At 70.5% G+C, this 57,098-nt stretch carries 52 protein-coding genes and 1 tRNA gene (2 of these 53 running past the window's edge); 28 read left to right on the top strand and 25 right to left on the bottom strand.

Translation table 11 applies throughout. The annotated features are described in order from the left end of the window. Positions 1–389, top strand: the 3' portion of a protein-coding gene (locus SACCYDRAFT_RS27245; protein WP_005454514.1) for an SMI1/KNR4 family protein. The gene continues 145 nt to the left of window position 1, outside the view; 389 of the gene's 534 nt are visible here — the last part of the coding sequence; its start codon lies beyond the left edge, outside the window; it ends in the stop codon at positions 387–389. A gap of 16 nt (positions 390–405) precedes the next feature. Here the strand turns inward: SACCYDRAFT_RS27245 and SACCYDRAFT_RS05995 are convergent, their stop codons facing one another. Continuing rightward, on the bottom strand, positions 406–786 hold the full coding sequence (locus tag SACCYDRAFT_RS05995; protein ID WP_005454513.1) for a hypothetical protein: 381 nt from the start codon (positions 784–786) through the stop codon (positions 406–408). 220 nt (positions 787–1,006) lie between these two features. On the opposite strand from SACCYDRAFT_RS05995, the gene lpdA reads away from it, so the two are divergent. From lpdA to lipB, 5 genes are all read left to right on the top strand, one after another. Further along, positions 1,007–2,380 (top strand): dihydrolipoyl dehydrogenase, encoded by a 1,374-nt coding sequence (gene lpdA, locus SACCYDRAFT_RS05990; protein WP_005454512.1) that lies wholly within the window; start codon positions 1,007–1,009, stop codon positions 2,378–2,380. 89 nt (positions 2,381–2,469) lie between these two features. Then, entirely contained in the window at positions 2,470–4,293 is a 1,824-nt protein-coding gene (sucB, locus tag SACCYDRAFT_RS05985) for a 2-oxoglutarate dehydrogenase, E2 component, dihydrolipoamide succinyltransferase (RefSeq protein ID WP_005454511.1), read from the top strand. A 79-nt stretch (positions 4,294–4,372) separates the two neighbouring features. Next, on the top strand, positions 4,373–5,254 hold the full coding sequence (locus tag SACCYDRAFT_RS05980) for a TIGR01777 family oxidoreductase (protein ID WP_005454510.1): 882 nt from the start codon (positions 4,373–4,375) through the stop codon (positions 5,252–5,254). Continuing rightward, entirely contained in the window at positions 5,254–5,949 is a 696-nt protein-coding gene (locus tag SACCYDRAFT_RS05975) for a phosphatase PAP2 family protein (RefSeq protein ID WP_005454507.1), read from the top strand. The genes SACCYDRAFT_RS05980 and SACCYDRAFT_RS05975 overlap by 1 nt, the downstream gene beginning before the upstream one ends. Before the next feature lie 17 nt (positions 5,950–5,966). Continuing rightward, on the top strand, positions 5,967–6,716 hold the full coding sequence (lipB, locus tag SACCYDRAFT_RS05970) for a lipoyl(octanoyl) transferase LipB (RefSeq protein WP_005454504.1): 750 nt from the start codon (positions 5,967–5,969) through the stop codon (positions 6,714–6,716). Positions 6,717–6,767: 51 nt separating this feature from the next. Here lipB and SACCYDRAFT_RS05965 read toward each other — a convergent pair whose 3' ends face one another. Then, positions 6,768–7,703, bottom strand: coding sequence for an LLM class F420-dependent oxidoreductase (locus SACCYDRAFT_RS05965; RefSeq protein ID WP_005454502.1), 936 nt, complete (start codon positions 7,701–7,703; stop codon positions 6,768–6,770). Positions 7,704–7,722: 19 nt separating this feature from the next. Continuing rightward, positions 7,723–8,334 carry a TetR/AcrR family transcriptional regulator gene (locus SACCYDRAFT_RS05960; RefSeq protein ID WP_043537097.1) on the bottom strand — a complete coding sequence of 204 codons (612 nt, stop codon included), beginning with the start codon at positions 8,332–8,334 and terminating at the stop codon, positions 7,723–7,725. 207 nt (positions 8,335–8,541) lie between these two features. Here SACCYDRAFT_RS05960 and SACCYDRAFT_RS05955 point away from each other — a divergent pair, with 207 nt between their 5' ends. The 3 genes from SACCYDRAFT_RS05955 (at position 8,542) to SACCYDRAFT_RS05945 (ending at position 11,005) form a co-directional block, all read left to right on the top strand. Continuing rightward, the gene (locus SACCYDRAFT_RS05955; RefSeq protein WP_005454498.1) at positions 8,542–9,090 is read left to right on the top strand and encodes a hypothetical protein; all 549 of its coding nucleotides are present in this window, start codon (positions 8,542–8,544) and stop codon (positions 9,088–9,090) included. 111 nt (positions 9,091–9,201) lie between these two features. Continuing rightward, positions 9,202–10,209 carry a lipoyl synthase gene (gene lipA / locus SACCYDRAFT_RS05950; protein WP_005454496.1) on the top strand — a complete coding sequence of 336 codons (1,008 nt, stop codon included), beginning with the start codon at positions 9,202–9,204 and terminating at the stop codon, positions 10,207–10,209. Between the two features lie 142 nt (positions 10,210–10,351). Next, positions 10,352–11,005, top strand: coding sequence for a DedA family protein (locus tag SACCYDRAFT_RS05945; RefSeq protein ID WP_005454495.1), 654 nt, complete (start codon positions 10,352–10,354; stop codon positions 11,003–11,005). Positions 11,006–11,312: 307 nt separating this feature from the next. Here SACCYDRAFT_RS05945 and SACCYDRAFT_RS05940 read toward each other — a convergent pair whose 3' ends face one another. Together SACCYDRAFT_RS05940 and dnaE are read right to left on the bottom strand one after the other, a co-directional pair. After that, positions 11,313–12,782, bottom strand: coding sequence for an MFS transporter (locus SACCYDRAFT_RS05940; protein ID WP_005454492.1), 1,470 nt, complete (start codon positions 12,780–12,782; stop codon positions 11,313–11,315). A gap of 25 nt (positions 12,783–12,807) precedes the next feature. After that, positions 12,808–16,377, bottom strand: coding sequence for a DNA polymerase III subunit alpha (dnaE, locus tag SACCYDRAFT_RS05935; RefSeq protein ID WP_005454491.1), 3,570 nt, complete (start codon positions 16,375–16,377; stop codon positions 12,808–12,810). A 214-nt stretch (positions 16,378–16,591) separates the two neighbouring features. On the opposite strand from dnaE, the gene SACCYDRAFT_RS05930 reads away from it, so the two are divergent. Beyond that, positions 16,592–17,356 carry a PP2C family protein-serine/threonine phosphatase gene (locus tag SACCYDRAFT_RS05930; protein ID WP_005454490.1) on the top strand — a complete coding sequence of 255 codons (765 nt, stop codon included), beginning with the start codon at positions 16,592–16,594 and terminating at the stop codon, positions 17,354–17,356. Between the two features lie 48 nt (positions 17,357–17,404). Here the strand turns inward: SACCYDRAFT_RS05930 and SACCYDRAFT_RS05925 are convergent, their stop codons facing one another. Further along, complete coding sequence (locus SACCYDRAFT_RS05925) at positions 17,405–17,992, bottom strand: DUF4383 domain-containing protein (RefSeq protein ID WP_005454489.1); 588 nt, start codon at positions 17,990–17,992, stop codon at positions 17,405–17,407. Positions 17,993–18,096: 104 nt separating this feature from the next. On the opposite strand from SACCYDRAFT_RS05925, the gene SACCYDRAFT_RS05920 reads away from it, so the two are divergent. Continuing rightward, positions 18,097–18,621, top strand: coding sequence for a 2'-5' RNA ligase family protein (locus tag SACCYDRAFT_RS05920; protein ID WP_005454488.1), 525 nt, complete (start codon positions 18,097–18,099; stop codon positions 18,619–18,621). 10 nt (positions 18,622–18,631) lie between these two features. Here SACCYDRAFT_RS05920 and SACCYDRAFT_RS05915 read toward each other — a convergent pair whose 3' ends face one another. Then, positions 18,632–19,609 (bottom strand): neutral zinc metallopeptidase, encoded by a 978-nt coding sequence (locus SACCYDRAFT_RS05915; protein ID WP_005454487.1) that lies wholly within the window; start codon positions 19,607–19,609, stop codon positions 18,632–18,634. Between the two features lie 194 nt (positions 19,610–19,803). Between SACCYDRAFT_RS05915 and SACCYDRAFT_RS05910 the strand changes: the two genes are divergently transcribed. Then, complete coding sequence (locus tag SACCYDRAFT_RS05910; protein WP_005454485.1) at positions 19,804–20,445, top strand: maleylpyruvate isomerase family mycothiol-dependent enzyme; 642 nt, start codon at positions 19,804–19,806, stop codon at positions 20,443–20,445. Positions 20,446–20,545: 100 nt separating this feature from the next. On the opposite strand, the gene SACCYDRAFT_RS05905 is transcribed toward SACCYDRAFT_RS05910, so the two are convergent. Together SACCYDRAFT_RS05905 and SACCYDRAFT_RS05900 are read right to left on the bottom strand one after the other, a co-directional pair. After that, positions 20,546–22,822, bottom strand: a complete 2,277-nt coding sequence (locus SACCYDRAFT_RS05905; RefSeq protein ID WP_005454484.1) for a S9 family peptidase — start codon at positions 22,820–22,822, stop codon at positions 20,546–20,548. 21 nt (positions 22,823–22,843) lie between these two features. After that, positions 22,844–23,506 (bottom strand): DUF4097 family beta strand repeat-containing protein, encoded by a 663-nt coding sequence (locus tag SACCYDRAFT_RS05900; RefSeq protein ID WP_005454482.1) that lies wholly within the window; start codon positions 23,504–23,506, stop codon positions 22,844–22,846. Between the two features lie 226 nt (positions 23,507–23,732). On the opposite strand from SACCYDRAFT_RS05900, the gene SACCYDRAFT_RS05895 reads away from it, so the two are divergent. Further along, positions 23,733–24,485, top strand: a complete 753-nt coding sequence (locus tag SACCYDRAFT_RS05895; protein WP_005454479.1) for a GbsR/MarR family transcriptional regulator — start codon at positions 23,733–23,735, stop codon at positions 24,483–24,485. Positions 24,486–24,558: 73 nt separating this feature from the next. Here the strand turns inward: SACCYDRAFT_RS05895 and SACCYDRAFT_RS05890 are convergent. The 3 genes from SACCYDRAFT_RS05890 to SACCYDRAFT_RS05880 all read right to left on the bottom strand — a co-directional run bounded on the left by SACCYDRAFT_RS05890 (position 24,559) and on the right by SACCYDRAFT_RS05880 (position 25,712). Next, a tRNA-Val gene (locus SACCYDRAFT_RS05890) sits at positions 24,559–24,630 on the bottom strand. Positions 24,631–24,689: 59 nt separating this feature from the next. Beyond that, positions 24,690–25,145, bottom strand: coding sequence for a peroxiredoxin (locus SACCYDRAFT_RS05885; RefSeq protein WP_043536206.1), 456 nt, complete (start codon positions 25,143–25,145; stop codon positions 24,690–24,692). A gap of 141 nt (positions 25,146–25,286) precedes the next feature. Continuing rightward, the gene (locus tag SACCYDRAFT_RS05880) at positions 25,287–25,712 is read right to left on the bottom strand and encodes a DUF3052 domain-containing protein (protein ID WP_005454477.1); all 426 of its coding nucleotides are present in this window, start codon (positions 25,710–25,712) and stop codon (positions 25,287–25,289) included. Positions 25,713–26,122: 410 nt separating this feature from the next. On the opposite strand from SACCYDRAFT_RS05880, the gene aceE reads away from it, so the two are divergent. The 6 genes from aceE (at position 26,123) to SACCYDRAFT_RS05850 (ending at position 34,035) form a co-directional block, all read left to right on the top strand. Further along, on the top strand, positions 26,123–28,939 hold the full coding sequence (gene aceE, locus SACCYDRAFT_RS05875) for a pyruvate dehydrogenase (acetyl-transferring), homodimeric type (RefSeq protein ID WP_005454476.1): 2,817 nt from the start codon (positions 26,123–26,125) through the stop codon (positions 28,937–28,939). Between the two features lie 237 nt (positions 28,940–29,176). Continuing rightward, positions 29,177–30,397 (top strand): PucR family transcriptional regulator, encoded by a 1,221-nt coding sequence (locus SACCYDRAFT_RS05870; protein ID WP_005454475.1) that lies wholly within the window; start codon positions 29,177–29,179, stop codon positions 30,395–30,397. A gap of 154 nt (positions 30,398–30,551) precedes the next feature. Beyond that, the gene (locus SACCYDRAFT_RS05865; RefSeq protein ID WP_269744648.1) at positions 30,552–31,454 is read left to right on the top strand and encodes an ACP S-malonyltransferase; all 903 of its coding nucleotides are present in this window, start codon (positions 30,552–30,554) and stop codon (positions 31,452–31,454) included. Beyond that, on the top strand, positions 31,451–32,431 hold the full coding sequence (locus tag SACCYDRAFT_RS05860) for a beta-ketoacyl-ACP synthase III (protein WP_005454473.1): 981 nt from the start codon (positions 31,451–31,453) through the stop codon (positions 32,429–32,431). Before SACCYDRAFT_RS05865 ends, SACCYDRAFT_RS05860 begins: the two co-directional genes overlap by 4 nt. A gap of 78 nt (positions 32,432–32,509) precedes the next feature. Next, on the top strand, positions 32,510–32,755 hold the full coding sequence (locus SACCYDRAFT_RS05855; RefSeq protein ID WP_005454472.1) for an acyl carrier protein: 246 nt from the start codon (positions 32,510–32,512) through the stop codon (positions 32,753–32,755). Between the two features lie 32 nt (positions 32,756–32,787). Further along, positions 32,788–34,035, top strand: coding sequence for a beta-ketoacyl-[acyl-carrier-protein] synthase family protein (locus SACCYDRAFT_RS05850; protein WP_005454471.1), 1,248 nt, complete (start codon positions 32,788–32,790; stop codon positions 34,033–34,035). A 93-nt stretch (positions 34,036–34,128) separates the two neighbouring features. On the opposite strand, the gene SACCYDRAFT_RS05845 is transcribed toward SACCYDRAFT_RS05850, so the two are convergent. Further along, positions 34,129–34,620 (bottom strand): DUF3145 domain-containing protein, encoded by a 492-nt coding sequence (locus SACCYDRAFT_RS05845; RefSeq protein ID WP_005454470.1) that lies wholly within the window; start codon positions 34,618–34,620, stop codon positions 34,129–34,131. A 370-nt stretch (positions 34,621–34,990) separates the two neighbouring features. On the opposite strand from SACCYDRAFT_RS05845, the gene SACCYDRAFT_RS05840 reads away from it, so the two are divergent. Then, positions 34,991–36,322: a hypothetical protein gene (locus tag SACCYDRAFT_RS05840; protein WP_005454469.1), complete on the top strand. Its 1,332-nt coding sequence runs from the start codon at positions 34,991–34,993 to the stop codon at positions 36,320–36,322. A gap of 16 nt (positions 36,323–36,338) precedes the next feature. Here SACCYDRAFT_RS05840 and SACCYDRAFT_RS05835 read toward each other — a convergent pair whose 3' ends face one another. Then, positions 36,339–37,751, bottom strand: coding sequence for a dihydrolipoyl dehydrogenase family protein (locus SACCYDRAFT_RS05835; protein WP_043536203.1), 1,413 nt, complete (start codon positions 37,749–37,751; stop codon positions 36,339–36,341). A gap of 121 nt (positions 37,752–37,872) precedes the next feature. Between SACCYDRAFT_RS05835 and SACCYDRAFT_RS05830 the strand changes: the two genes are divergently transcribed. Beyond that, on the top strand, positions 37,873–38,343 hold the full coding sequence (locus SACCYDRAFT_RS05830; RefSeq protein ID WP_005454467.1) for an Lsr2 dimerization domain-containing protein: 471 nt from the start codon (positions 37,873–37,875) through the stop codon (positions 38,341–38,343). 2 nt (positions 38,344–38,345) lie between these two features. Here SACCYDRAFT_RS05830 and SACCYDRAFT_RS05825 read toward each other — a convergent pair whose 3' ends face one another. From SACCYDRAFT_RS05825 to SACCYDRAFT_RS05815, 3 genes are read right to left on the bottom strand one after another with little or no spacing between them, the layout of a single operon-like run. Continuing rightward, the gene (locus tag SACCYDRAFT_RS05825; RefSeq protein ID WP_005454466.1) at positions 38,346–39,728 is read right to left on the bottom strand and encodes an NAD(P)(+) transhydrogenase (Re/Si-specific) subunit beta; all 1,383 of its coding nucleotides are present in this window, start codon (positions 39,726–39,728) and stop codon (positions 38,346–38,348) included. After that, positions 39,725–40,045, bottom strand: a complete 321-nt coding sequence (locus SACCYDRAFT_RS05820; RefSeq protein WP_005454464.1) for an NAD(P) transhydrogenase subunit alpha — start codon at positions 40,043–40,045, stop codon at positions 39,725–39,727. The genes SACCYDRAFT_RS05825 and SACCYDRAFT_RS05820 overlap by 4 nt, the downstream gene beginning before the upstream one ends. After that, positions 40,045–41,151: an NAD(P) transhydrogenase subunit alpha gene (locus SACCYDRAFT_RS05815; RefSeq protein ID WP_005454463.1), complete on the bottom strand. Its 1,107-nt coding sequence runs from the start codon at positions 41,149–41,151 to the stop codon at positions 40,045–40,047. The genes SACCYDRAFT_RS05820 and SACCYDRAFT_RS05815 overlap by 1 nt, the downstream gene beginning before the upstream one ends. Before the next feature lie 122 nt (positions 41,152–41,273). Here SACCYDRAFT_RS05815 and SACCYDRAFT_RS05810 point away from each other — a divergent pair, with 122 nt between their 5' ends. After that, on the top strand, positions 41,274–41,684 hold the full coding sequence (locus SACCYDRAFT_RS05810) for a secondary thiamine-phosphate synthase enzyme YjbQ (RefSeq protein WP_005454462.1): 411 nt from the start codon (positions 41,274–41,276) through the stop codon (positions 41,682–41,684). 38 nt (positions 41,685–41,722) lie between these two features. Here SACCYDRAFT_RS05810 and SACCYDRAFT_RS26765 read toward each other — a convergent pair whose 3' ends face one another. After that, positions 41,723–42,367 carry a hypothetical protein gene (locus SACCYDRAFT_RS26765; protein WP_232283780.1) on the bottom strand — a complete coding sequence of 215 codons (645 nt, stop codon included), beginning with the start codon at positions 42,365–42,367 and terminating at the stop codon, positions 41,723–41,725. Positions 42,368–42,733: 366 nt separating this feature from the next. Further along, entirely contained in the window at positions 42,734–44,482 is a 1,749-nt protein-coding gene (locus SACCYDRAFT_RS05800) for a proline--tRNA ligase (protein ID WP_005454460.1), read from the bottom strand. Positions 44,483–44,603: 121 nt separating this feature from the next. Here SACCYDRAFT_RS05800 and SACCYDRAFT_RS05795 point away from each other — a divergent pair, with 121 nt between their 5' ends. Then, positions 44,604–44,957: a VOC family protein gene (locus SACCYDRAFT_RS05795; RefSeq protein ID WP_005454459.1), complete on the top strand. Its 354-nt coding sequence runs from the start codon at positions 44,604–44,606 to the stop codon at positions 44,955–44,957. A gap of 86 nt (positions 44,958–45,043) precedes the next feature. Then, positions 45,044–45,787, top strand: coding sequence for a peroxide stress protein YaaA (gene yaaA / locus SACCYDRAFT_RS05790; RefSeq protein WP_005454458.1), 744 nt, complete (start codon positions 45,044–45,046; stop codon positions 45,785–45,787). Here yaaA and SACCYDRAFT_RS05785 read toward each other — a convergent pair. Continuing rightward, entirely contained in the window at positions 45,774–46,889 is a 1,116-nt protein-coding gene (locus SACCYDRAFT_RS05785) for an NAD(P)/FAD-dependent oxidoreductase (protein ID WP_005454457.1), read from the bottom strand. The two genes, yaaA and SACCYDRAFT_RS05785, sit on opposite strands and share 14 nt — an antisense overlap. Positions 46,890–47,151: 262 nt before the next feature. On the opposite strand from SACCYDRAFT_RS05785, the gene SACCYDRAFT_RS05780 reads away from it, so the two are divergent. Continuing rightward, a complete protein-coding gene (locus SACCYDRAFT_RS05780; protein ID WP_005454455.1) occupies positions 47,152–48,480 on the top strand; it encodes a DEAD/DEAH box helicase in 1,329 nt (442 codons plus the stop codon). A gap of 9 nt (positions 48,481–48,489) precedes the next feature. Here the strand turns inward: SACCYDRAFT_RS05780 and SACCYDRAFT_RS05775 are convergent, their stop codons facing one another. Further along, a complete protein-coding gene (locus tag SACCYDRAFT_RS05775; RefSeq protein WP_005454453.1) occupies positions 48,490–49,224 on the bottom strand; it encodes a PIG-L deacetylase family protein in 735 nt (244 codons plus the stop codon). A 41-nt stretch (positions 49,225–49,265) separates the two neighbouring features. Here SACCYDRAFT_RS05775 and SACCYDRAFT_RS05770 point away from each other — a divergent pair, with 41 nt between their 5' ends. Next, on the top strand, positions 49,266–50,453 hold the full coding sequence (locus SACCYDRAFT_RS05770) for an 8-amino-7-oxononanoate synthase (RefSeq protein ID WP_043536200.1): 1,188 nt from the start codon (positions 49,266–49,268) through the stop codon (positions 50,451–50,453). Between the two features lie 10 nt (positions 50,454–50,463). Here the strand turns inward: SACCYDRAFT_RS05770 and SACCYDRAFT_RS05765 are convergent, their stop codons facing one another. Continuing rightward, a complete protein-coding gene (locus SACCYDRAFT_RS05765; RefSeq protein ID WP_005454449.1) occupies positions 50,464–50,931 on the bottom strand; it encodes a GNAT family N-acetyltransferase in 468 nt (155 codons plus the stop codon). Continuing rightward, positions 50,924–51,709: a S1 family peptidase gene (locus SACCYDRAFT_RS05760; RefSeq protein WP_005454446.1), complete on the bottom strand. Its 786-nt coding sequence runs from the start codon at positions 51,707–51,709 to the stop codon at positions 50,924–50,926. Before SACCYDRAFT_RS05760 ends, SACCYDRAFT_RS05765 begins: the two co-directional genes overlap by 8 nt. A 257-nt stretch (positions 51,710–51,966) precedes the next feature. Here SACCYDRAFT_RS05760 and SACCYDRAFT_RS05755 point away from each other — a divergent pair, with 257 nt between their 5' ends. Next, positions 51,967–53,358: a mycothione reductase gene (locus SACCYDRAFT_RS05755; protein ID WP_043537093.1), complete on the top strand. Its 1,392-nt coding sequence runs from the start codon at positions 51,967–51,969 to the stop codon at positions 53,356–53,358. 6 nt (positions 53,359–53,364) lie between these two features. On the opposite strand, the gene SACCYDRAFT_RS05750 is transcribed toward SACCYDRAFT_RS05755, so the two are convergent. Beyond that, positions 53,365–54,621: an MFS transporter gene (locus SACCYDRAFT_RS05750; RefSeq protein WP_005454443.1), complete on the bottom strand. Its 1,257-nt coding sequence runs from the start codon at positions 54,619–54,621 to the stop codon at positions 53,365–53,367. 50 nt (positions 54,622–54,671) lie between these two features. On the opposite strand from SACCYDRAFT_RS05750, the gene SACCYDRAFT_RS05745 reads away from it, so the two are divergent. Beyond that, positions 54,672–55,355, top strand: coding sequence for a FadR/GntR family transcriptional regulator (locus tag SACCYDRAFT_RS05745; RefSeq protein WP_005454441.1), 684 nt, complete (start codon positions 54,672–54,674; stop codon positions 55,353–55,355). A gap of 13 nt (positions 55,356–55,368) precedes the next feature. Here SACCYDRAFT_RS05745 and SACCYDRAFT_RS05740 read toward each other — a convergent pair whose 3' ends face one another. Beyond that, a protein-coding gene (locus tag SACCYDRAFT_RS05740) for a helix-turn-helix domain-containing protein (RefSeq protein WP_043536196.1) crosses the window boundary here: on the bottom strand, positions 55,369–57,098 show its 3' portion. Its footprint extends 172 nt past the window's final position; only the last 1,730 of its 1,902 coding nucleotides appear in the window; its start codon lies beyond the right edge, outside the window — the gene reads right to left on this strand; it ends in the stop codon at positions 55,369–55,371.

The raw sequence follows: 57,098 nt of genomic DNA, 5'->3' as shown, positions 1-57,098 counted from the left end.
CGTGGCCCGAGCTGCTCGCGGAGATCCTGCTGTTGCGGGGCACACCGGACGCCGCGCCACCCCCGGCGTCCGACGACGAGGTGTGCGAGGCGGAACGCAGGCTCGGCGTCGCCCTGCCGGAGAGCTACCGGCGGTTCCTGGCCGCGTGCGACGGGCTGCCCACCGACGTGGTCTTCCCTCGGCTGCTCCGCGTCGCCGAGCTCTCCCCGCCCGCCGCCGAACCGGACGGCCCCACCGGGACCGTGGTGATCTCCGAACCTCCCGTGCTGCGCCTGCGGCCCACGACGGGCGAGGTGCTGGAGGACGACCCCGTGTTCGGGCTCAGCGTCCACCGCGACGTCCGGGCCGTGCTCGAACAGCACCGCCGGCTGCTGGAGGCATCGCTGTGACCCGGTGGAGACCGAGCTACTCGGCGCTGGCGTCGCGTTCCCGCTGCGCCTTCTTCCGCAGCACCCGCTGACGCTCCGTGTACTCACGCATGCGTTTGGGGTACCCCGTCCTGGCGACCTCGTAGACCGGGATCGACCGCTTCCGGCCGAACCGCTGCGCGGCGTCCAGACTGCCGATCCGGCGTCGCGTCCACTCCCCGTCGTGCGCGACCAGCACCACGGTGGTCTCGGTGACGGTCGTGCGCGGCTCGACGTAGGCCTCCACCCCGCGGCGGCTCGCCGCCCATCGGTCGAGGTGGTCGACGTCGCCGGGACTCGCACCGCGCAGGGTGCCCGGCTTGCCCTGCCCTCTCCCGCCCTTTCCCTTGCGCCGACGTAACGCGTCGAACAGGCCCACGGCGACCACACTCCTTCCACCTCGCACCGTGCATTATCCCGATCACGCAAAGCTGCAGGCCGGATCACAACCGCACTAGGTCGCACGCCGTTCGGGCGAAGTGACAAGATGAGGTGTCATGAGCGCCGCCGGCGCCCGTGCGCACGGCCGACCCGACTGCCGTATCGACCTACGACGACGTACGACGACTACGACGACACTGCCTGCCGAGGAGTGAGAAGTGACCGACGCTGAAGCCGACCTGGTGATCCTTGGTGGCGGATCCGGTGGTTACGCCGCGGCGTTCCGCGCGGCCGAACTGGGCCTTTCCGTCACGCTCATCGAGAAGGACAAGCTGGGCGGCACCTGTCTGCATCGAGGCTGCATCCCGACCAAGGCGCTGCTCCACGCGGCCGAGGTCGCCGACTCGGCGCGGGACGGCGAGCAGTTCGGTGTGAAGACCACGTTCGAGGGTGTCGACATCGCCGGTGTCCACAAGTACAAGGACTCGGTGATCACGCGGCTGTACAAGGGGCTGCAGGGCCTGGCGAAGGCCAACAAGGTCAACTACGTGGAGGGCACGGGCACGTTCGTCGGCGGCACCACCGTCGACGTCGAGGGCACGCGCTACACGGGCAAGAACCTGGTGCTGGCCACGGGCTCGTACTCCAAGACGCTGCCCGACCTCGAACTGGGTGGCCGCATCATCACCAGCGACGACGCGCTGACGCTGGACTTCGTGCCGAAGAAGGCCGTCGTGCTCGGCGGCGGCGTGATCGGCGTCGAGTTCGCCAGTGTGTGGGCCTCCTTCGGCACCGAGGTCACCATCGTCGAGGCGCTGCCCCGGCTGGTGCCCGCCGAGGACGAGTTCTCCTCCAAGCAGCTCGAACGGGCCTTCCGTCGCCGGAAGATCGCATTCAAGACCGGCGTGAAGTTCACGGGCGCGAAGCAGGACGCGGGCGGTGTCACCGTGTCGCTGGAGTCCGGTGAGACGCTCGAGGCCGACGTGCTGCTCGTCGCCGTGGGGCGTGGCCCGAACACCGCGGGCCACGGCTACGACGAGGCGGGCCTTCGGATGGACCGTGGCTTCGTGCTCACCGACGAGCGGCTGCGCACCAACCTGCCCGGCGTCTACGCTGTCGGCGACATCGTGCCGGGACTCCAGCTCGCCCACCGTGGTTTCCAGCAGGGCATCTTCGTCGCGGAGGACATCGCGGGCCTCGACCCGAAGCCGATCGACGAGTCCGGCATCCCCCGGGTCACGTACTCGCACCCCGAGGTGGCTTCCGTGGGACTCACCGAGGCACAGGCCAAGGAGAAGTACGGACCGGACATCACCACGTTCACCTACGATCTGGCGGGCAACGGCAAGAGCCAGATCCTCAAGACTTCCGGTGCGGTGAAGCTCATCAAGGCCCCCGACGGCCCTGTCGTCGGTCTGCACTTGGTCGGGGACCGCGTCGGCGAGCTGATCGGCGAGGCTCAGCTCATCTACAACTGGGAGGCTTTCCCGGAGGACGTGGCCCCGCTGATCCACGCCCACCCCACCCAGACCGAAGCTCTCGGCGAAGCGCACCTCGCCCTGGCGGGCAAGCCGCTGCACGTGCACGGCTGACCTGCTGTCCGACCGACAGCAGCAACGGACGGCACAGCCGACGCAGCAACTCGGACCACACCCAGCACACACAAGGGAGTCAGCAAACGATGGCGTACTCCGTCACACTGCCGGAGCTTGGTGAGAGCGTCACGGAGGGCACCGTCACCCGGTGGCTGAAGCAGGAGGGTGACAGGGTCGAGGTCGACGAGCCGTTGCTCGAGATCTCGACCGACAAGGTCGACACCGAGGTGCCCTCGCCGGTCGCGGGCACGCTGAGCAGGATCGTCGCGCGTGAGGACGAGACCGTGGAGGTCGGCGGCGAGCTGGCCGTGATCGACGACGGCTCCGGCGGCGGTGCCGCCGAAACAGCGGCGGCCCCCGAGGCTCAGCCCGAGCAGCAGGCCGCACCGCAGGCGCAGCAGGCCGAAGCCCAGCCGGAGCCGCAGGCCGCTCCGGCGCAGCAGCAGGCCCCGGCTCCCGCCGCGGCTCCGTCCGGAGCGGCGTCCGGCACTCCGGTGACGCTGCCGGAGCTCGGTGAGAGCGTCACGGAAGGCACCGTCACCCGGTGGCTCAAGCAGGTCGGTGACAGGGTCGAGGTCGACGAGCCGTTGCTCGAGATCTCGACCGACAAGGTCGACACCGAGGTGCCCTCGCCGGTCGCGGGCACCGTCCTGGAGATCACCGTGGGCGAGGACGAGACCGTGGAGGTCGGCGCGCAGCTGGCCGTCGTCGGGTCCGCCGACGCCGCCCCGGCGCAGCAGCCCCCCGCCGCGCCCGAGCCGCAGCCCCAGCAGCAGGCTCCGGCCGCCCCCGAGCCGCAGCCCGAGCCCGAGCCCGCGCCGCAGCAGCCGAGTGCTCCCGCGCCGCAGCCACAGGCTCAGCAGCCGCAGGCTCCCGCTCCGGCACCTCAGGAGGCCGAGCCCGCCAAGCCCGCCGCTGCCGCCCCGGCCGAACGCGACGGTGCGGGCACGCCGTACGTCACCCCGCTGGTGCGCAAGCTCGCCGCCGAGCACGGCATCGACCTGAGCACCCTCAAGGGCAGCGGCGTCGGCGGTCGGATCCGCAAGCAGGACGTGCTGGCCGCGGCCGAGGCCAAGCAGAAGGAGGTGGCGGCTCCCACCGCGCAGCAGCCCGCTCCGGCGGCTCCGTCCGCCCAGCCGGCCCGCCCCAGCGCCCCGGCGCCGGTGTCGGACGCGGAGAAGGCCGCGCTGCGCGGCACGGTGCAGAAGGCCAACCGCATCCGCCAGATCACCGCGGTCAAGACCAAGGAGTCGCTGCAGGTCTCGGCCCAGCTCACGCAGGTGCACGAGGTGGACGTCACCAAGGTCGCGCAGCTGCGGCAGCGCGCGAAGGGGGCGTTCCGCGAGCGCGAGGGTGTGAACCTGACGTTCCTGCCGTTCTTCGCCAAGGCCACGGTCGAGGCGCTGAAGCAGCACCCGAACGTCAACGCCTCCTACAACGAGGAGACGAAGGAGATCACCTACCACGGTGCGATCAACCTCGGTATGGCCGTGGACACCGACCGCGGTCTGCTGTCGGTCGTGATCCACGACGCGGGTGAGCTGAGCCTGGCAGGCCTGGCCCACCGGATCGCCGACCTGGCGGCGCGGGCGCGCAGCAACAAGGTGACTCCGGACGAGCTCACCGGCGGCACGTTCACGATCACCAACCTCGGCAGCAACGGCGCGCTGTTCGACACTCCGATCATCGTGCAGCCGCAGTCCGGCATCCTGGGCGTGGGCGCGGTCGTGCGGCGGCCGGTCGTGGCCACCGACGCCGACGGCAACGACACCATCGCGGTCCGCTCGATGGTCTACCTCCCGCTGACCTACGACCACCGCCTCATCGACGGTGCCGACGCGGGACGGTTCCTCACGACGATCAAGCAGCGTCTCGAGGAAGGCAACTTCGAGGACGAGCTGGGTCTCTGACTCCAGCGAAGTCACGTACCCGGGGGCGTCCGCCGACACGGTGGACGCCCCCGTGGCGTCCGCGGCATAAGGTGTGCTCATGCGGGTTCTCGTGGCCGGTTCCAGCGGGCTGATCGGTTCCGCCCTTCGTTCCCGGTTGCGGGAGCAGGGGCACGACGTCGTGCGGCTGGTCCGGCGCGCCCCGTCGGCCGCGGACGAACGCCGATGGGACCCGCCGTCCGGGTGGATCGACGAGGGTGCGTTCGACGGTGTCGACGCCGTCGTGAACCTGTGCGGCGCCCCGCTGGCGTCAGGCCGGTGGAGCGCGGCACGCAAGCAGGTGCTGCGCGACTCGCGTCTCGAACCCACCGAGGTGCTGGCGGAGGCTGTCGCCGAACACCGCGTTCCGGTGCTGGTCAACGCCTCGGGCATCAGCTACTACGGCGACACGGGCAGCAGCGAGGTGGACGAGTCGGCGCCCGTCGGTGAGGGTTTCCTGGCGCGGCTGTGCGCGGAGTGGGAGGCGGCCTGCGCACCGGCGGCGAACGCGGGCAGCCGGGTCGTGTTGCTGCGCACCGCCCCGGTGCTCACGTGGCGGGGCGGCATGTTGCGACTGGCACGCCCCGCGTTCCTCCTCGGGCTCGGAGCCGCGCTCGGCGACGGACGCCAGTACCTGCCCTGGATCAGCCTGCCCGACGTCGTCGGGGTGATCGTGTTCTGCCTCGGCAACTCCGGGGTGTCCGGTCCCGTGAACGTCACCGTCCCCCACCCGGTGACCAACGCCGAGTTCACGCGGGCCGTGGGACGGGCCGTGCATCGCCCGACGCCGTGGCGGGTGCCCGGCCTGCCGTTGCGGGTGTTGTTCGGCGAGGCCGCCGACGAGATGCTGCTGGCGGGTCCACGCGCGGTGCCCGGTGTGCTCACCCGGTGCGGTTTCTCCTACACGTTCACCGACATCGGTCGTGCGCTGTCCTCCGAGTGATGACGCGCTCGGCTGTCATACGGACGACGCGGTCCGGGAAGTACGGTGTGGTGCGAATCCAGTACCTCATCGGGGCGCTGCTCCTCACGGCTTTCATCGCCCTCGGGGTCGTGGTCCGCGAGGCTCCGGTGTCGCTGGACCGGGTGCTGCGCGACGCCGTGGGCACCCGCTGGCAGGGCGATCTCGGCACGGCCGCGAACGTGTTCAGCGCCGTTCTCGGTCCACCTCTGCCGATCCTGCTCGGCGTGGGTCTGATCGTGGCCACGTTCAGGTTGCGGCGGCTCGGTGATCCACGGGCATGGGTGACGCTGCGGGTACTGGTTCTGCTCGGTGCCTGCCGCCTCACGAGCCTGGTGGCCAAACCCGTCTTCGACCGTGATCGCCCTCGGGACTACAGCGACTTCAGCTACCCGAGCGGCCACGTGGCGTCGGTGGCGAGCACGGGCTTCGCCGCGGTGGTGCTGTGCCTGTGGCTCGCTCCGAGGCTGCTGCCGACCGTTCGCGCGATCGCGGTGGTGGCGACGCTGCTGGCCTGCACGGCACGGATCGCCCTGGGAGTCCACTGGATCACCGACACGCTCGGCTCGGTCCTCGCCGTCGTCGGAGTCGGCCTGCTCGTCGCACCGGCGCTGAGCCTGTTGCCCGCTCCGGGCCGTGACGCGAGAACGGAGGAAGGCCGGGCAGGACGGTCCTGAGGGGTAGCCTCGACGCCGTGAGCCAGAAAGCGACCCGTTCGTGCCGCGCGTCCACCGACCCCGTTGACGTCCGCGACATCGGCACCATCGACTACCTCGAAGCCTGGGACCTTCAGCGCGAACTCGCCACCGCCCGCGCGGACGGCGAGAGCCCCGACACGATGCTGTTGCTCGAACACCCGTCGGTCTACACCGCGGGCAAGCGCACGCAGCCCGAGGACCGGCCCACCGACGGCACTCCCGTGATCGACGTCGACCGCGGTGGCCGCATCACGTGGCACGGGCCGGGTCAGCTCGTCGGGTACCCGATCGTCAAGCTCTGCGACCCCATCGACGTCGTCGACTACGTGCGGCGCGTCGAACAGGCCCTGATCTCCGTGTGCGACTCGTTCGGCCTGTACACCGGCCGGGTCGACGGGCGCAGCGGCGTGTGGGTGCCCGCCGACGACTCCCGCCCCGAGCGCAAGATCGCCGCCATCGGTATCCGCGTGCAGCGGGGCGTCACCATGCACGGTTTCGAACTCAACTGCGACCCGGACCTCACGGCGTTCGACCGCATCGTGCCGTGCGGTATCCGGGACGCGGGCACCACGTCGCTGTCGGCGGAGCTGGGCCGCGTCGTGACCGTCGAGGAGGCGCTGCCGCTCGCGCGCGACGCCGTTCTCGCGGCCCTGGAGGGCGACCTACCGGTGACCGACGACCGTTGGCTGCCCCGACCGCAGCAGCCGGAGGCCGCCGGAGTCACCTTCGCCCTGCAGCAGTCCTGAACCATCCCGGCCCGGTGTTCCCGCGAGGCGGGGCCACCGGGCCGTCGGAGTTCAGGCGACCTGCGGCATGATCTCCGACGCGATCAGGTCGAGATGGTCGAGGTCGGACAGGTCGAGCACCTGCAGGTACAGGCGGGAGATGCCGGTGCTCTCACGCCACCGGCCGATCGTGTCGACGGCCTCGGACACGCTGCCCGCGACACCGTTGGTCCTGAGCTCGTCGACCTCGCGGCCGATGGCGTCGGCCCTGCGGGCCACCTCGGCGTCGTCCCTGCCGACCGCCACCACGAGCGCCGCGGACCGGATGATCTCGCCGCGCCCACGGCCCGCCGCCTCCGCGGCGGTGTCGACGCGCTCGTACTGCGCACGGGCCGTCTCGATGTCGTTGAACGGCACGTTGAACTCGTCGGCATAGCGCGCCGCGAGTTCGGGGGTCCGCTTCTTGCCCGTGCCGCCGAGGATGACGGGAGGATGCGGACGCTGCGCGGGCTTGGGCAGGCCGGGCGCGTCCTTGAGCGTGTAGTGCCGCCCCTCGAAGGAGAACGTCTGACCCTCGGCCGTGTCCCACAGGCCGGTGATGATCTCCAACTGCTCGCTGTAGCGGTCGAACAGCTCACGTGGCTGTGGCAGGTCGATGCCGTAGGCGGTGTGTTCGTCGGCGTACCACCCCGAGCCGAGTCCGAACTCGATACGACCGCCGGACATCTGGTCGACCTGGGCGACCGAGATGGCCAGCACGGACGGGTGCCGGAACGTCGCCGCCGTCACCAGCGTGCCCAGCCGGATGCGTGAGGTCTCCCTCGCCAGGCCTGCGAGGGTGACCCAGGCGTCGGTCGGTCCGGGAAGGCCGCTGGCCGAGCCCATCTTGAGGTAGTGGTCCGAGCGGAAGAACGCGCCGAATCCGGCGTCCTCGCTGGCCTTGGCCACGCGCAGGAGGTCGTCGTAGGAGGCGCCTTGCTGTGGTTCCGTGAAGATCCTGAGTTCCACGCGTTCGAGCGTAACGGTGTCAGGGGCGGGGTGAGCCGGCCCTCACCTGTTGGAGCAGCGCGACGACGACCTGCTCCACCTCGGCCCCGACCCGCTCGGGTTCGGTTGAGCTCGCGATCTCGGTGGCGGCGCTGGACAGCGCGCCGAACAGCAGCCGGGAAGTGATGTCCACGGGCACGCTCACCACGTCGCCCGCGTCGATGAGGTCCTGGAGGGCGGCTTTGATCAGGCCGAGGCTGTAGCGGTCCTCGGCCTCGCGCCACCGCTTCCAGCCCATCACCACCGGAGCCTCGTGCAACGCGAGGCGCTGATAGGACGGGTCGAGGCAGCTCGAGATGAACTCCCGCAGCCCGGTGAGTGCGCGTTCCCACGGCGGCTGGTCCGAACGCAGGATCTTCTCCAGCCGTCCCTTGACGTCGGTCTCCACCGCGTCGAAGGCCGCCTCGAAGATCGCTTGCTTGCCGTTGAAGTGGTGGTAGAGCGCGCCCTTCGTCACGCGGGCTCGCCTGGCGATCTCGTCGAGCGACGTCCCGGCGTAGCCGCGCTCGGTGAACAGCGCGACCGCACTGTCGACCAGCGCACCGCGTGTGGACTCGGCGTAGTCGTCCCTCCGTGACCTGGGCGATGCCAGCGGCCTCCCTGGCCTCCCTGGCCTCCCTGACGTCCCTGGCCTTCCCGGCCTCCCTGACCTCACTGTCGCCACCCTCACGACCTTACGCGCCCGGTTCGGTCACATACCGATGGTATGGTGATCACGTCGGACATACCGAGGGTATGAAGCAGACCTCCGGTATGACCGGTGACACGCAGACCCGGCCGTAAGGGGGCATCGAGGCCGATGAGCTGGAGCGACTTCCACCACCGCCGCGACATCATGGACAGGGCGCTGGCCGAGGCCACGCGCGACGAAGGGGCCCGGATACCGTTCGACCGGATCGACGGGGCCCGGGAGGTCTTCGGCACGGAGGAGGAACTGCTGCTCGCACTGCACCACCGCTGGTTGCAGATCCTCACCGGACACCTGCGCGCCGAGGTGGCGGGGCCCGAGGACGCGGAAGCCGTGCCCGGCGGTGAGAGTGACGAGCACTCCGACCACGTCGACGCCGTGTCGCGGGCGTGGCGCAGGGCCGTCGGACGCCACCCGGCACTGCACGCGGTGTTGAACGCGAACGTCGAGCGCTTCCCCGCCGTGCGCCGAGCACACGAGGCGGAGCTGCGTCTCCTGGCGGTGACGTCGGGGCTCGCCGGACCACACGAACCGGAGGACGAGGTGACCGACGTCGGTGCCGCACTCGTGGCGCTCCTGCGGCACCGTCAGGCCACGACCGCGACACGCGGCGTGAACACGGTCGGCCGGTGGCTGCGCCGTCTCGCCCCATCGGCCTGAACGGCCCGCGCACCGGTACCCGCCCACGGGATGAGGATCGCTCCGGTTGAGTGGGTCACCCCGGGTCCCGCACGGTCGAGTTCCGCACCACCCGGGGCGTAGGCTGGGCCCGTGACTGTGGTGCCGGAGGGTCGGAAGCTGCTGCGGCTTGAGGTCCGCAACAGCCAGACACCGATCGAGAAGAAGCCGTCGTGGATCAAGACCCGCGCACGTATGGGCCCCGAGTACACCGACCTCAAGGGGCTGGTCCGGCGCGAGGGCCTGCACACCGTGTGCGAGGAGGCCGGGTGTCCCAACATCTACGAGTGCTGGGAGGACCGCGAGGCCACCTTCCTCATCGGAGGCGACCAGTGCACACGGCGTTGTGACTTCTGCCAGATCGACACCGGCAAGCCCGCCGAACTCGACCGCGACGAGCCGCGCCGGGTCGCCGAGAGCGTCCAGGCCATGGGCCTGCGCTACTCGACCGTGACCGGAGTCGCCCGCGACGACCTGCCCGACGGCGGCGCCTGGTTGTACGCCGAGACGGTCCGGCAGATCCATGCGTTGAACCCGGGTACGGGCGTCGAGCTGCTCATCCCCGACTTCAACGCCGACGACGACCAGCTCGCCGAGGTGTTCTCCTCGGCTCCGGAGGTGCTGGCCCACAACGTCGAGACGGTGCCCCGCATCTTCCGCCGCATCAGGCCCGGCTTCCGCTACGAGCGGTCGCTCGAGGTGATCCGCCGTGCCCGTGAGGCCGGACTGGTCACCAAGTCGAACCTCATCCTCGGCATGGGCGAGACCCCGGAGGAGGTCGAACCCGCGATGCGCGACCTCGTGGAGGCCGGTTGCGAGATCCTCACCATCACGCAGTACCTGCGTCCGTCGGTCCGGCACCATCCGGTCGACCGCTGGGTGAAGCCCGAGGAGTTCGTGGAGCACACGAAGGCGGCGGAGGCCCTCGGCTTCGCCGGGGTCATGGCGGGTCCGCTGGTGCGGTCGTCGTACCGCGCGGGCAAGCTGTTCGCCCAGACCAAGGCCCACCGGGGCGAGCCGCTGCCGGAGAACCTCCAGCACCTCGCCGGGGCCGCCCCCGCGGCGCAGGAGGCCAGCAGCGTCCTCGCTCGCATGGGCTGACACCGATCGGGAACCGTGGAAGGAAATCAGGGAAATCCCCTGGGGTCGGTGAACCAGGCGGCCGCTACTGTCGTCGTAACCGACGAGGCCCGTTCACTCGATCCGGTGACGGCGACAGACAGCGACATTCAGGGGGATACCCGTGGTAACTGATGTGCTCAACTGGCTGCAGAGCCTGCCGCAGCCGGCACTCGTCGGTGCGACAGGACTGTTGGTCCTGCTTGAGTGCACCATCGGACTGGGCTTCATCGCGCCGGGTGAATCCGGTCTGCTCATCGCGGCCACCACGGCCAACACCGCGCCCCGGTTCATCGTCCTCGTCCTGGTCGTCACGGCCTGTGCCGGTATCGGTGACTCGATCGGTTACGCCATCGGGCGCCGCTACGGGCCGCGCCTGCGGGAGACGAAGCTGATCCAGCGCTACGGCACCGACGCGTGGGACAAGGCCACCGGCATCCTGCAGCGCCGGGGCGCGTGGGCGGTGTTCTTCGCCCGCTTCCTGCCGGTGGTGCGCACACTCACCCCCGCCGCCGCGGGAACCTCGGGACTGCCGTACCGCAAGTTCCTGCCCGCCGTCCTCTCCGGCGCTCTCTGCTGGTCGACGCTGCACGTCAGCCTGGGTGCGGCGCTGGGAGAGGCCGCTCGCCGCGTCGAGGGCATCCTCAGCACCGGCGGCATGATCGTGGTGGGTGTGCTCGCCGCGGTCGGTCTGTTCTTCCTCATCCGCTACAAGAAGAAGAAGGCCGCCGCCGCACTCACCTCCGTGGCCCAGCGGCCCGCGGACGATCGCGGCTGAAACCGGATCCCGACGCCGAGCCAGGCACGGCGAACGGTGCTGGTGCCCGCTGGTGTCCACGGAAGCGGGGAACCACTCGCCGTGACGAGCGCACGAGAGGTCCGTTGACGTGTTCGACGCGCGTTCGGGCGGGCCCCGTCCCCTTCCAGCCGGGACCCGCCCGAACCTGAGACCTTCGATGCCGTCCCGATCGATCCCCCGCGGTCGCCGATCCGGCCGTGAGAGCAGACATCTCGCCGAAGGCTGGCACAAGAATCACCGATACGATGACTCTACGCCAGTCGAGTTGACCGGAGCAGCAATCTAGTCACTCGGATGGGCTAGACACATTCACTTTCCGCGTCCGCGGCTGTGGCGTTCGGTGAGGGCGCCTCCGCAGGTCGACCACAGCCAGCACGAGCGCGACGAGGACGATCGCCACCGCGCTCACCATCGCCCAGCGCAGTCCCTCGGGGTAACCGCCGTCCGAGTCGATGCCGACGTGGAACACGGAAGCCAGCAGCGCGATGCCGACCGCACTGCCGATGCGTTGTCCGGTCTGCAGCGCTCCCCCGGCGACTCCGGCCATGCGCGTGGGCACGCACTCCAACGTCAACGTGGTGTTCGGCGAGATCACCATGCCGCCCCCGAATCCGGCGACCAGCAACGGAACGGCCACCGCGAACCCGGTCGCACCAGGACTGACCAGCGGAGCTGTCAGTGCGACAGCACCGAGGCCCACCGCCACCATGCACAGTCCGGTCAGGGTCAGCACCCTGCCCAGTCGCGCGACGAGCCTGCCTGCCAGCGTCGCCGACACGGCGGCGCCGAGAGCGAACGGCGTCACCACCAGCCCCGACTCCAGCGGCGTGTACCCGAGGCCCTGCTGGAAGAACAACGCGAAGACCAGCCAGATCCCCGCGAACCCCGCGAAGTACACCGTGCCGATCGCCGCTCCCGTCGCGTAGCCCGGGGTCTCGGTGAAGAGCCGCACGTCCAGCAGCGGCGAACCACCACGCCGCACCAGCCGACGCTCCCACCACACGAACGCGACGGCGAACACCACGGCCACGGGTGGCATCCACCACAGGGCACTCCACCCGTCCTGCTCCGAGCGCACGAGCGGGAACAGCACTCCGAGCACGGCGGCACCCAGCAGGACCACACCGACGAAGTCGAGCTGCGACCGCAGGGAGCCGGTCCGCTTCGGGGCCTTGGGCAGCAACCGCAGTGCCAGCACGAACGCCAGCACCCCGATCGGGACGTTGACGAAGAACACCCAGCGCCAACCGGTCTCCGCCCCGAACAGCGCGATGATCGCCCCGCCCAGCACGGGGCCGACCGCCGTCGACAACGACACCGTCGTCCCGAACGCGCCGAACGCCCGACCACGCTCGGCGCCGCTGAACAACTCCTGGATGAGCCCGCTGTTCTGCGGGGTGAGCATGCCTGCGGCCATGCCCTGCAACAACCGCGCGATAACGAGCATCGACTCGTTGACCGCCGCCCCGGCCAGAGCACTCGTCAGGACGAACGCCGACAGGGCGATCAGGAACATGCGGCGCCTGCCCAGCGCGTCGCCGAGCCGACCACCCGACACCAGCACGAGGCCGAACGTCAGCGCGTAGCCCGACACGATCCACTGCACGCCCGCGGCGGAGGCGCCGAGCCCCCGCTGGATCGAGGGCAACGCGACGTTCACGATGCTGACGTCGAGCAGCGACATGAACCCGGCGGTCAGTGTGACGGCAAGCGCACGCCAACGCCGCGGATCGGGTTCGGCGGTCTCCAGGCTCACTCCTCCACCGTAGGAAGCGCTGTCCTCACGTGCTCGCCGCGATGCCCGGAATGCCCTTGAGCTCGCCCATCAACATCGAACTGACCGTCACGGGATAGTCGTAGAGAGCGAAGACCGTCTCGGACGAGCTGCCGACCAGTTTGAGCCGCACCGGGGTGTCACCACGGTGAGCCTGCAACGTCTGCTTGAGCTCGGTCACCACGCTCTGCGTGATCTTCTCGGCCGAGGCCAGCAGCATCAGCGGTGGTTCCTCGTCACCGAGTGCGACGTCGCTGAGATCGAGCGGCACCAGCCCGGCGGCGAAGACCGACATCTTGTCCTCACGCCAGTTGACGCGACCCTTGACGACGACCGCGTTGTCCTCCACCAGGTCGGCGGCGAACAGCGCGTAGGACTTCGGGAAGAACAGCACCTCCAGCGAGGCGTCCATGTCCTCGACCGTGCAGATGGCCCAGGGCTCGCCCTTCTTGTTCACCCGGCGTTCCAGCGCGGTGATGAGCCCCGCGATCTCGATCTCGCCTTCCTTGGGAGGTTCGGCCAGGATCGCCGCGATGGGCCGCTTGGCGTGCTTGCGCAGGATCCGTTCGGCCCCGTCGAGCGGGTGCGCCGACACGTAGAGGCCCAGCATCTCCCGTTCGTAGCCGAGCTTCTGCTTGCGCGGGTACTCCTCCTCGTCGAACTTCAGGTGCGCCAGGGGCGACGACGACGTGCTGGGGGCGGCCCCGTCGCTTCCGCCGGTGCCGAACAGGTCGAACTGCCCCATCGCCTCCTGCCGCTTGAGCGGCACGACGGCGTCGACGGCGTCCTCGTGCACCCGCATCATCGACAGCCGGGTGGCGCCGAGCGAGTCGAAGGCACCCGCCTTGATCAGCGACTCGATGACCCGCTTGTTGCAGGCCACGAGCTCGGACTTGTCGAGGAAGTCGGTGAAGGAGGAGTACTTGCCCTTCTTCTCCCGCGTCGCGATGATCGACTCGACGACGTTGGCGCCCACGTTGCGGATCGCGCCGAGCCCGAAGCGGATGTCGTCACCGACGGCCGCGAACCGGCGACCGGACTCGTTGACGTCCGGCGGCAGCACCCGCACCCCGAGCCTGCGGCACTCGGCCAGGTACACCGCCGACTTGTCCTTGTTGTCACCGACCGAGGTGAGCAGCGCGGCCATGTACTCCGCGGTGTAGTTGGCCTTGAGATAGGCGGTCCAGTAGCCCACGAGCGCGTAGCCCGCCGCGTGGGACTTGTTGAACGCGTACCCGGCGAACGGAAGGATCGTGTCCCACAGGGCCTGGATGGCCTCCTTCGAGAACCCGTTCTCCTTCATGCCGGCCTCGAAGCCCTCGAACTCCTTTTCGAGGACCTCCTTCTTCTTCTTGCCCATCGCCCGGCGCAGCACGTCGGCTCGGCCCATCGAGTAGCCGGCGACCTTCTGCGCGATCTGCATGATCTGCTCTTGGTAGACGATCAGGCCGTAGGTCTCGGACAGGATGTCCTTCAGGGGCTCTTCCAGCTCCGGGTGGATCGGCGTGACCCGCTGCCTGCCGTTCTTGCGGTCGGCGTAGTTGTTGTGCGTGTTCATCGCCATCGGACCGGGGCGGTACAGCGCGTTGACCGCGGCGATGTCGGCGAACTCGGTCGGCTGCATCCGCCGCAGCAGGTCCCGCATGGCGCCACCGTCGAGCTGGAACACACCGAGCGTGTCGCCGCGGCCGAGCAGCTTGTACGTCTCCGGGTCGTCGACCCCGAGGGTGTCGAGGTCGATGTCGACACCGCGGTTGACCTTGATGTTGTCGATCGCGTCGCCGATGACGGTGAGGTTGCGCAGGCCGAGGAAGTCCATCTTCAACAGCCCGATGGCTTCACACGACGGGTAGTCCCAGCCGGTGATGACGGCGCCGTCGTCCCGCTGCCAGAGCGGAATCGCGTCCATCAGCGGCTCGCTGGACATGATGACCGCGCACGCGTGCACACCGGCGTTGCGGATCAGCCCTTCGAGGCCGCGGGCGGTGTCGAAGATCGTCTTGACCTCGGGGTCGTTCTCGACGAGCGTGCGGACCTCGGCCGCCTCCGGGTACCGCTCGTGTTCGGGGTCGACGATGCCCGACAGCGGGATGTCCTTCGCCATGATCGGCGGAGGGAGGGCCTTGGAGATCTTGTCGGCGATGGCGTACCCGGGCTGGCCGAAGTGCACGCGCGCCGCGTCCTTGATGGCGGCCTTGGTCTTAATGGTGCCGAACGTGATGACCTGCGCGACCTTGTCCGCACCGTACTTCTCGGTGGCGTACCGGATCATCTCGCCGCGCCTGCGGTCGTCGAAGTCGATGTCGATGTCGGGCATCGACATGCGTTCGGGGTTGAGGAACCGCTCGAACAGCAGCCCCAGCGGGATCGGGTCGAGGTTGGTGATGCCCAGCGCGTAGGCGACGAGGGCGCCCGCCGCCGAACCACGGCCCGGACCGACCCGGATACCCACGCTGCGCGCGTAGTTGCAGAGGTCGGCGACCACGAGGAAGTACGCCGGGAAGCCCTTCTGCGCGATCACGCCGAGCTCCATCTCGGCACGCTCGACGTACCCGTCGGGGATGCCGTTGGGGAACCGCCACTCGAGGCCCTTCATCACCTCGTGGTGCAGCCACGACTCCTGGGTGTGGCCCTCCGGCACCTCGAAGATCGGCATCCGGTCCTTGTGGGCGTAGACGTCGGCGTAGGACTCCACCCGCTCGGCGATCAGCAGCGTCGAGTCGGCGGCACCGGGCACCTCGGTGTCCCAGTACTGGCGCATCTCCCCCGCGGACTTCAGGTAGTAGCCGTCGCCGTCGAACTTGAACCGGGTGGGGTCCGACAGCGTCTTGCCCGACTGCACGCACAGCAGCGCGGAGTGCGACTCGGCCTGGTCCTTGGTGACGTAGTGGGAGTCGTTGGTCGCCAACGGCCTCAGGCCCAGCTTCCTGCCGATCTCGAGCAGGCCCTCGCGCACCGAGCGCTCGATCGGGAGGCCGTGGTCCATCAGCTCCAGGAAGAAGTTGTCCTGGCCGAAGATGTCGCGGTAGTCGGACGCGGCCTGGATCGCCTCGTCCTTCTGCCCCAGCCGCAACCGCGTCTGCACCTCGCCGGACGGGCAGCCGGTGGTGGCGATGATGCCCTCGGCGTTCTCCGCGATCAGTTCGCGGTCCATGCGGGGCTTGCGGTAGTAGCCCTCCATACTCGCCAGCGAGGAGAGCTTGAACAGGTTGCGCAGGCCGGTGGCGTTCTCCGCCAGCATCGTCATGTGCGTGTAGGCACCGCCGCCCGAGACGTCGCCGCCCTCACCGAACTCGTCGGCGCCACGCTGCCCCTGGTGTCCCCAGAAGACGGGCTTCTTGTGGAAGCGGCTCTCCGGCGCGACGTAGGCCTCGATGCCGATGATCGGCTTGATGCCGGCCTTCTTCGCCTGCTGGTAGAACTCGTCCGCGCCGTACATGTTGCCGTGGTCCGTCATGCCCACGGCGGGCATCTCCAACCGCGACGCCTCCGCGAACAGCGGGGCGATCTTCGCCGCACCGTCGAGCATCGAGTACTCGGTGTGGACGTGCAGGTGGACGAAGGAATCGTTCGACACCGCCGGAAAACCTCCGAAGACACCCTTGAGAACGGCCAAGACGTGCCGACCAGCTTAGCCCCGTGAGCGTTTCGCCCTGGGACCCGCATACCCGGCGTGGCACACCGGCCCGAGGCCGGGAAAACGCCCGACCCGGTGTGCCGGTTCGGCAAAACAGAGCCGGTTGGCGTACTGTTGTGCCTCGCTGCTCGCCGAGCAATGGTTCACTGCACTCATGACACACGACCAGGTCCTGACCCTCCGCTACGCCGCGGGCTCCGATGTCGGGCAACACCGCAGCGGGAACGAGGACTCCGCCTACGCGACCGTCCGGCTGCTCGCCGTCGCGGACGGCATGGGCGGGCACGCCGCAGGTGAAGTCGCCAGCGCCGAGGCTGTCGCCGCACTCGAGGAACTCGACACCCGGCTCGCGGACGAGGACATGGGCAAGGTCGACCTCGGCGAGGAACTGGCGGGCGCCGTCCGCGCCGCCGCCTCGCGGCTCGAGGAACGCGTCGCCGACGATCCCGCGCTCACCGGAATGGGTACCACCGCCACGGCGATGTTGTGGGACTGCCCGCGGTTCGCCCTCGGACACATCGGCGACTCGCGCTGTTACCGCCTCCGCGGCGACACCCTGACGCAGCTCACCCGCGACCACACGATGGTCCAGACGCTCGTGGACCAGGGACGGCTCACCCCCGAGGCGGCCGAACGTCACCCGAGCCGGTCGGTGCTGGTGCGCGCGCTGCTCGCGAGTGTGCCGGCCGAACCGGACATCTCGCTGCACACCGCCCAGGCCGACGACGTCTACCTGCTCTGCTCGGACGGCCTCACCGACGTGGTCAAGGCCGACGACATCCAGCGGGTGCTCACGGACGTGGCGACCGAGACCGCCACCCCGGAGGAAGCCGTGCAGTCGCTCATCGACCTCGCCAACGAGGGCGGCGGCCCGGACAACATCACCTGCGTACTGGCCCACGTCGTCCCGGAGGAATGACGAAACGACGTGGGCCGGTGTCCGCGACTCCTGGACGCCTCGGCACCGTCAGTGCGCGGCGCCACGGCGCCAGATCCGGCGGCCCGGCGCGTGCCGACGGGTTCCCTGGGCGGCCACTTCACCTTCGCTGCTTCGCCCGGACATCGCACCTGAAACCGACTCCCTCTCCTGGCCCGGCATCGCGGTGACTTTCTTGCGAGCCGGCATCACGGCGAGGACGAGACCGAGCAGAGCGGTCCCGAAGTGCAGCCAGTTGTCCGCCGTGTTGAGCGCGAACGGGTTACCCAGCCCGCCCACCGGGTTCTCCGCGAACACACCGCTGATGGCCAGTCCCCACAACAGCAGTACGCCGAAGACCGCGAGCAGCAACCAGCCGTAGGTCCGGGCCAGTTTGGACGTCAGCGCCATCAGCACACCGAGCGCGCCGATGACGATGTGGAAGATGTTGTGGAGCGGGTTGATCGAGAACAGCCAGAGGGTGCTGTGGGTGGCGTCCCCGAATCCTCCGAACCCGGTGATGACGAGTCCGATGATGCCGAGCGCCAGGTAGACGAGCCCGATCAGTCCGGCCAGTACCTGGACGGGCTGCAACCCTCGTCTACGGGGACGGGCTCCTGGATCTGTGGGACGAGTCATGACGGCTTCCTCCTCCGGTGTGACGGGCGCCGCTCAAACCGCGAATACCCGAGTGGTGGGCGGTGAAACGGCGAGCGAACCCGCGGCGCCGTAGGGTCATCGGCGTGGCACTGGGCGTCTGCCTGCTGTTCGACCCGCACTCGGAACGGGCACTGCGTGGCCTGTGGTCGCGGCTGGAGGCGGTGGGCGTCGCGACCCTGGAGACGCACACGCACCGCAGGCACCACCCGCACCTGTCCTACGTCGTCCTGCTGGACTGGCACCTCGGCGCCGTCCACGACGCGGTCGCGGCGTTGCCCGACAGCGGCCCGTTCGACCTGACCTTCGACGCGATGGCGGCGTTCCGCCGGGGCCGGATCTCACTCGTGCCCGCGCCCGCGTCCGGGTTGCTCGCCCGCCAACAGGCGGTGGTGCGGGCCGTGAGCGGGACGGGCGCCCGGATACACCGCCACTACGCCCTCGACCGCTGGCTTCCGCACTCCTCGGTGGCCACGAGGTCGACGACGCGGGATCTGCCCGCGGTGGCGACGTCGGTGTACGAGGTCCTCCCGCTGACCGTGCGGGTCACGAGCGCGGCACTCATCGACAGCGCCACGGGCCGGACGTGGCCGCTGCCCGTCCTGCCGTGAACTCCCCCCCCTACGCGACGTCCTCGCTGGGCGCCTGCCAGGTGTTGCAGTGTCCGGCGTCGCCGTGCCGGAACCCTCGGGCGGCCCACCGGCGCTGTGTCTCGCTGGCGCCGTGGGTGTCGCTGTCGACCCAGTTGCGGAAGTCGTCCACCGCGGCGTGACCGAGGTCGTCCGTGATCGATCCTCTTCCTGCCGCGCTGGCGAGGAAGACACCGGCGAAGCAGTTCGCCTGCAACTCGACCCGCCTGCCCAGTTCCCGGTCGGGCGGGCTCCCCGCGGGGTAACGGTTGAGCTGGCCGTTCGCGGCGGCGAGGATGCCGCTGAGGTGCTGCACGTGGTGCCCGTACTCGTGGGCCAGCGTGGCGATGTGGGCCTCCCGCGTGAGCCCGAACGCATCCAGGGTGCGTGTGCGAGGCAGGTAGATGGTGGCGTCCTCGGCGCAGTACAGGCCCGTGGCCTCCCCGGAGGGCGGCAGCTCGCCGCACGCGGTCGCCGGGGCGTCGGTGATGTCCACGGCCACGGGAGCGAACTCCACCCCCGCCCGGTTCAGCGCGGGTTTCCAGGCGCGTTCGAGGCAACGCAGCTCGGCGGTGTAGAACGCGTGCAGCCGCTCACTGGCACTGCCGAGTTCGGGCAGCTCGCAACGCACTTCGGCCAACACGGTCCCGCTTCTCAGCAGCCGGTTGTCCCCGATCGAGGCCAGGGACGGCACCGGCTCGTCGGAGCCGGGCGCCGCGCCGGGCAGGTCGGAGTCCCCATCGTCGAGGGACGGGTCGAGGGACGGCAGAACGGCCACGAAAACGCCGACGAGCACCAGAGCCACGGCGACCGGCAGCACCGCGCGCCACCACGATCTCCGCGGGGAGCCGGGTCCGGACTCGGCCGGCTCGTCCGAGTCCCACAGCTCCAGCGGAAGATCGTCAAGGTACGGCCGGACGGACCCGCGTTCGCGGGCCGGGTCCTCTGCCGCGTCGCCGACAGTGTGCACAGCAGCCTTCACGGTTGACGTCACATATCGGCGACGAGGATAAGGCCTCGGGTTTCGTCCGCACATACCGCCATGTCACGAAACGGACACGGCCCGAAGTGGCGAGCAACCTTCGAGGTACGTGTGGCGTCGAGCGGAATCCGTCGGCGTCGGCGGATACGGTCACGCGCCGACCTCACGAAGGAGACACCGAAGTGACCGACACCCGGAGCACCCTGTGGCCGCTCGTGCACACCGAGCGCGCCGCGCTGGCCGCCGACATCGCCGAGCTCACCGAGACGGAGTGGAACACGCCGTCGCTGTGCGAGGGCCTGACCGTGCGCGAGGTGCTGGCACACGTGACCGCGGGGGCGAGCCTAACCCCCGCACGGTGGCTCGCCGGCGTCGTCCGTTGCCGCTTCGACTTCGACAGGCAGGTCGAGCTCCGACTCCGTGAGCAGCTCGGCACCGATGCCGGGGAGACACTGCAGCGGTTCCGCCGCATCGTGGACAGCACCACCAAACCACCGCTGCCCGTGGTCGCCATGCTCGGCGAGGTGGTGGTGCACGGCGAGGACATCCGCAGGCCCCTGGGCGTCCGGCGCGACCACCCCGTGGACACGCTCACGCACGTGGCGCACCACTACCAGAGCTCGAACCTCGTCCTGCCGTCGGGCAAGCGGGCCGAGGGGTTACGACTCATGGCTACCGACGGGCCGTTCGCCGCCGGATCGGGCCCCGTGGTCGCGGGGCCGGTGCTGGCACTCGTGATGGCGCTGGCCGGGCGGTCGGGGTACTGCGACGAGCTCACCGGCGACGGCGTGGACACGCTCCGCGAACGCTGCGCGCGGGTCTGAGGCGCGCGGCAAGTGCGGACACGCGTACGTGAGACGCGAACACGCGTGCGGCCGGGGGCCGGGGGCGGCACTCCCCGGCTCCTGGTCCGTCGTGTCGCGCTCAGGCGAACAGCTCACCGAGCAGCTCCGGGCCGAGGACGATGGGCGCGGGGCGGTAGACGGGCGGCTGCGTGCCCGCCAGCTCGCGCACCAAGAAGTCCCAGCAGCGCTTGCGGACGTAGGCCAGGCAGTCGATGAACATGTGCTCGGCGCCGGGCACGATGAACAGCTCGAAGTCCCTGCCTGCGGCGACGAGCCGGTCGGCGAGCCGGAGCGTCTGGTCCGGGTGGACCTGGTCGTCCATTTCGCCGTGGACGAGCAGCAGCTTGCCGGCCAACCGGTCCGCGATGTCCACGTTGGACGCCTGGGCCCATGCCCCTGGGTTGTCCGCGCCGGCGTAGGCCTCCACGAAACCCTGGTTGAAGCAGGGAGCGTCGTGCGAGCCGGAGAGGGCGACTCCGACCTTGTACACCTCGGGGAAGTCCAGCATCGCCCGTACCGCGGCGAACCCGCCTCCGGAGTGCCCGAACGCGCCCGCCCGGTCGAGATCCATCCACGGCCGGGTCTCGGCCAGCTGCCGCAGTGCGGCGACGTGGTCGGCCAGGCAGCCCGCATCGGCCAAGCGGCCATAGGAAGCGTCGTGGAAGGCCTTGTCGCGCCCCGGGGTGCCCCGCCCGTCCACCGCCACCACCACGAACCCGAGCGCCGCGAGGGGTTCCGCGTCGAGGCCCATCCCACCCGGGTCGAAGCCCGGCTCGACCCGGGTGACCTGCGGACCGGGGTAGACGTTGTCGACCACGGGGTAGCGCTGCGCCGGGTCGAAATCCCGTGGCCGGTACAGCACCCCGTAGATGTCCGTCACCCCGTCGGCCGCCTTGACGCGGAACCGTTCCGGCGGCGTCCAGCCGGTGGCGACGAGCTTGCTGATGTCGGCGCGCTCCAGTTCCACCAGCACCCGCCCGGACCAGTCACGGACCGTCGTCACCGGCGGGGTGTCGACGGTGGAGGCGGAGTCGATGAAGTACTCCGGGTCGTCCGGCATCGTGACGATGTGGTCCAGCTCGTCGTCGGTGACCTTGGCGAACCCGGTGCCGTCCAGGCCGACACGGCACACCGTGCGCCGGTACGGATCCTCGTCGACCAATCCGGAGGCGGTGAAGTACACCACCCGCTCGGCTTCGTCGACGTGCAGGATCCGCCGCACCGCCCACTGCCCTGAGGTGACCTGCCCGAGCAGCTCGCCGGTGCGCAGGTCGTACCGGTACAGGTGGCCCCAGCCGTCCCGCTGCGAGTACCACAGCACCTCGCCGGCCAGCACCCGCACGATCGGCGGCTCGAACAGCCACTGGTTGGGCTCGACGCGGGTGGGCCCGGTCTCGCTGAGCACGGTGGTGACCTCACCGGTGACAGGGTCGAGCCGGTGCAGGGTGAGCGTGCGCAGGTCACGGGGCTGGCTGAGGAAGTACACCGCCGAACCGTCCCCCGCCCACCACGCCCACCCGGCCGCGATCGGCGACAACTGCGGCATGAGCAGAGGGTCGGCCTGCGCGCGGACGACCGTGCCCTCGGCGACGTCCAGCACGACCAGTTCGGCCTGCGGGATGGTCTCGTCCCCGGCGTAGGCGTACCGCTGGGTGTGCAGTGTCGGGGCGCCGCCGCCGGCGGGCCTGGCCTCCACCAGGTGGGTCTGCCGGACGCCCCGCTCGTCGGTGCGGTGCGCCAGCACCTTCGTCGAGTCGGGAGACCAGGCCACCACCGGCGGCAGGTGCGGCAGGCCCAACTTGCGCAGCAGGGTGGGGTTGCTCGTGATTTCCGGGCCGGAGCCGTACCCGTAGCCGGGCTCGCCGTCGGTGGTCAGCGCCCACTCGCGGCCGTCGGACAGCGAGCGCGCCCACAGGTCGTGTCCCCGCCGGGACACCGCGACCGTGCCGTCGGGCGACGGCACCTCCAGCGGGTTGCCCGGCGGAGCCGGCTCCGCCCGGTCGCAGGCGTAGTCGTCCAGATCGCAGCGCCAGTGCTCGCCGAACGCGTCGAACTCCACGACGTTGTCGGCCACCGCGATCGCCGGGAACGGCAGGGCGTCCGGGTCGACGTGGTGCCCGGAGGCAGCGGCCAGCGCGGCGGCGAGCCGGGCGTGGTCGAAGGCCGGCTCGCGAGTGCCCGCCGCCGGGTCGACCAGCACGAACCGCCTGCCGGTGCCGTTGCTCACGGCGTACCGGAAACGGGCTCCTCCGTCGGTCCACTGCGGCCTGACCTTGTCGCCGACGACGAGTTCGCCGGGGCGGACGGAGCGGCGGAGAAGTCGCTCCGCGACCTGGTAGTCCTGGGTGGTGGTCATCTCGGTCGTCCTTCCTCGGGCTCAGAGGCTGTAGGCGGCGATGTCGCCGTGGTCGGTGGTCGCCTGGATGGTCAGGTCCGTCCTGCCGGTGTTCTTGAGCGCGTTGTGGGTCCGGCCGTGGGAGGTACCGGCGTCCAGGGCGGCGGAGACTCCCGCGGCGGCGCCGACCGACACGTCACCGGCCTGGGTGCGCAGTACGACCGTGCCGCGCACGGCCTCGGCGATCCGGATGTCGCCCTTCGCGACGCTGATCTCGGCCGGGCCGGTGAGGCGGCCGACCGAGACGTCGCCGGCTTGGGTGGTGACGCGGACGCTCGCGGCCTCGTCGACCTTGATCTCGCCGTGCGAGCCTGCGAACGTGACGTCGCCGAACCGGCCGACGCCCCGAAGTTCGGCGCTGTCCGCCTTCACCTCGATGCGGGAGCCCGCGGGCAGTTGCACCGTCGCCTCGACGGACCCCGAGCTGCCCAGGATCTGGTTCTTCGCCGAGGCCGCGATCCGCAGGACCCCGTCGTCGTACTCGACCGTGGTCTGCTCCGCCAGCTTCACGTCGCGCCCCTTCGAGGCGTCCACGGGCAGGACCTCCACCGCGGTGTCGGCCCGGTCGGCGGCGATGATCCGGACGAGACCCGCGGGAATGTCGAGGACCGCGGAGATCGGGGCGGGGGTGTCGAACTTCTGCATTGTGCTCAGCTCCTGCGCTCGCTGTTTCCGATGAGGGAAACGCTACGTTGCGTTCAGGAAAGCGACAACGATCTTGTTGCATAGATTCGGCATAAATGCAGGTGAAGAGCCCGAAATCGTTGCAATGACCCTGAAACCGAATGCAACGTTCATCCTGAAATCGTTGCAATGAAACGGGCGTGAAGGCTATGCTGACGACTTCGAGGAAGCCACGGAGGGGATCGCGATGCCGGGAGGCAGGCTCACCCAGCAGGAACGTCAACAGATCGCGCTGGGCCTGGGCGACGGCCTCGCCTACGCGGAGATCGCCAGAAAGCTCGGCCGTCCGACCTCGACGATCACACGTGAGGTGATGCGCAACGGCGGCCCCACCGCCTACCGTTCCGACCTGGCCCACCTCGCCACCGAACGCCGAACCCGCCGACGCAGGCCCACCACGCCGCGAGGGCCGCAGGTGTCCCCGCGAACCGACGGACGCGACGCCGAGGCGGTACGTGAGTACGAGGAGGCGTTCACCGCGATCCTCATGCAGTCGGGCCTGCCCAAGATGATGGCCCGGGTGCTGACCTCCCTGTACACCACCGACGCGGGCAGCCTCACCGCGTCCGAACTCGTCCAGCACCTCCAGGTGAGCCCGGCGTCCGTCTCCAAGGCGATCGCGTTCCTCGAAGGCCAGGGTCTGGTCCGCCGGGAACGCGACGAACGCCGCCGTGAGCGCTACGTCGCCGACAACGACGTCTGGTACCAGTCGATGATCGCCTCCGCCCGAGGCCACGCCCAGCTCGCGGAAACCGCACGGCAGGGCGTCGACATCCTCGGGCCCGGCACCCCGGCCGCCGTCCGTCTGGAGAACATCGCGCGCTTCGTCGACTTCGTCGGCGAGAGCATCACCCGCGCCGCCGAGCAGGCCCGCGAGATCCTCTACACGGAAGCCGAAACGGTCTCAGGCGGCACCGACACGCCGAGTCCGGACCGCTGACGGGCAGCCGTCCCGACGGCCACGGCCAGTGATGTCCGCGCCGGATCCCGCGATCAGAACCCGGTCACATCGGTGGGCGCAGCAGGGTTCGAACCTGCGACCCCCTGCTTGTAAGGCAGGTGCTCTCCCGCTGAGCTATGCGCCCGAAGGGCTCCCGGCCCGCGTGGTACCGGGAGCCTCTCGGCTCTGGGTGCGATCCGACCGTCAGCCGAGGTCGGCGATCGCCTTCTTCCACGCCTCCTGGTCCCGCGCCTCACCCGGCTGGTTCACCTCGGCGAAGCGCACGACACCCTCGGTGTCGATCAGGAAGGTACCGCGCAGGGCCAACCCGGCCTGCTCGTTGAACACACCGTACGCCTTCGCCACCTCACCGTGCGGCCAGAAGTCCGACAGCAGCGGGAACTGGTAGCCCTGCTGCTCGGCCCACGCCTTCAGAGCGAAGGGAGTGTCCACCGAGACACCGAGCACCTGCACGCCGGGGTACTGGTCGTACTCATCCCGGAGCTGGCACAACTCGCCCTGGCAGATGCCGCTGAAGGCGAACGGGTAGAAGACGAGCAGCACCGGCTTGTCGCCGCGGAACGACGACAGCGTGACCTGCTGCTTGTTGTAGTCGTTGAGCGTGAAGTCCGGGGCCTGGGTACCGACCTCGACGGCCATGGGCACGACAACCTTTCGCTTGTCCGACATTACGGCTCGACATCCGGCCACTGGCTCGACGCGATGCCTTCTTTCGCCGACGCAAGTGCCGGGCAAACCCTATCGCGAAGGCCCCGACGAGGTGGGCGGGGCCGCCCCGACTCAACGACGTGACGTCGACCTCGGCACGAGCCTGGTGGCGGTCCAACCCTCACCGATGCTGAGGTTGGAGGTCTGCGACATGCCCACCGTGGGCACCGCCTCGGCGATCTCACTGGGCTCGACGTGCCCGGGCTGACCGGTCTTCGGAGTCAGCACCCACACGACTCCGTTCTCGTCGAGCGGCACCCGAGCGTCCACGAGCGCGTCCCCGAGGTCTCCGTCGCCGTCGCGCCACCAGAGCAGCACCACGTCGATGACTTCGTCGGCGTCCTCGTCGAGTAGCTCGCCACCGATGTGAGCCTCGATGGCGGCGCGGACCTCCTCATCGACGTCCTCGTCCCAGCCCAGCTCCTGGACCACCATGTCCGGCTTGATCCCGAGCTTTTCGGCGACGCTGTTCTGGCCAGCGTCTCCCGCGGCGACCACGACTTCTCACTCCTCCAACTGGGAACGTGCGGTCCGCTTCCGGTTGCTCACCTTGCGCGACCGACCGCACTACGTACACGGATGGGCATAGCGAACACCGCAACGGCGCGAAGCGCAACCGTCCACACCGGAGTCCTCACGTGGTGGACCGGAGCCGAGGGACGTACGGGGCGTCGACTCGCAGGCCGACCACGGTTTTTCCGAATCCGGACAGTCCGGCTCTCATCCGTCTGAACTAGGGTGGAGGGCGCGGTCCACACGGCGTATCCCCGCAGGACCGCCACAAGTCGACACGGTGTTACGAACAGCTCAATGTTACCGAAGAGTAGCAGCTGACGGACACGGCGTCCACAGCCACGATGACAACGACAGACAACTCGAAGCAACTCGAAATTCGGCGAGGAGATCCCTTGGCCCCCCAGAACGACGAGGCCGGGCGCGGCGCCACCGCAGGCGCCTCCGGCCAGGGAGCACCGGCGCGTGTCCGCGTCATCCGCGACGGACTGGCGGCGCACTTGCCTGACATCGACCCGGAGGAGACGTCCGAGTGGCTCGACTCCTTCGACGCCGCACTGGCGAGGGGCGGTCAACAGCGCGCGAGGTACCTGATGTTGAGGATGCTGGAGCGCGCCCGTGAGCGCAACGTGGGCGTGCCCCCGCTCACCACCACCGACTACGTCAACACCATTCCCACGGAGAACGAGCCGTGGTTCCCCGGCGACGAGGAGATCGAACGCCGCTACCGCGCGTTCATCCGTTGGAACGCCGCGATCATGGTGCACAGGGCCCAGCGGCCGGGCGTGGGCGTCGGTGGCCACATCTCGACCTACGCCTCCTCCGCAGCGCTCTACGAGGTGGGCTTCAACCACTTCTTCCGGGGCAAGGACCACTCGGGCGGCGGGGACCAGATCTTCATCCAGGGCCACGCCTCCCCCGGCATCTACGCGAGGGCCTTCCTGGAGGGCAGGCTCACCGCCGACCAGCTCGACGGTTTCCGGCAGGAGTTCTCCCACGCCGGCGAGGGCGGCGGGCTGCCGTCGTACCCGCACCCGAGGCTGATGCCGGGCTTCTGGGAGTACCCCACGGTGTCGATGGGCCTCGGCCCGATGAACGCGATCTACCAGGCACGGTTCAACCGTTACCTGCACGCACGCGGCATCAAGGACACGAGCGACCAGCACGTGTGGGCCTTCCTCGGTGACGGCGAGATGGACGAGCCCGAGTCACGGGGTCTCATCCACGTGGCCGCCGGCGAGGGGCTGGACAACCTCACGTTCGTCATCAACTGCAACCTGCAGCGGCTCGACGGACCGGTACGCGGCAACGGCAAGATCATCCAGGAGCTGGAGGCGTACTTCCGCGGCGCGGGCTGGAACGTGATCAAGGTCATCTGGGGCCGCGAGTGGGACGCGCTGCTGCACGCCGACCGCGACGGCGCCCTGGTGAACCTCATGAACCAGACTCCCGACGGGGACTACCAGACGTACAAGGCCAACGACGGCGCGTACGTACGGGAGCACTTCTTCGGCCGTGACCCGCGCACGAAGGACCTGGTGAAGGACCTCACCGACGAGCAGATCTGGAACCTCAAGCGCGGCGGCCACGACTACCGCAAGGTGTACGCGGCGTACAAGGCCGCGATGGAACACCACGGTCAGCCGACGGTGATCCTCGCCCACACCATCAAGGGTTACGGCCTCGGCCCGGCGTTCGAGGGCCGCAACGCCACCCACCAGATGAAGAAGCTGACGCTCGACGACCTCAAGCTGTTCCGCGACGCCCAGCGCATCCCGATCAGCGACGAGGAACTGGAGCGCGACCCGAAGCTGCCGCCGTACTACCACCCCGGCGAGGACGCGCCGGAGATCCAGTACATGAAGGGCCGCAGGCAGGCCCTCGGCGGCTACCTGCCGGAGCGCCGCTCGAACGCCAAGCCGCTCGTGCTGCCGGGTGACAAGGTGTACGAGGCCATCCGGAAGGGGTCGGGCAAGCAGGACGTCGCCACCACGATGGCGTTCGTCCGGCTGGTCCGCGAGCTGGCGAAGGACCCGGAGATCGGGCACCGGCTCGTGCCGATCATCCCCGACGAGGCGCGCACGTTCGGCCTCGACTCGATGTTCCCGACGGCGAAGATCTACAACCCGCAGGGGCAGAACTACACGTCGGTCGACGCGCAGCTGATGCTCGCCTACAAGGAGTCCGAGCAGGGACAGCTGCTGCACGAGGGCATCAACGAGGCGGGCTCCACCGCGTCGTTCACCGCGGCGGGCACGTCGTACGCCACGCACGGCGAGCCGATGATCCCGATCTACATCTTCTACTCGATGTTCGGGTTCCAGCGCACGGGCGACGGACTGTACGCGGCGGCCGACCAGATGACACGCGGTTTCGTGCTGGGCGCGACGGCGGGCCGCACCACGCTGACCGGTGAGGGTCTGCAGCACGCCGACGGGCACTCGCAGCTGCTGGCGGCCACCAACCCGGCCGTGGTGGCCTACGACCCGGCGTGGTCGTTCGAGATCGCCCACATCGTCCGCGACGGGCTGCGTCGCATGTACGGCGAGACGGGGCCGGACGGCAACGGTGAGAACGTCTTCTACTACATCACCGTGTACAACGAGCCGTACCAGCAGCCCGCGGAGCCGGAGAACGTCGACGTGGACGGTCTGCTCAAGGGCCTCTACCACTACAAGTCGGCCCCGGAGGGCACCGGCCCGAAGGCGCAGATCCTGGTGTCGGGCGTCGCGATGCCCGAGGCGCTGCGTGCGCAGCGGATGCTGGCCGAGGAGTGGAACGTGGGCGCCGACGTGTGGTCGGCCACCTCGTGGACGGAGCTGCGCCGGGAGGCCGTGGAGGTCGACCGCGACAACTTCCTCCACCCGGCCGACACCCCGCGGGTGCCGTACGTGACGCAGAAGCTGTCGGGCGCCGAGGGCCCGGTCGTGGCCGTGTCGGACTGGATGCGCGCGGTACCGGACCTGATCCGGCCGTGGGTGCCCGCCGACATGCTGACGCTGGGCACGGACGGGTTCGGGTTCTCCGACACCCGGCCCGCGGCGCGCCGCCATTTCCTCGTCGACGCGGAGTCGATCACGGTCGGTGTGCTCACGATGCTCGCCCGCCGCGGAGAGGTGTCGCAGGAGCAGGTCGTGGAGGCTGCGCGGAAGTACCAGATCCACGATGTCATGGCCGCGGGCCCGCAGACGTCGGACTCCGGCGTGGCGTGACCCGGACCGGTGTCCGATGTGGATGACGTGCCTCCGTCATCGGTGCTCACGAACGGGTGAGTCCGGTGGCGGGTGGTGATCTCGAAGTCCATAGTGGAGACACCGGTGGGGACCGGGGAAGTGGGACCGCCCGGCGCGACCGATCACGGCGCGCCGGGCGGTCTCGTCTGTGCCCCGACGCCGCCGGACCGTGCGATCCCACCCTCCGGGACACTCCGCGTAGGATTCGGCACCAGCATGTCCATTGAACCGTCGTCGGCCCCGGATCCCTCCCTGCCTCGGCACGAGCTGTCCGAGGTGACTCTTCGCGCACTCGAACGGGCCTCCGGAAGGCTCGCGAAGGCGAGCGTGGCCGCCATCGAGGAACGTCTGCCCTGGTTCACCAGGTTGCCCGCGGACCAGCGCGCGAGCGTCCTGCTGATCACCCAGGCCGGCGCGGCCGGGTTCGTCCGCTGGATGCGCGACTCGCAGGAAGCCCTCAAGCTCACCACCGAGGCGTTCCGCTCGGCTCCGCGAGAGCTGTCGCGCTGGATCAGCCTCCGGCAGACCGTCGAGATCGTGCGGCTCGCGGTGGACGTGTTCGAGGAGCAGCTGCCCCGGTTCGCCGCAGACGAGGCCGAGCGCGCCGCACTGACCGAAGGCATCCTCCGCTACGGCAGGGAGATCGCGTTCGCCGCTGCCAACTCCTACGCCGCCGCAGCGGAGGCGAGGGGCGCGTGGGACGCGCGGCTGGAGGCGCTCGTGGTCGACGGCGTCGTGCGTGGGGACGCCGAGGAGTCGGTGTTGTCACGGGCCGCCGCCCTGGGCTGGGACCCGGCCGCGGGCGCCACCGTGCTCGTGGGCAACCCGCCGTCGGACGACCCACCGTCGGTGGTGTTCGAGGTCCGCAGCAAGGCCGCCAGGGTGGGTAGGCCGGTGCTGCTCGGGGTACAGGGCTCGCGGCTGGTCGTCGTGGTGGCGGGCCCGACGGAGGGCACACCCAAGGACGAGGAGGTCCTCACCGTACTGGCCACCGCGTTCGCGGAAGGTCCCGTCGTCGCCGGTCCCACGGTGGACAGCCTCGCCGAGGCGCACCGCAGTGCGGCGGAGGCGCTGTCCGGGCTGCGGGCCGTGGTCGGCTGGCCCTCGGCTCCCCGCCCCGCGCGCTCGATCGACCTGCTGCCCGAGCGCGCGCTCGCAGGCGACGCCGAGGCTGAGCGGGTCCTGGTGGACGAGATCGCGCGCCCGCTGGAAGAGGCGGGGCCCGCACTGCTGGAGACGATCGAGACCTACCTCGAGACCGGTGGCGTGCTCGAGACGTGCGCGCGGCAGTTGTTCGTCCACCCCAACACCGTGCGGTACCGGTTGAAGAAGGCGGCCGAACTCACCGGCCGCAACGCGGCCGACCCCCGCGACGCGCTCGTACTGCGGACGGCTCTGACCGTGGGCAGGTTGGCCCGCTCCCGGGGCTTGTGGTGACCGCCGTCTCCCTCTCACGGTGAGGCGGGACACAACGTTATGGAGGTCACACACGATCGGTGTCGCTCTTTGTAGGGAGTCCACAACCCGCTTCGAAGGACTTGGTGACTGACCAGCATGCCCCCGGGCACCGTGATCCGTGTTCCCTACAGGGGTGACCACCGCTCTCCTCTGTCCCGGACAGGGCTCCCAGGCCCCCGGCATGCTCACGCCCTGGCTCGAACTCGACGGAGCGCGCGATCGCGTCGCGCAGTGGTCGGAGAACACCGGTCTCGATCTGACGAGACTCGGCACCGAGGGCTCCGCCGAGGAGATCCAGGACACCGCGGTCGCCCAGCCGCTCATCGTCGCCGCGTCGCTGCTGGCGTTCGAGTACCTGCCGTCGAGCGTGGCCGCCGACGCTCCGGTGGCGGGTCATTCCGTGGGTGAGCTGGCCGCCGCCGCCATCGCCGGTGTGCTGTCGGCCGACGACGCCGTGGCGCTGGCGGCCGTGCGCGGGGCCGAGATGGCCGCGGCGTGCGCGGCCGAGCCGACGAGCATGGCGGCCGTGATGCTCGGCGAGCCCGACGACGTGGTGGCCTGGCTGCACGAGAACGGGCTGGAGGCCGCCAACCGCAACGGGGCAGGCCAGATCGTCGCCTCGGGCCCGGCCGACGCCATCGAACGGATCGTGGCCGAGCCGCTGGCGGGCACCAAGGTGCGGGCGCTGAAGGTGGCGGGCGCGTTCCACACGAAGTACATGGCCCCGGCCGAGGAGGCGTTGCGCACGCATGCCGGCAAGCTCGTCCCCTCCGACCCCACGCGGCCGCTGCTGTCGAACTCCGACGGCGGCGTGGTGACCAGTGGTGAGGAGTATCTGAGCAGGCTGGTCTCGCAGGTGACCCGCCCGGTGCGGTGGGACCTGACCATGCGGGGACTCGCCGAACTCGGCGTCGACCGGACGATCGAGCTGCCCCCGGCGGGCACGCTGACCGGGCTGGTCAGACGGGAGCTCAAGGGCACCGTCACCACCCCGTTCGCTGTGAAGACGCCCGCACACCTCGAGGAGCTGGCATGACCCGACCGACGCTCACCCTCGCGCAGGGCGCGAAGGCGACCCGCATCCTCGGTGTGGGCAGCACGCAACCGGACCGGATCGTCACGAACGACGAGCTGTCGCAGCACATGGACACCAACGACCAGTGGATCCGCGACCGCGTGGGCATCGTCGAGCGCCGGTTCGCCGCCGACGACGAGCGACTGGTCGACATGGCCGTCACCGCGGGCGCGAAGGCGCTGGCCGACGCCGGCGTCGCCCCGTCGGAGGTCGACACGGTGATCGTGCCGAACTGCACGCTGCCCGCTCCGATCCCGAACGCGGCCGCCCAGGTGGCCGACCGCATCGGCATCAGGTCCGCGGGGGCGTTCGACCTCAACGCCGCGTGTGCGGGCTTCTGCTACGGGCTCGGCGTGGCGTCCGACCTCGTGCGAGCCGGGTCGGCGAAGAAGGTACTCGTGATCGGCGCGGAGAAGCTCACCGACGTCGTCGACCCCACCGACCGCTCGACGGCGATCATCTTCGCCGACGGCGCGGGCGCGGCCCTGGTGGGCCCGTCCGACGAGCCGGGCATCGGCCCCGTGGCGTGGGGCAGCGCCGGCGATCTGGTGGACCTGATCTACATGCGGGACAACCGGTACATCTTCCAGGAAGGGCAGCCGGTGTTCCGCTGGGCCACGACCCAGATCGCCCCCATCGCGATGCGGGCCGTCGAGCTGGCGGGACTGGAGCTTTCCGACATCGACGTGCTCATCCCCCACCAGGCGAACCTGCGTATCGTCGAGGCCATCGCCAAGCGGCTGCGAGCCAAGGGCGCGCGCGAGGATCTGGTGGTGGCCGACGACATCCGGTACTCGGGCAACACGTCGTCGGCGTCCATCCCGATGGCACTGGACCACATGCGCGCCGCGGGCACCGTGAAGCGCGGGGACGTCGTGCTGACCGTCGGGTTCGGAGCGGGCCTGTCCTACGCGGGGCAAGTACTCGTCTGCCCCTGACCACCACGTGGTACCACTGACGCCGACGGCGCTAGGCCCGTCGCGACCCGAATAGCGAAACCGGAGAAAGGAAGCCCAGTGGCAGACAAGAACGAGATCCTGGCAGGCCTCGGCGAGATCGTCGAGGAGGTCGCCGGTGTGTCCGCCGACGACGTGACCTCGGAGAAGTCCTTCGTGGACGACCTCGACATCGACTCGCTGTCCATGGTCGAGATCGCCGTGCAGGCCGAGGACAAGTTCGGTGTGAAGATCCCGGACGACGAGCTGGCCAACCTGAAGACGGTGGGCGACGCCGTGGACTACGTCGCGGCCAACGCGAAGTAGAGCTTCTCGCTACACACCTCGGGGAGACACCAATGAGCAACATCGACGTCGTGGTCACCGGGCTCGGCGCCACCACACCGCTCGGTGCGGACGTCCCCTCCACCTGGGACGGTCTGCTGGCGGGCCGTAGCGGCGTCCGCGTCCTCGACGCCGAATGGGTCGAGAGGATCGACCTGCCGGTGAAGATCGGCGCCGTGCTCGCCGAGGAGCCGACGGAGAAGATCCCGCGCGTGCAGGCCCGCAGGCTCGACCGTTGCGAGCAGGTGGCTCTGCTCGCCGCACGAGAGGCATGGGCCGACGCCGGTTTCCAGCCGCCCACCGACGAGTCACAGGACGTCGACCCCGAGCGGCTCGGCGTCTCGATCGGCTCGGGAATCGGGGGCCCTGTCACGCTGCTGAACCAGGACGACCTGCTGGAGCAGCACGGCATCCGCAAGGTGTCTCCGCTGACGGTGCCGATGCTGATGCCCAACGGGCCCGCCGCCCACGTGGGCATCGACCTGAAGGCCAGGGCCGGGGTGCACTCCCCGGCTTCGGCATGTGCTTCAGGCGCCGAGGGGATCGCGGTCGGGGTCCAGATGATCCAGTCGGGTCGGGCCGACGTCGTTGTCGCGGGTGGCGCGGAGGCCTGCATCGCACCGATCACCATCGCCGGGTTCGCGCAGGCGCGCACCGTCTCCACCCGCAACGACGACCCCGAACGGGCCTCGCGGCCGTTCGACGCCGACCGGGACGGCTTCGTCCTCGGTGAGGGCGCGGGTGCGGTGGTGCTGGAACGCGCCGACAGGGCGGCTGAACGGGGCGCGCGGGTGTACGCGCGGCTGGGGGGCTACGGCATCACGTCGGACGCCTACCACATCACCGGGAACCATCCCGACGGCATCGGGCAGGTGGCCGCGATGGAGCACGCCATCCGGATGGCGGGTCTCACGGCCTCCGACGTGGGCCACGTCAACGCCCACGCCACGTCCACCGTCGTCGGTGACGTCGGCGAGGCCGCGGCGATCCGCAAGGCCATCGGCGACCACCCGGTGGTGACGGCTCCGAAGGGCTCACTCGGGCACCTGGTGGGCGGCGCCGGCGCCGTCGAGAGCATCATGACGATCCTCTCGATCTACCACGGCATCGTGCCCGCGACGCTGAACCTGGAGAACCTGGACCCGAAGGTCGAGCTGGACGTCGTGTCCGGTGAGCCGCGCAAGATCGACCTCACGGCGGCCATCAGCAACTCGTTCGGCTTCGGAGGACACAACACCGCCCTGCTGTTCACGAGGGCGTGAGCACGGCCGGCAAGCCTGACGGCCAGCGGTGAAGGCCACCTCGACCGCGTTCCGATGCGGCGAGGTGGCCTTCGTCGATGCGGGGCCGGGGCTTCAGCCCACCTGGTGCAGCCAGGTCACCGGGGCGCCGTCACCCGCGTGCCGGAAGGGTTCGAGTGCCTCGTCCCAGCTCGAACCGAGCAGCTTGTCGAGTTCGTGAGCGAGCTGTTCGCCGGCACGGCTCTTCGACACCAGGCTGCGCAGCCTGTCCTCGCCCACGACGATGTCGCCGTTGGCGCTTGTGCGGGCATGCCACAGGCCCAGGCCGGGCGCGTAGCAGAATCGCTGCCCGTCCACCCCGAAGCTCGGCTCCTCGGTGACCTCGAAACGCACCATGGGCCATGCCTTCAGGGCGGCGGCGAGCTTGCCGCCGGTACCGGCGGGCGCGCGCCAGTCGCATTCGGCGCGCAACTGTCCGGGTGCGGCGGGCTGTGCAGTCCACCGCAGATCCACCCGGCTACCAAGCACACCGGAAATCGCCCACTCGACGTGCGGGCAAACCGCAGACGGCGACGAGTGGACGTACACCACGCCACGAGTGCTCACTGCTGACCTCCGCTACTAGACGAGGGGCGTCTTCCCCTACGACCTCGCCCGCGAAGCGGATTAATCAACTCGTGGCAACTCCCTCGTTATTCTGCACCCGACTCACCCATTTGGCCACATGAGCACCAGAAATCACACCACTGTGACGTTCTCAGGGGCAAAACACTCAATTCAGGGATACCTGACTCTACGCAGGGAAGATTGCGGCGAGTGTCCAAACCCGCAATACCCAGATCGGATACCGATCGGTAGCCGCCTTTCCGGTGACCGCAATCACTGCGACAGTTACGTTGCGCGCATACCACCCGGCGGTCGGTGGCCGACTCGGCTATAAAACGCATAGTAAGCCCGGCGGTGAGGGAGGAACCACGTGCGAGTCGTCCGGTTTCCCGCGAGACCCACCCGCGTCGCCGACGACATCCGGGCGGCACTCACCTCGCTGGGCAGAGGCGACGACGTCATCGGTGGGGTGGCGGTGCTGGGTGTGACGCCGCCCGACTCCGACCTCGAAGTCGACGCCGTGCTGGTGCTTCCCCACGGGGTCCTGATCGTCGTCGGCGTCGACCTGCCCGATCCCGCCATGACCCTCACCGCCCCGTTGAACGGCGAGTGGAAGGCCGACGGCTGGCCCCTCGTACGTCACGGAACCGACGCCCCCGAGGGAGCGACCGGTCAGGACCACTCCAACCCGGGGATGACGGCGCTCGCACTCGCAGGCCGCTTCGCCGACCGGGTCCACGCCACGGACCCCACCATCGGAGTCGGTGTCGTCATCGCGGTCGGCCCGTACGTGGAGACCGTCGAGCAACCGCCCGAGGACCTCGCGGGCCCGGTGCGCGTGGTCTACCCGACGGCGTCCTCGTTCCTGACGGCCACGACGGCCCTCCCGACGCCCCCACGGCCGCTGACGACGGAGCAGGCACGGGCTGTCCTCCGCGACCTCGCTCCCACCGCGACGAGTCTCGACGACACCGCGTTGACGGCCGAGGGGTTCGCCGCGCCGGACACGCCGGAGGCGACGGCCGCGACGGACCCGAACGGGCCGTCGGCGCAACCCGTGCCGAACTCCGACACCCCGCCCTCGTCCACGCCCACGCCCTTGTCCGCGCCCGCGTCGCCTGCCGGTGACCGGCGCCGCTCGTTCCGTCGGCACACCGCTCTGGCGTCCGCCGTACTGCTCGTCGTCGCGGCCGTCGTCGCGATCGTCGTCGTGAGCTCGCAGGACGCTCCCACCCCGGCCTCCACCGAACCGGCCACGGCCGAGACCGGCGGCGTGCGCTTCAACCTGGTGGCTCGGGACGTCGCGACGGCGTGCGAGCCGCACCATGCCGTGGGTGACGTGCAGTCGTTCCTGCTCGACCACGGCTGCGTCGAGGTGGTCCGCACCAGCTTCAGGACCACCCTGGAGGGGCGTGCGGTCTCGGTGTCCGTCGGTGCGGTCACTTTCCCCGACGCCGCGCTGGCCGGTGAGTTCGAGCGGCTGGCCCGTACCCCCGGCACGGGCGTGCTCACCGACGTGGCGAGCGAGACGGGCCGGTGGACGGGCGCCGCTCCGACGTTCGAGGATGCCACCTACACGACCCGGCGGGACGGGACGACGGTTCGGACGGTGCTGGCCCAAACCGACAGTGCGGCGGAGGACTCCGCGGGGGACCTGGCGTTCCGCGTCGCTCAGGCCGCGCTCGACCTGCCGCTGCGGTGAGGCGGACCGTCCGTGCTCACAGGCCGTACTCCTCCAGCAGTCGCAGCCACACCTCGCTGATCGTGGGAAACGCCGGTACGGCGTGCCACAGCCGCCGCAACGGCACCTGCCCGACCACGGCGATCGTGGCAGCGTGCAGCAGTTCGGCGACGTCCTGGCCGACGAACGTCGCTCCGAGGACCACCTCCCGGTCGGTGTCCACCACCAGCCGTGCCCGTCCCTCGTAGCCGTCGGCGTGCAACGAGGAACCCGACACGGCGATGTCGAGCTCCACGGCGCGGTGCGCCGGCTCGGCGGGTTCCGCCAGCCCCACGGTCGCCACCTCGGGATCGGTGAACACCACCTGTGTGACGGCGTGGTGGTCGGCCGTCGCGGCATGGTGGGTCCACGGCTCCGGACACACCTGTTCGCCCCGAGCACGGGCGGCGACGACGTCGCCCACGACGCGCGCCGCGTACTTGCCCTGGTGCGTCACCGGCGCGCGGCCCGTGACGTCGCCCGCCGCGTAGAGCCACCTCCCGTCCACTCCCGACACCAGGCCGGTGTCGTCCACCGCGAGGGGACGGCCCGGTGTGAGGCCCACCTGCTCCACACCGAGATCGGTCGTGGCGGGGCGCCGCCCCGTGGCCACGAGCAGCCGCTCCGCCGTGACGGGCTCGCCGCCGTCCAGGTCGATGCGCACGCCCTCGCCGACCACCGACACACGCTGGGCGTCGACCCCGAGCCGGACCCGTACACCGTCGGCCCGCAGTCCCTCGGCCACCGCCTCACCGGCGAACCGCGGCATCCTCGCCAGCAGCCGGTCACCACGCACGAGCAGGTCCACGCGAGCACCCAGGCGGGCCCACGCCTGGGCCATCTCCACGCCCACCACGCCACCGCCCAGCACCGCCAGGGATTCGGGCACCCTCGACGCCGACGTGGCGTCCCGTGACGTCCACACCGGCACGTCCGCCAGTCCCTCCACGTCCGGGATCACCGGCGCGCTGCCGGTACACACCACCACCGCCTGGGTGGCCCGCAGGACGGCGCCGCCGTTCACGGTGACCTCGCGCTCACCCGACAGCCGGGCCCGGCCCCGCACGATGGTGACCCCGGCGCCTTCGGCCCACTCGAGTTGCCCACCGTCGTCCCAGTGCGACACGAACGCGTCCCGGCGCGCGAACACAGCGTGCTCGTCGATCCGGCCATCGCTCGGGACACCCGGCACCCGCCGCGCCGCGGCCAGCGCGTTCCCGGGCCGCAGTAACGCCTTGCTCGGAACGCACGCCCAGTACGAGCACTCGCCACCGAGCCGTTCGTGTTCCACCAGAACGGTGCGCAGACCACCGCGCACGGCCCTCGCGGCGGCGTTCTCGCCGACCGGTCCTCCGCCGATCACGACGACGTCGACAGTCCGGGGAAGTTCGTCCACAGTGCGCTCCGCCATACCTCCGTAAGCGCACACCACCCCGTTGCGGGCCGCAACCGGAGCCTGCGAAGGCACCGCCGCGTGGGCGCTATCCTTTCCGGCGCACGAAGGTTCGACGGTAGCTGGTGGAGGCGGGCACTTGGCCAGGAACACAGCGATCCACACGGTGGACGACATCACGGGCGAGCCGGCCCGGGAAACCGTGTTCTTCGCTCTCGACGGTGTCGGCTACGAGATCGACCTCACCGCCGAGCACGCGGACGACCTCCGCGACATCCTCCGGCCCTACATCGAACACGGCAGGCGTACGGGAGGCCGTAGGCACCGGCGCAGGCTGATCGAGGGGCCGACACCGGTCCGGCAGGCGCCCACCCGGTTCCAGCCCAGGCCCGCCAGCCGTCGGGTGAGCGCCGGGTCCCGCTCGGAGCAACCCGAACGGACGGCGCGTCAGGTCCGGCGTGGTGCGGCCACGACCACACGGCAGGCCCCTCGGGAGCCGGTGGCGCCGAAACCCACCCGGCGACGCCCGCCGCGAGGTACCAAGGCGGCCGCACCCTCTCCGGTGCCGTCTCCGGTGCCCACGGTGACGTTCTCCGCGCCCGCGAGCTGAGCTCAGAGATTCTTGAGCTCGTTGACCACCTCGGACACCGACGACTTCGCGTCGCCGAACAGCATGGTGGTCTTCGGGTCGACGAACAGCTCGTTGTCGACACCGGCGAAACCCGCGCCCATCGACCGCTTGAGCACGATGACCGACCGGCTCGACACCACGTCCAGGACGGGCATGCCGTAGATCGGAGAACCGGGATCCGTGCGGGCCGCCGGGTTGACGACGTCGTTGGCGCCGATCACCAGTGCCACATCGGTCTGCGGCAGCATCGCGTTGCTCTCCTCAAGGCCCTTGAGCGACTCGTACGGCACGTCGGCCTCCGCCAGCAGCACGTTCATGTGCCCCGGCATCCGGCCCGCCACGGGGTGCACGGCGTAGCTGACCTCCACTCCCTTGCCCTCCAGGAGGTCGGCCATCTCCCGCACCGAGTGCTGGGCCTGGGCCACGGCCAGCCCGTAGCCGGGTACGACGACGACCCGGTTGGCGTAGGCGAGTTGGATGGCGGCGTCTGACGCGCTCGTGGAGCGCACGGGCCGGTCGTCGGTGTGCGCGGTTGCCGAGGCCACCGTCGCCCCGAAGCCCCCGGCGAGGATCGACACCAGCGACCGGTTCATCGCCTTGGCCATCAGGTTGGTGAGGATCGAACCGGATGCGCCGACGAGCATGCCCGCCACGATGAGGGCCGTGTTGTCGAGCGCGAGGCCCATCGCGGCGGCCGACAACCCCGTGGCCGCGTTGAGCAGCGAGATCACGACCGGCATGTCGGCCCCGCCGATGGGCAGCACCATGAGCACGCCGAAGAACGCCGACGACACGAGGACGCCGATGACGAGCCACCCCGACGTGTTGCCCGCCATGACCGTGATCGAGTAAGCGGCCGCGGCGGCGATCGCCACCGCGGTGAGCGGGCGGTGCAGCAGCCCGATGGTGACCGGCTGGGTGGGCAACCAGCCCTGGAGCTTGCCGAACGCCACCAGCGATCCCCAGAACGACACGGAGCCGATGATCGCGGCGAACAGTGACGCCACGGCGACGTACAGGGGCAGACCGAAGTAGCCGGCGGTGTCGCGGAACTCGGCCCACGCGATGAGCGCCACGGCACCACCGCCTACGCCGTTGAACAGCGCCACCATCTGCGGCATCGCCGTCATCTTCACCCGGCGTGCCGCGGGGACGCCCACGGCCGTCCCCAGCACCAGGCCGAGCACGATCAGCCACCAGTCGCTCATGCCGGGCAGCAGCAGCGTCGAGGCGATGGCGACGACCATGCCCGCCGCCGCGGTCCAGTTACCGCGCACCGCCGTCCTCGGGTTCGTGAGGCCCATGAGTCCGAGGATGAACAGCGAGAACGCGACGAGGTACCCGACGGCGGCGACCGTGGTCATGAGCGCGCTCCTCGCGACGGCTCGGAGTCACCGGACGAACCCGGTTTCCGCTTGAACATCCCGAGCATCCGGTCGGTCACCAGGAAGCCGCCGACGACGTTGATCGTGCCGAACGCGATGGCGATCACGAGCAGGACCCTGTTGAGCACGCCCTCGGTGCCGAGTCCCAGAACGATGAGACCACCGAGCAGCACGATGCCGTGAATGGCGTTCGTGCCCGACATCAACGGCGTGTGCAGCGTGGTGGGAACCTTCGAGATCACCAGGAAGCCGACGAAGCCGGCGAGGACGAGCACGGCCAGGTTCTGCACCAGCATCAGTCGCCCTCCTCGTCGTTCGCGGTGACGCGGGCGCCCGCGAGGATCTCGTCTCCGGTGTCGAGTGCGAGGCCTCCCTCGTCGTCGAGCATCAGGCCGAGCAACTCCACGAGGTTGCGGGAGTAGAGGTCACTGGCGTGCACGGCACACTCCGAGGGCAGGTTGAGCGGCGAACAGATCGTCACGTCGTGGACCACCGTCTCCTCGCCGGGCACGGTGAGTTCGCAGTTGCCTCCGGTCTCACCCGCCAGGTCCACCACCACGCTGCCGGGCCTCATACCGCGGACGGCCTCGGCGGTGACCAGGGTCGGTGCGCGGCGACCCGGCACCTGCGCGGTGGTGATGACGGCGTCGAAGCCCGAGACCGCCTCGGTGAGCCGCCGCTGCTGCGCGGCGCGCTCGTCCGCCGTCAGTTCCCGCGCGTAGCCGCCCTCGCCCGGCGCCACGACACCGAGGTCGAGCCAGGTCGCGCCCACCGACCGCACCTGGTCGGCCACCTCGGGGCGCACGTCGTAGCCCGTGGTCCTCGCACCGAGACGTTTGGCCGTGGCGAGTGCCTGTAGTCCCGCCACCCCGGCGCCGAGGACGAGTACCGAGGCGGGGGCCACCGTGCCCGCCGCCGTGGTGAGCATGGGGAAGAACCGTGGGAGGCGCTCCGCCGCGAGCAGCGCCGCCCGGTACCCCGCGACACTGGCCTGCGACGAGAGCGCGTCCATGCTCTGTGCCCGCGAGATGCGGGGCACGGCCTCCACGGCGAACGCGTGGACGCCCGCCTTGCGCAGAGCCGTGATCTCCTCGACGTGTGTTGCCGGGGCGAGGAAGCCGATCAGCACCGACCCCGGGGAGAGCCGGTCCACGTCGGAGGTGCTCGGCGGAGTCACCGTGAGCACGACGTCGGCGGTCCAGGGATCACCCAGCTCGGCGCCCGCGGCGCGGTAGTCGTCGTCACTGTGCCACGCTCCCGCGCCCGCCCCCGGCTCGCAGACGACCCGCAGTCCCCGCGCGGTCAGCTGCTCGACGTGGGTCGGTACGAGAGCCACCCTGCGCTCCCCCGGTGCGGTCTCGGCGACCACCCCGATACGAACCGGCGTCGGTGTGTCGACCACTGGCGACCTCCTCGGCGGCGAGTACGACGGCGGACCCGCTCTCCCGCTACGGTATTCACCTCACGTGATCCATGCCACAGCGAAGACGGCGGGGAGAGCTTCCGAACGGCTACCGTCGAGGCATGTACTCCACGGAGATCGAGATCAAGACCGGTTCACAGGCCGTGGTGCACGACCTCACCGCCGACGCCCGGCGCTTCCTCTCCGAGGCGGACGCGCGCGACGGCCTCCTGCACGTGTGGGTACCGCACGCCACCGCGGGAATCGCCGTGATCGAGACCGGGGCGGGCAGCGACGACGACCTGCTCGCGGCCCTCGACGACCTCCTGCCGAAGGATGACCGGTGGCGCCACCGGCACGGCAGCCCTGGGCACGGCCGCGACCATGTGCTGCCCGCGTTCCTCCCGCCGTACGCCACGGTGCCCGTGCTGGACGGCTCGCCCGCGCTCGGCACCTGGCAGTCGATCTGCCTCGTCGACACCAACGTCGACAACCCCACGCGCCGCGTGCGTCTGTCCTATCTGCCGGGCTGAACGGGGCACACGCGCGGACGGCCGGGGCCGCGCCGACGTCAGCGCGTGGGAGTCACCACCGTGGTCTCCCGCTCGCTTTCGGGGACCGTCCGCAGGCTGGCCAGCAAGCGGGCCATCTTCTCCTTCGAGAGCGCCCCGGGCCCGCCCTGAGCGTCGTAGGCCACCAGGACCGGCGTCGACCCGCCCGACGGCACCTCGACCGCGAGCGCGCCGACCAACGCCGTGTCCGGCAGGCACTGCCCGCCGGAAGCGGACACGCTCACCTCGGCGAGGACGAGTTCCGCATCCCCGGCCCTCCCCTCGATCGACACCTCGACGGATCGCTGCTCGACCAACTCGACGGTCGGCTCCGACCCGCCGTCGGGCGTGTAGGCGCGGCGCGCGAGTTCCTCGACCGTGGCGACCGCCGCAGCGGCGGCATCGTCGCCCGGCGTCGCCGTCATGCCACTACCGCCGCGTTGGACGTCCTCGTCGCGGTCACAGAACCCCTCACCGACCAACGCGCTCGTCACGAGAGCGAATCGGGAACCGTCCGACTCCCATCCGTGCACCATCCCCGGTTCCGGCACCCAGTCCGGTGGCACGTCGTAGGCGTAGACGCCCTCGGTCTGCACTACCGGCTGCCACCCGGACACCGCTGCGGGGACGACGACACGCGTCTCCGGCATCCGCCTCGGAGCCACGGCCGCGTCCGCGGGGGCGCCGTCCGACGTCGCCTCGTGGCCGCTGTCCGTGTTCAGGCTGATGACGGCGGAAACGACGCCGAAGCCGACGACGTAGACGAACCACCCGAGCAGTCTGGACGACGGTAACGGGAGTCCGCTCCGTCGGCGCGCTCGTCGGGGCGGGAGGGCCTCGGGTGGCTCCGGGAGTGCCGGTCCGACGGGCGGATTCGATCCCGAGGGTGTCGGGGTGTGCGGTGACACCCCGACCGTCGGCGGTGTCGGCTCGGCCGGCTCGTATCCGCCGAACCCCTTGAGCGCGGCCCGGTCCTCGTAGCCGTACGGTCGACTGCTACGTCTGCGGAACCACCCCATAAGGGTGAGAGTTTACCGGCGCACGAGCTCCAGCAGATGGTCCACGACCGAATCCACGGCGACATCGGTGCGCTCACCCGTGGCGCGGTCCTTGACCTCGACGACGCCCTTGGCCAGACCACGACCGACGACCACGATCGTCGGGACACCGATCAGTTCGGCGTCGGCGAACTTCACGCCGGGAGTGGCCTTACGGTCGTCGAGCATAACCCGCACGCCCTGTTCGGACAGCGCCGCGGCGATCCGCTCACCGCCCTCGGCGATGCTCTCGTCCTTACCCGCGACGACCACGTGCACGTCGGCGGGCGCCACCGCACGCGGCCACACCAGGCCCAGTTCGTCGTGGTGCTGCTCGGCGATCGCCGCCACGAGCCGCGAGACCCCGATGCCGTACGAGCCCATCGTGACGCGGACCGGCTTGGAGTCGGGGCCCAGCGCGTCGAGGGCGAACGCGTCGGCGTACTTGCGGCCGAGCTGGAAGATGTGACCGATCTCGATGCCGCGCGCGGCCACCAGCGTGCCCTTGCCGTCCGGGGAGGCGTCCCCCTCCCGCACCTCGGCGGCCTCCACGGTGCCGTCCGGGGTGAAGTCACGCCCGCACACCAGGTCCACGACGTGGTGGTCGGGCTTGTCCGCGCCCGTCACCCACGCGGTGCCGCGCACCACGCGCGGGTCCACCAGGTACCGCACGCCGTTGGCCTGCAGCGCTCCGGGCCCGATGTAGCCCTTGACGAGGAAGGGGTTGGCCGCGAAGTCGGTGTCCTCCAGCAGTTCGACCTCGGCGGGTTCGAGCGACGCCTCCAGCCGCTTCATGTCGACCTCGCGATCGCCGGGCACACCGACGCCGAGCAGCTTCCAGTCCTTCTCCCCCGGCATGCGCGTCTTCACCAGGACGTTCTTCAGCGTGTCGGCGGCGGTGAAGGTCCGGCCCATGCCGGCGTCGTTGAGGAAGTCCACCAGCGTCTCGATGGTGGGCGTCCCCGGCGTGTAGTGCACCTGCGCGGCCGGCTTGTCTTCCACGGACTGCTCGGGCGGCGCGGGAGTGACCACGGCCTCCACGTTGGCCGCGTAACCCGACTCGGTGCTGCGGACATAGGTGTCCTCACCCGTCTCGGAGACGGCCAGGAACTCCTCCGAGGCCGAGCCGCCCATGGCGCCGGACGTGGCCGAGACGACGACGTAGTCCAAGCCCACCCGGTCGAAGATCCTGATGTAGGCGTCGCGGTGGAGCTGGTACGACCGCTGCAGTCCCTCGTCGTCCAGGTCGAACGAGTAGGAGTCCTTCATGACGAACTCGCGACCGCGCAGGATGCCCGCGCGGGGGCGCGCTTCGTCGCGGTACTTCGTCTGGATCTGGTAGAGGATGACCGGGTAGTCCTTGTACGAGGAGTACTCGCCCTTCACCGTGAGCGTGAACAGCTCCTCGTGCGTGGGGCCGAGCAGGTAGTCGGCTCCCTTGCGGTCGACGAGGCGGAACACGCTGGGGCCGTACTCGGTCCAGCGGCCCGACTTCTCGTACGGCTCCTTCGGCAGCAGGGCGGGCAGCTGGATCTCCTGCGCGCCGATGGCGTCCATCTCCTCGCGCACGATCGCCTCGATGTTGCGCAGCACCCGCAGGCCCAGCGGCAACCAGGAGTATCCGCCCGGAGCGACCCGCCGCACGTATCCGGCCCTGGCCAGCAGTTTGTGGCTGGGCACCTCGGCGTCGGCAGGGTTCTCACGCAGGGTGCGCAGGAACAGTGACGACATCCTGGTGATCACGGTGTTCTCCTTGGCGTTTCGGCACGGGACTGCCCGGAAAAAAGGGTGTATCGAAGACTAGTAGGCACCTTCCGAGCTGCCGCAACCGGGATTTGTCGGTGCCCGTCACTACCGTCGCGCCATGACACTGTCGCTGGAGAACGTCACGATCGACTGCACCGACCCTCGCGTGCTGGCCGGTTTCTGGACGCAGGCCCTGGGCTGGACGGTGACCGTCGACTTCGACGGGGAGTACCTGGTGCTGTCCTCGGCCGACGAGAAGGGCACGTCACTGTCCCTGCAGCGCGTGGCCGAACCGCGGCAGGGCAAGAACCGGGTGCACGTCGACCTCGCCGCCGACGACCGCGGAGCCGAGGTCAGGCGGTTGGTCGGGTTGGGAGCCACCGAGCTGGCCGAACACGAGGTCCCCGGCCTGACCTGGACCGTGCTGGCCGATCCGGAGGGCAACGAGTTCTGCGTCTCGCAGCACGACTGAGTCCCGGAAGTCCGAAAAGTCCGAGGAGGCCACGGCCGCGACGGGCTGGCCTGTGGTGACGCCTGCCGGCCGTTAGGCTGCCCGCCGTGCTCGTGTTGCTGCCTCCCTCCGAAACCAAGGCCGACGGTGGTGACGACCGCTGCCTCGACCTGGACTCACTCTCGTTCCCCGAACTGAACCCGGTACGGCGCAAGCTGGCCGACGCACTCGTGGAGCTGGCGGGCGACGTGCCTGCCAGCCTGTCGGCGCTGGGTCTGTCCGAGCGGCAGCGCGGCGAGGTGGAACGCAACGCGCGGCTGTGGTCGTCGTCGACGACCCCGGCCGTCCTGCGCTACACGGGTGTGCTCTACGACGCCCTCGGAGCGGACGGCCTCACCGGTGCGCGGCGGGAGCGGGCACACCGCCGTCTCGCGGTGGCCTCGGCCCTGTTCGGCGTGGTACGGGCGGATGACCCGATCCCCGCCTACCGGCTGTCGGGCGGCTCCACGCTGCCCGGCATCGGATCGCTGCGCTCGGTGTGGCGGCCGGTGCTCGAACCGGTGCTGGCCGACGTCGACGAGCTCGTCGTGGACCTGCGTTCGGGCGCCTACGCCTCCCTCGCCCGCATCCCCGGCGCGGTGACCGTGCGCGTCGTCACCGAGGACGCGCACGGCCGCCGTAAGACGGTCAGTCACCACAACAAGGCCCACAAGGGCAGGCTCGCCGCCGCGCTCGCCACCACCGCGGCCGAACCGACGACCCCGAAGGACCTCGTCGAGGTGGCCAGGGCCGCGGGCATCCCGTGTGAGCAGGTGTCCGAAACGGCCCTGGAGGTCGTCACCGGCGCGTGAACCGCTCCGGGCTCACGGCGTCGAGCGCGGTCTCCGGCTGCTCGCCCAGCACCACCTGCGCCGCGAGCCGCCCCGCGTACGGCGCCACCGTGAGCCCCGAGGGTCCGAAACCGGTGGACAGGACCACCTCCGGGTGTCCGTCGAGGGCACCGATCACCGGCAGCCCGTCCGGCGTGGCGGGGCGGAATCCGACCCGCGTCTCGGCGAGCGTCGCCGTGGCGAGTCCCGGTGCGACGCGGAGCGCGTGATCGAGTACCTCACGCTGACCCTCGGCCGTGACGCGGTCGTCGAAGCCCGATCCCGTCTCCCGCGTCGCCCCCGCCACCACCCGGGAGCCGGGGAAGGCCAGCAGGTAGTGGCCCGTCGGGGGCAGCACCACCGGCCACGCCGACGTGTCCGTACCGGGCAGCTCGAAGTGGCTGATCTGCCCCCGCTGCGGCTCGACCGGGACGTCCACCCCGAGCGCTGCCAGCACGGCCGGACTCCACGCCCCAGCCGACACGACCACCGCGTCGGCGTCCACCCGCTCCCCCGCGACCACGACTCCCCGGACCTTCCCGTCCGAGGTGACGAGTTCCGCCCGGCCGCTCAGCCCGCGCGTCCCGTGCCGTTCGGCCGCCCTCAGCAACGCCGCTCGCAGGGCTCTGCCGTCCACGCGCCCGGCGCCGGAGACGTGCACGGCACCGAGGTCCGCGGCCAGTGGAGGGAACAACGCACGGGCCTCCGCCGGGCCGAGCACGTTCACCTCTCCGAGTTCCGGCCACCGCTGTGCGCGCCGCGAGAGTCGTTCGGCCACCTCGGTCAGCGCGGTACCGTCGTCCGAGACCACCAGCCCACCGACGATCTCGAACGACGTGTCGGGTTCGCCGTCGTCGGCGAGCTCACCGATCAGGGTCGGGTAGTAGGCGCCTGCGCTCCCCGCCACCGAGAGCTCGGCCTCTCCGGCCCGCCGCGACGTCCACGGGCAGATGATGCCCGCCCCCGCCGAGGTCGCCGCCCCGCTCTCGCGTGCGTCCACCACGACGGTCTCCACCCCGCGCCGGGCGAGGTGGTAAGCGCACGACGCTCCCCCGATGCCCGAACCGATCACGATCACTCGCATGGCCGCAAGCCTCGCAATACCGGCGGCGGGCGAGCAAGGTCTTTCCCCGCGCTGCTCGGCTGCCAGCGGCACGCGCGTGATCTCGGGTAGACTCGTCGTGCACCGTCCGGCCGCCAGTGCCGCATCACGGTGCGATTCATCCCGTCAACGGCGCGTTCACGCGCCGGGTTCGTCCTTGGTCACGCCCACCGCAATCCGTCGCGGCCTGCCTCAAACCGGGCAGTCGGGCCTCCTTGTGACGCGCCACGTCCGAGAGGCATCAGTGACAGAAACCCCCGTGACATCACGCCCGACGTCCCCGGCGATCACGTTCGCCGACCTGAATCTCCCCCAGCCGCTGCACAGCGCCCTGCGGAAAACGGGGATGGAGACCCCGTTCCCCATCCAGTCGGCCACCCTGCCCGACGCACTCGCCGGGCGTGACGTGCTCGGCCGCGCGCAGACCGGGTCGGGCAAGACGCTGGCCTTCGGCCTCGCGCTGCTGACCCGCCTGCACGGCGGCAAGGCCCCGGCCCGGCGACCGAGGGCGCTCGTGCTCGTCCCCACCCGCGAACTCGCCATGCAGGTGGCGGACGCGCTCGTCCCGCTCGCCAAGGCGGCGGGACTGTGGTGCCGCACCGCCGTGGGCGGCATGTCGATGCAGCGCCAGGTGGACGCGCTGGCCCGCGGCGTCGATCTGCTGATCGCCACGCCGGGCCGCCTGTCCGACCACGTGAGGCAGGGCACCTGCGTGCTCGACGGCGTCGAGATGGTCGCGCTCGACGAGGCCGACCAGATGGCCGACATGGGCTTTCTGCCCCAGGTGCGGGAGATCCTCGACCTGACCCCCCGGGACGGGCAGCGCCTGCTGTTCTCGGCGACGCTCGACGGCGCCGTGGAGAACCTCGTCCGTGCCTACCTCACCGATCCGGTCACCCACTCGGTCGCGCCCGCCACCGCGAGCGTGGACACCATGGACCACTACCTCCTTCAGGTGGACCACCGCGACAAGCAGGCCGTCGTCACGGAGATCGCCGCGAGGGAGGGACGCACGATCCTGTTCGTGCGTACCAAGCACCACGTCGACCGGCTCGCCACCCGGCTGCGCGCCAGCGGGGTCCACGCGGGCGCGTTGCACGGCGGCAAGACCCAGGGTCAGCGCAACCGGGTGCTCGACGACTTCCGCAGTGGCCGGGTCCCCGTGCTGGTGGCCACCGACGTCGCGGCTCGCGGCATCCACGTCGACGACGTGAGCCTCGTGCTCCACGTCGACCCGGCGGCCGACCACAAGGACTACCTGCACCGTGCCGGCCGTACCGCGAGGGCGGGTGCCTCGGGCACCGTCGTGACCCTGGTGACGCGCGAGCAGCGCCGCACCGTTCGCCGCATGACCGACCAGGCCGGCGTGCGGCCGCAGTACGCGACGGTGCGACCCGGCGACGCGGAACTGGCCCGGATCACCGGCGCGCGCACCCCGAGCGGTGTACCCGTGGTCGAACGCGTGCGCCCACACCGTCCGTCCCGTCCGGGCGGCCCCGGTCGGCGACCGCACTCCACTCGGGGACGCGGGCCACGACGTGGGCCCGGAGGCCGTCAGAACGCCGTGGCCTGACGGCGCGGCTCACAGGGCGATGAGTTCGAACTCCGTGGCGAGCACGCCGCCGAAGCGGCGACCACACGCCTCGGCGTACTCGCGGAGAAACCGGCGCGCGTCGTCCTCGGTCTGTCCGAGCCCTTCCAGGTAGGCGCGGTGGCGGTGCAGCGATTCCACAGCACGCTCGAACGTCGCGGTGATGTCGACCGCGTGTGTGGACATCGGTGAGGCCGCCACCGCCACCCACCGGACCCCCTGCCACGGGTGGAGCCCCTCGGAGCGCAGGTCCTGGAACACCCAGCGGTTTCCGGCGTCCCGCACCGCGTCGAGGGTGGCCTGGCCCACGTGCCGGTGATCGGCCATGTTGAGCCCGCCGCCCGGCCAGTTCTCCCGATGATTGGTGATCACCACGAGTTCGGGCCGGTGTCGACGGATCGCCGCGGCGATGTCGCGGCGCAGGTCGAGGCCGTACTCGACCACGCCGTCGGGGTAGTCGAGGAACTCCACCCGTTCGACCCCCACCACGTGGGCGCTCGCGGTCTGCTCCCGCTCGCGCACCACTTCGGCTTCCTCGGGCGGCATGTCGTCGATACCGGCTTCTCCCCGGGTGGCCAGCAGGTACACCACCTCACGGCCCTCGTCCGTCCACCTGGCGATGGCGCCGGAGCAGCCGTACTCCATGTCGTCGGGATGGGCCACCACCGCCAACGCCCGGTGCCAGTCCTCGGGCATCGGCAGCAACCGCCGTGCGTCGTCGCTCACCCTGTTCCTCCTTCCTCCCGCCCCGGTGCGAGACTGCCAGCGTGAACGCACCCGGTCCACCTCGCACGGCAACACCACCGGAGCACGTGTTCGACTGGCTCGACGACGCCGCGGCACGGCGCGCCGACGCGGGCCTGGTCCGCACGCTGACCCCGCGCACCACCGAGTCGGAGCGGCTCGATCTCGCGGGCAACGACTATCTCGGCCTCGCCCGCGACAAGCGCGTCGCCGGGGCCGCCGCCGCGGCGGCGTTGAAGTGGGGCGCGGGCGCCACGGGTTCGCGGCTGGTCACCGGGTCGACCGAGGTCCACGCCGAGCTGGAGTACGAACTGGCCCGGTTCTGCGGCGCACAGGCGGCGCTGGTCTTCTCGTCGGGTTTCACCGCCAACCTCGGCGCCGTGACGGCGTTGACGGGTCGGGACGCGGCCATCGTCACCGACGCCTACATCCACGCGTCCCTGATCGAGGGGTGCCGGCTCTCCCGGGCGGACGTCGCCGCGGTGGCCCACACCAGTCCGGACGCGGTCGAGCACGCACTCGCGACCCGGCGCAAGCAACGCGCTCTCGTCGTCACCGACTCGGTGTTCTCCGTGGACGGTGATCTGGCGCCGCTGCGCGAACTGTCGGCCGTGTGCCGGCGGCACTCCTCGGCGCTGTTGGTGGACGACGCCCACGGCCTCGGTGTCCTCGGCGAAGGAGGCCGCGGTGCCGTACACGCCGCGGGCCTCGCCGGCGAACCCGACGTCATCACCACCGTGACGCTGTCGAAGTCACTGGGTGCGCAGGGAGGTGCCGTCCTCGGTCCTCGGCGGGTGATCAAACACCTGGTGGACACGGCTCGGAGCTTCATCTTCGACACGGCGCTCGCCCCGGCCAGCGCCGCGGCGGCGCTCGCGGCCCTGCGAGCGTTGCGCGACGAACCGGAACTGGCCGAACGGGTCCGCGGCCGGGCGAGCGAGCTGTCCGCCCGCTTGGCGGACGCCGGGTTCGCGGTGAGCGTGCCCGAAGGGGCCGTGGTGTCGGTGCGTGCACCGGGGCCGAACGAGGCCGCGGCATGGGCGGCCGACTGCGCGGAGCGGGGTGTGCGCGTCGGGTGTTTCCGCCCGCCGTCGGTGCCCGACGGTGTGTCGCGCCTCCGCCTGACCGCGAGGGCGGACCTCTCCGATTCGGACGTCGACCGCGCCGTCGCCGTCGTCACCGAGACCGCCCCGCCCGACGCCCGACGCTGAGAGGGACGCGTCAGCGTCGGCGCATCGTGATGTGCGGGATGTCGTCCTCGAGGAACTCCTCGCCCTCGGGCTGGAAACCGAACCGCGCGTAGAAACCGGTGGCGTACGTCTGGGCGTCGAGCACGCATTCCGCGTCGCCGACCAGTTCCATCGCCGCACCCATCAGCAGGGCTCCGACGCCGGTTCCGCGGGCGAACCCGGCCGTGCACACCCGCCCGATCCGCTGGACGCCGCCGTCCTCGGCGAGCACGCGAAGACAGCCCGCGACGCGCCCGTCGGACGTCGTTGCCCACACGTGGCGGGTGCCCGGCAGCAGGTCCTTGCCGTCGAGTTCCGGATAGGGGCACTCCTGTTCGACCACGAAGACGTCCACCCGAAGCCGCAACAGCGCGTAGAGCTCGGCCGCGGTCAGCTCCGGGGCCAAGCGGGTGGTGACGGTGAGCTGGTCAGAGCGAGTGGGAACAGCTGAATCAGTCACCCGTACTGCGTACCAGGTCCGCCCTGACGTCGTCGGCGTAGGTCGACATCCGCGTGTAGACCCCGGGCGTGCCGGGCTCGGCACACCCGGCACCCCACGACACGATGCCGATCACGGTGCCGTCCACCAGCAGCGGACCACCGGAGTCGCCCTGACAGGCGTCGACGCCGCCCGACTCGTGTCCGGCACACACCATCGTGTCCGCGTCGAACGAACGGAACACGTCCGAGCACTCGCTGTCCGAGACCAGCGGTACGTCGGCGGCGCGCAGCGAACCGGGCTTCGGCCCGTTCTCGAACAGCCGTCCCCACCCCACGACGGTGGCCATGGTGCCCGGCTCGTACAGGTGGTCGTCGGAGCTCCGCGGCAGCCGCGCGGCGGGCGCGGAGACCGACTCGGAGAGCGTGAGCACGGCGATGTCGTCGCCGGAGAGCGGATCGCGGTATCCCGGCGCCACCCACACGTCGTCGACGCCGACCTCCTCGCCCTGGTTCGAGGCGATCCGCTCGCGACCCACCACCACACCGAGGTCGGACTCCCGCACGGCGAGCGCGCAGTGGGCGGCGGTGAGGACCTCGGTCGCCGAGATCACCGTGCCACCGCAGTACTGGTTGCCCCTGTCGTCGACGAGGTACACGGCGTACGGATAGTCCTCCAGGGACACCGACTCACCGCCCACGATGGGTTGCATTCCGGCGGCATGGCCCGCCGATGCGCACACCGCTCCGCTCAGCACCGTCAAGGCCACCCCGAGTCGACGTCGGATGTTCGTGAGCACGCTTGGTCTCCCCTCCTGTCGGACACGAACACTCTAAGTCGAACTGACGTCACGTGCTGTCACTGAAAGGGGTGGATTACCGCGAGCCGGGTGAGGCGGGTACACCGACCGTGCCGCGCATCGGGAACCACCGGCGCCCCTCCCCCGCTTCGGTGTCACACCGGGGAGGGGAACAATGCGGTCGGCTTCCCCGTTCGAGTCCAGTGGCGTGGCCGAGACCCGGCCACGTCGTCGTGCCGACCCTGAAAGGTGCCGCCGTGCCCCACTACGACCTCGTCATCGTCGGGACGGGATCGGGCAACTCGATCCTCGACGCCCGCTTCGCCGACCGGAAGGTCGCCATCGTGGAGAAGGGGGTGTTCGGCGGCACGTGCCTGAACGTGGGTTGCATTCCCACGAAGATGTTCGTCTACCCCGCCGACCTGGCCGCCGCTCCGGCGTCCGCCGCCGGGCTCGGGGTCGACCTGGAACTGCGGAACGTGCGGTGGCGCGAGATCCGCGACCGGGTGTTCGGCCGTATCGACCCCATCGCCGAGGGCGGGCGACGTTACCGCGTCGAGCACGAGGACAACGCGAACGTCACCGTGTACGAGGGCGAGGCCCGTTTCACCGGGCACAAGGAACTCACCGTTCGCCTGGCCGACGGCGAGGAGACGCTCACCGCCGAGGCGTTCGTGCTGGCGGCCGGCGGGCGGGCGACCGTGCCCGACATCCCCGGCCTCGCCGACGTCGACTACCACACGTCCGACACCGTGATGCGCATCGACGAACTGCCACGCCGGGTCGTGATCCTGGGCAGCGGGTTCGTCAGCGCCGAGTTCGCCCACGTGTTCGCGTCGTTCGGGGTCGACGTCACCGTCGTCGCGCGCTCCGGCGCGCTCCTTCGCCAGGAGGACGACGACATCAGCCGGCGGTTCACCGATCTCGCCTCGCAACGCTTCGACGTGCGGCTGAACCGGCGCACGGTGAAGGCTCGCCGCACCACCGACGGTGTGGCGCTCGACCTGGAGGGCCCCGGGGGCGCCGAGACCGTCGAGGGCGACCTGCTGCTCGTCGCCACGGGCCGCAGGCCGAACTCGGATCTCCTCGACGTCGCCGCCACCGGCATCTCCACCCTCCCCAGCGGACACGTCGTCGTGGACGACCACCAGCGCACGGAGGTGGAGGGCGTCTACGCGCTCGGTGACCTGTCGTCGCCGTACGAGCTGAAGCACGTCGCCAACCACGAGGCCCGGGTCGTGCAGCACAACCTCCTGCACCCCGACGACCCCGTGACCGCGGACCACCGGTTCGTGCCGCACGCGGTGTTCACCTCGCCGCAGATCGCGTCCGTCGGCCTGACCGAGCGCGACGCCGCCGCCCGCGGGATCCGGTACGTGACGGCCACCCAGGAGTACGCCGGGATTGCCTACGGCTGGGCGATGGAGGACACCACCGGGTTCGCGAAGCTGCTCGCCGACCCGGACACCGGGCAGCTGCTCGGCGCACACATCATCGGTGCGCAGGCGCCGACTCTGCTCCAGCCGCTCGTCCAGGCCATGAGCTTCGGACTCGACGCCACCTCGATGGCCCGCGGGCAGTACTGGATCCACCCGGCGATGCCGGAGCTGGTCGAGAACGCACTGCTGGCGTTGCCGTTGAACGACTGACGCGGCTCAGACGTACCGGGGCCGCCCGGCGACGTAACCGAAGACGATCTGCGTGACCACCACGACGAGCAGGAACACGAACGGCACGGTCCAGCCGTCGGTGACGTCGTGCAGCAGACCGAACAGGAACGGCCCCGCGGCGGCCAGCAGGTAGCCGAAGCCCTGCGCCATTCCGGACAGGGCGGCCGTGTCGGCGCTGTCCCTGGCTCGCAGCGCGATGGTGGTGAGGGCCAGCGAGAACACGCTCATGCCGAGGCCCAGCAGCACCGACCAGAGCAGAGGTGAGGCCGACGGCGCGAGCATCAGCCCGAGAATGCCCGCGATGCCCAGCAGGCCGAGCAGCACGATCCACCCGCTCTGGCTTCCCCGGCGAGCGGCGATGGCCGGGATGGTGAGGCTGACGGGCAGCCCCAGCAACGACACGAGGCCGAGCAGCAGGCCCGCGTCGCCCCGGCTGACACCCGCGTCCATGAGGACCTGGGGCAACCAGCCCATGACGATGTAGGCCAGGCACGACTGGCAGCCGAAGAACACGGTGACGACCCAGGCCAGCGGTACCCGCAGCAGCGACCGGCGACCACGCCCACCGCCGTCGGGCCCTTCCTGCCTGCTTCGCAGCACGGAGGCCCTCGTTGTGGCGACCAGCCACAACACCAAGGCCACGACCGCGAGCACCGCCCAACTCGCCAGCGCGCCCCGCCACCCGCCGAAGACCGGCTCCAGCGGGGGCGTCACCGACGAACCCAACGCGCCGCCGAGTTGCAGCGCGGCGGTGTAGACGCCGGTCATCAACCCCACCCTGGCGGCGAACGACGCCTTGACGACCACGGGGATCAGGACGTTGGCCAGCGCGATACCGGTGCAGGCCACCAGCGTTCCACCGAGCACCACGAACGGGCCGTCGAGCACCCGCAGGACGAGGCCGACGCCCAGTGCCAGCAACGCCGCCGCGACGGCGGCCCGCAGGCCGATCCGCCGGGCCAGGAGCGGTGCGGCGAGTCCGGCCACCGCGAAGCACAACCCGGGCAACGTGGTCAACGCGCCCGCCCAGGTGGCGGAGGCACCCAGGCCGTCGCGCACCTCGTCGAGCACCGAACCCACCGAGGTGATCGCGGGTCGCAGGTTCAGCGCGGCCAGCACCACGGCGACGGCCAGCAGGGCGCCACCGAGCACGAGACCCGTGCGGTCGGTTGGCTGGGCTCCGGCACCGGAATCGCCGGAGCCGGTCAGGTCCCGCACGGATGCCTCGCGGTCGATCGACATGTCCGGTACCGTAGCAAATTCATAGGATGATCGGCTGAAAGGATGTTCACGTGCCGTTGTCCTCCACCCGGCGGACAGGTCTCGTCGACCAGGTCATCGAGCAACTGCGTGGCGCGGTACGGCGGGGGGAATGGGCGATCGGGGAACGGATACCCACCGAACCCGAGCTCGCCGCGACACTCGGCGTGGGACGCAACACCGTGCGGGAAGCCGTCCGCGCCCTCGCGCACAGCGGCCTGCTGGAGGTCAGGCAGGGAGACGGCACCTACGTCAGGGCCACCAGCGAGGTGTCCGGGGCGCTGCGCAGGCTGTGCGGCTCACGACTGCGGGAGGCGTTGCAGGTGCGCCGCATCCTCGAGGTCGAGGCGGCGCGACTGGCCGCGACGGAACGTACGGACTCCGACCTCGCCACGCTGTCGAAGCTGCTCGCCGAACGCGACCGCGTGTGGTCGGACGGCGACGTGGACGACTTCGCCCGCGCCGACACCGAGTTCCACCTGGCGATGGTCGAGGCAGCGCACAACAGCGTGCTCCTCGAACTCTACCGGGGGCTGACGGAGCTGGTGGTCGCCTGTGTCGCGACCACTTCGCGCGCCGACGAGCACAGCCCGGAACCCGTCGACCACCGAAGCATCGTGGCCGCCATCGCCGAGCGCGATCCCGAGCGCGCGGCACGGCACACCCGCGAGTTCCTGGACGAGCTGCTCGCCCGGCATCCCGCAGGCAACGGCTGAGACCGGACTGCCCTCAGCCGGACAGCGTGTGCAGCCGCAGGGCCAGTTGGAGTTCGAGCGCGCGGTCCGGCTGCTGCCAGTCGGCACCGAGGAGCGAACCGATCCGTTCCAACCGTTGCGCGACCGTGTTGACGTGGACGTGCAACCGGTCCTTGGCACGCGTGAGATTGCCCCCTGCGGCGAAGTAGGCGCGCAGTGTCCGCAGCAGCTCGGTCCCACGGGCGGAGTCGTAGTCCAGCACGGGCCCGAGAGTGGAGCGCACGAACGCCTCGACGTCGGTGCGGTCGCCCAGTACGAGTCCCACGAAGCCGAGGTCCTCCGGTGCCGCGCCGTGCCCGTGCCTGCCGAGAGCCAGCAGGGCGCGCACGCAGCGCACCGACTCGGCGTGGGCGCGGGCCAGCTCCGCGGGTCCCGACGCGGGGCCCGCCGCGCCCACGGTCACCGGGCGTCCCAGGGACGAGGTGAGTTCGGCGGCCGTCCGGCACGCCAGCTCTCCGGGGCGGTCGGTGGTCGCGAGCATCACCACCTGCTCCGCGAACACCCCGGCCAGTGCCGCGCGGCGGGCGACCACCGATGCCAGCCGGGCCCGGGACACCCCTTCCGCGTGGAGGGTCAGCACGGCGTGGGGCTCGGTGAGGTCCACACCCAACCGACGTCCCCGGTCGAGCAGCGTCGCCGGGTCACGTTCGGGTGCGGTGAGCAGGTCGGCCACGAGTTCGCCCCGCACCCGGTCCTCCGCTTCGGCGGCCGAGCGTCGAAGCAGCAACAACAGCGCCGTCACCACGCCCGCACGCTCGAACAACCTGCGATCGGCGTCGGCGAGATCGGGGCGGCCGGTGAGGGTGATGCTGCCCAGCAGTTGCGGTCCCGCCATCACCGCACACACCCACACGTCCCCTTCGGCGATGGCCTTGCCCGCCGAACGGGAGGCGACGAGCGCCCGCGAGAGCGCTCGTCCCGGTGCCCGCACCCGCCCGGCCCCGGAGCGGCCGAGCTCCGCGCCGTCGGCGTCACACACGACGATGCCGCCGCCCAGCATCGACGCCACCGCAGCCGCGACCTCGGGCACGTCCGCACCACCGAGAACGAGTTCGGTGAGCCGGTCGTGCGCGTCCTGTGCCCTGGCCAGGCTCTCGTGGTGGGCCTTGATGGTCTCGTTGGCCGCACCCAGTTCCGCGAGCGCCGCCGTGCTCTCCTCGATCAACCGCGCGTTGTCGATGGCGATGGCGGCGTGGTCGGCGAACGAGGACAGCAGCGCCACCTCGTCCGGCGAGAACGACCGTGGTCGCCGCTCCGAGGCGAACAGCACACCGATCACGCGCTCCCCGAGCGACAGGGGAACCCCGAGAATCGCGATGAGGCCCTCGTCGTTCACCGCGCGGTCGATCGGTCCCGTGTGGTCGAACCGCTCGTCGTTCGGGTAGTCGCGGGTGGCGTAAGGGCGGGCGGTCTGCGCCACCAGGCCACCGAGCCCCTCCCCCACCCCGAGCCGGAGCTGCTGGAACAGGGCGGAGGCGGAACCGTCGGTGACGCGCATGTACGTGCTGCCGTCGTCGGAGTGGTCGTTCAACGTGAGGTACGAGACGTCCGCTCCCAACAGCATGCGGGCCCGGCGCACGATCGAACGCAGCACGGCGTCGAGGTCGCGTAGCCTCGCCAGGTCGCTCGCGGTGGCGAACAGCGCCGTGAGCTCCGCCTCCCGCCGACTGTGCGCGTCGAGCGTCCGCCGGATGTGCATGGCCA

Origin of the sequence: Saccharomonospora cyanea NA-134 (assembly GCF_000244975.1) — a bacterium.
In the GTDB taxonomy this organism is placed as follows: Bacteria; Actinomycetota; Actinomycetes; order Mycobacteriales; family Pseudonocardiaceae; genus Saccharomonospora; species Saccharomonospora cyanea.
Note: the sequence above shows the minus strand (reverse complement) of the source record. Positions and strands in the feature narration are given on the sequence as shown.

Excerpts from the sequence above, each read along its gene's own strand:
- sucB (WP_005454511.1), top strand. The coding sequence starts at position 2,470 with ATGGCGTACTCCGTCACACTGCCGGAGCTTGGTGAGAGCGTCACGGAG.
- SACCYDRAFT_RS05980 (WP_005454510.1), top strand. The coding sequence starts at position 4,373 with ATGCGGGTTCTCGTGGCCGGTTCCAGCGGGCTGATCGGTTCCGCCCTT.
- SACCYDRAFT_RS05975 (WP_005454507.1), top strand. The coding sequence starts at position 5,254 with ATGACGCGCTCGGCTGTCATACGGACGACGCGGTCCGGGAAGTACGGT.
- SACCYDRAFT_RS05955 (WP_005454498.1), top strand. The coding sequence starts at position 8,542 with ATGAGCTGGAGCGACTTCCACCACCGCCGCGACATCATGGACAGGGCG.
- SACCYDRAFT_RS05930 (WP_005454490.1), top strand. The coding sequence starts at position 16,592 with ATGACACACGACCAGGTCCTGACCCTCCGCTACGCCGCGGGCTCCGAT.
- SACCYDRAFT_RS05925 (WP_005454489.1), bottom strand. The coding sequence starts at position 17,992 with ATGACTCGTCCCACAGATCCAGGAGCCCGTCCCCGTAGACGAGGGTTG.
- SACCYDRAFT_RS05905 (WP_005454484.1), bottom strand. The coding sequence starts at position 22,822 with ATGACCACCACCCAGGACTACCAGGTCGCGGAGCGACTTCTCCGCCGC.
- SACCYDRAFT_RS05900 (WP_005454482.1), bottom strand. The coding sequence starts at position 23,506 with ATGCAGAAGTTCGACACCCCCGCCCCGATCTCCGCGGTCCTCGACATT.
- SACCYDRAFT_RS05895 (WP_005454479.1), top strand. The coding sequence starts at position 23,733 with ATGCCGGGAGGCAGGCTCACCCAGCAGGAACGTCAACAGATCGCGCTG.
- SACCYDRAFT_RS05885 (WP_043536206.1), bottom strand. The coding sequence starts at position 25,145 with ATGGCCGTCGAGGTCGGTACCCAGGCCCCGGACTTCACGCTCAACGAC.
- SACCYDRAFT_RS05870 (WP_005454475.1), top strand. The coding sequence starts at position 29,177 with ATGTCCATTGAACCGTCGTCGGCCCCGGATCCCTCCCTGCCTCGGCAC.
- SACCYDRAFT_RS05860 (WP_005454473.1), top strand. The coding sequence starts at position 31,451 with ATGACCCGACCGACGCTCACCCTCGCGCAGGGCGCGAAGGCGACCCGC.
- SACCYDRAFT_RS05850 (WP_005454471.1), top strand. The coding sequence starts at position 32,788 with ATGAGCAACATCGACGTCGTGGTCACCGGGCTCGGCGCCACCACACCG.
- SACCYDRAFT_RS05835 (WP_043536203.1), bottom strand. The coding sequence starts at position 37,751 with ATGGCGGAGCGCACTGTGGACGAACTTCCCCGGACTGTCGACGTCGTC.
- SACCYDRAFT_RS05825 (WP_005454466.1), bottom strand. The coding sequence starts at position 39,728 with ATGACCACGGTCGCCGCCGTCGGGTACCTCGTCGCGTTCTCGCTGTTC.
- SACCYDRAFT_RS05820 (WP_005454464.1), bottom strand. The coding sequence starts at position 40,045 with ATGCTGGTGCAGAACCTGGCCGTGCTCGTCCTCGCCGGCTTCGTCGGC.
- SACCYDRAFT_RS05810 (WP_005454462.1), top strand. The coding sequence starts at position 41,274 with ATGTACTCCACGGAGATCGAGATCAAGACCGGTTCACAGGCCGTGGTG.
- SACCYDRAFT_RS05795 (WP_005454459.1), top strand. The coding sequence starts at position 44,604 with ATGACACTGTCGCTGGAGAACGTCACGATCGACTGCACCGACCCTCGC.
- SACCYDRAFT_RS05785 (WP_005454457.1), bottom strand. The coding sequence starts at position 46,889 with ATGCGAGTGATCGTGATCGGTTCGGGCATCGGGGGAGCGTCGTGCGCT.
- SACCYDRAFT_RS05750 (WP_005454443.1), bottom strand. The coding sequence starts at position 54,621 with ATGTCGATCGACCGCGAGGCATCCGTGCGGGACCTGACCGGCTCCGGC.